At 69.2% G+C, this 56,863-nt stretch carries 55 protein-coding genes (1 of these 55 cut by a window edge); 33 read left to right on the plus strand and 22 right to left on the minus strand.

Annotated features, from left to right (window positions below; genetic code table 11):
* The first annotated feature begins 38 nt into the window (after nt 1-38).
* Together GIY23_RS05125 and GIY23_RS05130 are read left to right on the plus strand one after the other, a co-directional pair.
* Complete coding sequence (locus GIY23_RS05125; RefSeq protein WP_154075600.1) at nt 39-1,538, plus strand: long-chain-fatty-acid--CoA ligase; 1,500 nt, start codon at nt 39-41, stop codon at nt 1,536-1,538.
* 179 nt (nt 1,539-1,717) lie between these two features.
* The gene (locus tag GIY23_RS05130; protein WP_154075601.1) at nt 1,718-2,398 is read left to right on the plus strand and encodes a TetR/AcrR family transcriptional regulator; all 681 of its coding nucleotides are present in this window, start codon (nt 1,718-1,720) and stop codon (nt 2,396-2,398) included.
* A gap of 112 nt (nt 2,399-2,510) precedes the next feature.
* On the opposite strand, the gene GIY23_RS05135 is transcribed toward GIY23_RS05130, so the two are convergent.
* Nucleotides 2,511-3,854, minus strand: a complete 1,344-nt coding sequence (locus GIY23_RS05135) for an MFS transporter (protein ID WP_154075602.1) — start codon at nt 3,852-3,854, stop codon at nt 2,511-2,513.
* A gap of 358 nt (nt 3,855-4,212) precedes the next feature.
* Between GIY23_RS05135 and GIY23_RS05140 the strand changes: the two genes are divergently transcribed.
* On the plus strand, nt 4,213-5,175 hold the full coding sequence (locus tag GIY23_RS05140; protein ID WP_154075603.1) for a phosphotriesterase family protein: 963 nt from the start codon (nt 4,213-4,215) through the stop codon (nt 5,173-5,175).
* A gap of 251 nt (nt 5,176-5,426) precedes the next feature.
* Here GIY23_RS05140 and GIY23_RS05145 read toward each other — a convergent pair whose 3' ends face one another.
* Nucleotides 5,427-6,017: a TetR family transcriptional regulator gene (locus GIY23_RS05145; protein ID WP_154075604.1), complete on the minus strand. Its 591-nt coding sequence runs from the start codon at nt 6,015-6,017 to the stop codon at nt 5,427-5,429.
* Nucleotides 6,018-6,145: 128 nt separating this feature from the next.
* Here GIY23_RS05145 and GIY23_RS05150 point away from each other — a divergent pair, with 128 nt between their 5' ends.
* Nucleotides 6,146-7,075, plus strand: a complete 930-nt coding sequence (locus tag GIY23_RS05150) for an NADP-dependent oxidoreductase (RefSeq protein ID WP_228717558.1) — start codon at nt 6,146-6,148, stop codon at nt 7,073-7,075.
* 61 nt (nt 7,076-7,136) lie between these two features.
* On the opposite strand, the gene GIY23_RS05155 is transcribed toward GIY23_RS05150, so the two are convergent.
* Nucleotides 7,137-8,564 carry an amino acid permease gene (locus GIY23_RS05155; protein WP_154075606.1) on the minus strand — a complete coding sequence of 476 codons (1,428 nt, stop codon included), beginning with the start codon at nt 8,562-8,564 and terminating at the stop codon, nt 7,137-7,139.
* A gap of 137 nt (nt 8,565-8,701) precedes the next feature.
* On the opposite strand from GIY23_RS05155, the gene GIY23_RS05160 reads away from it, so the two are divergent.
* On the plus strand, nt 8,702-9,523 hold the full coding sequence (locus GIY23_RS05160; RefSeq protein WP_154075607.1) for an IclR family transcriptional regulator: 822 nt from the start codon (nt 8,702-8,704) through the stop codon (nt 9,521-9,523).
* Nucleotides 9,524-9,734: 211 nt separating this feature from the next.
* Here GIY23_RS05160 and hutC read toward each other — a convergent pair whose 3' ends face one another.
* Complete coding sequence (gene hutC, locus GIY23_RS05165) at nt 9,735-10,490, minus strand: histidine utilization repressor (RefSeq protein ID WP_228717559.1); 756 nt, start codon at nt 10,488-10,490, stop codon at nt 9,735-9,737.
* Between the two features lie 210 nt (nt 10,491-10,700).
* Between hutC and GIY23_RS05170 the strand changes: the two genes are divergently transcribed.
* The 3 genes from GIY23_RS05170 (at nt 10,701) to GIY23_RS05180 (ending at nt 13,768) form a co-directional block, all read left to right on the plus strand.
* A complete protein-coding gene (locus GIY23_RS05170) occupies nt 10,701-10,856 on the plus strand; it encodes a hypothetical protein (protein ID WP_154075609.1) in 156 nt (51 codons plus the stop codon).
* 85 nt (nt 10,857-10,941) lie between these two features.
* A complete protein-coding gene (locus GIY23_RS05175) occupies nt 10,942-11,757 on the plus strand; it encodes an SAM-dependent methyltransferase (protein WP_154075610.1) in 816 nt (271 codons plus the stop codon).
* Nucleotides 11,758-11,848: 91 nt separating this feature from the next.
* The gene (locus GIY23_RS05180) at nt 11,849-13,768 is read left to right on the plus strand and encodes an acyl-CoA dehydrogenase family protein (protein ID WP_154075611.1); all 1,920 of its coding nucleotides are present in this window, start codon (nt 11,849-11,851) and stop codon (nt 13,766-13,768) included.
* Nucleotides 13,769-13,911: 143 nt separating this feature from the next.
* Here the strand turns inward: GIY23_RS05180 and GIY23_RS22615 are convergent, their stop codons facing one another.
* The 4 genes from GIY23_RS22615 to GIY23_RS05200 form a co-directional block, all read right to left on the minus strand.
* Nucleotides 13,912-14,274: a PAS domain S-box protein gene (locus GIY23_RS22615; protein WP_187352031.1), complete on the minus strand. Its 363-nt coding sequence runs from the start codon at nt 14,272-14,274 to the stop codon at nt 13,912-13,914.
* A complete protein-coding gene (locus GIY23_RS05190) occupies nt 14,271-15,278 on the minus strand; it encodes a methyltransferase (RefSeq protein WP_154075613.1) in 1,008 nt (335 codons plus the stop codon). The genes GIY23_RS22615 and GIY23_RS05190 overlap by 4 nt, the downstream gene beginning before the upstream one ends.
* Nucleotides 15,279-15,373: 95 nt before the next feature.
* On the minus strand, nt 15,374-15,559 hold the full coding sequence (locus tag GIY23_RS05195) for a PspC domain-containing protein (RefSeq protein ID WP_154075614.1): 186 nt from the start codon (nt 15,557-15,559) through the stop codon (nt 15,374-15,376).
* A gap of 101 nt (nt 15,560-15,660) precedes the next feature.
* Nucleotides 15,661-16,530, minus strand: coding sequence for a CHAP domain-containing protein (locus tag GIY23_RS05200; protein WP_222850244.1), 870 nt, complete (start codon nt 16,528-16,530; stop codon nt 15,661-15,663).
* 564 nt (nt 16,531-17,094) lie between these two features.
* On the opposite strand from GIY23_RS05200, the gene GIY23_RS05205 reads away from it, so the two are divergent.
* Nucleotides 17,095-18,507, plus strand: coding sequence for a S28 family serine protease (locus GIY23_RS05205; protein WP_228717560.1), 1,413 nt, complete (start codon nt 17,095-17,097; stop codon nt 18,505-18,507).
* A gap of 250 nt (nt 18,508-18,757) precedes the next feature.
* On the opposite strand, the gene GIY23_RS05210 is transcribed toward GIY23_RS05205, so the two are convergent.
* Entirely contained in the window at nt 18,758-19,873 is a 1,116-nt protein-coding gene (locus tag GIY23_RS05210; protein WP_154075615.1) for an NDMA-dependent alcohol dehydrogenase, read from the minus strand.
* Nucleotides 19,874-20,252: 379 nt separating this feature from the next.
* Between GIY23_RS05210 and GIY23_RS05215 the strand changes: the two genes are divergently transcribed.
* The 6 genes from GIY23_RS05215 to GIY23_RS05240 all read left to right on the plus strand — a co-directional run bounded on the left by GIY23_RS05215 (nt 20,253) and on the right by GIY23_RS05240 (nt 26,739).
* Nucleotides 20,253-20,546: a hypothetical protein gene (locus GIY23_RS05215; protein WP_154075616.1), complete on the plus strand. Its 294-nt coding sequence runs from the start codon at nt 20,253-20,255 to the stop codon at nt 20,544-20,546.
* 30 nt (nt 20,547-20,576) lie between these two features.
* Nucleotides 20,577-21,401, plus strand: a complete 825-nt coding sequence (locus tag GIY23_RS05220; protein ID WP_154075617.1) for a hypothetical protein — start codon at nt 20,577-20,579, stop codon at nt 21,399-21,401.
* Nucleotides 21,402-21,420: 19 nt separating this feature from the next.
* A complete protein-coding gene (locus GIY23_RS05225) occupies nt 21,421-23,340 on the plus strand; it encodes a fumarate reductase/succinate dehydrogenase flavoprotein subunit (RefSeq protein WP_154075618.1) in 1,920 nt (639 codons plus the stop codon).
* Nucleotides 23,341-23,357: 17 nt separating this feature from the next.
* Nucleotides 23,358-24,098 carry a succinate dehydrogenase/fumarate reductase iron-sulfur subunit gene (locus GIY23_RS05230; RefSeq protein ID WP_154075619.1) on the plus strand — a complete coding sequence of 247 codons (741 nt, stop codon included), beginning with the start codon at nt 23,358-23,360 and terminating at the stop codon, nt 24,096-24,098.
* A gap of 397 nt (nt 24,099-24,495) precedes the next feature.
* Nucleotides 24,496-25,665: a S8 family peptidase gene (locus tag GIY23_RS05235; protein WP_222850245.1), complete on the plus strand. Its 1,170-nt coding sequence runs from the start codon at nt 24,496-24,498 to the stop codon at nt 25,663-25,665.
* A gap of 345 nt (nt 25,666-26,010) precedes the next feature.
* A complete protein-coding gene (locus GIY23_RS05240; protein ID WP_228717561.1) occupies nt 26,011-26,739 on the plus strand; it encodes a VanZ family protein in 729 nt (242 codons plus the stop codon).
* Between the two features lie 235 nt (nt 26,740-26,974).
* Here the strand turns inward: GIY23_RS05240 and GIY23_RS05245 are convergent, their stop codons facing one another.
* On the minus strand, nt 26,975-27,862 hold the full coding sequence (locus tag GIY23_RS05245) for an SDR family oxidoreductase (protein WP_154075621.1): 888 nt from the start codon (nt 27,860-27,862) through the stop codon (nt 26,975-26,977).
* A 409-nt stretch (nt 27,863-28,271) separates the two neighbouring features.
* A complete protein-coding gene (locus GIY23_RS05250) occupies nt 28,272-28,934 on the minus strand; it encodes a DUF305 domain-containing protein (protein ID WP_154075622.1) in 663 nt (220 codons plus the stop codon).
* Nucleotides 28,935-29,315: 381 nt separating this feature from the next.
* Here GIY23_RS05250 and ctaD point away from each other — a divergent pair, with 381 nt between their 5' ends.
* From ctaD to GIY23_RS05265, 3 genes are all read left to right on the plus strand, one after another.
* Nucleotides 29,316-31,091: an aa3-type cytochrome oxidase subunit I gene (gene ctaD / locus GIY23_RS05255; protein ID WP_154075623.1), complete on the plus strand. Its 1,776-nt coding sequence runs from the start codon at nt 29,316-29,318 to the stop codon at nt 31,089-31,091.
* A gap of 348 nt (nt 31,092-31,439) precedes the next feature.
* Nucleotides 31,440-32,642, plus strand: a complete 1,203-nt coding sequence (gene serB, locus GIY23_RS05260) for a phosphoserine phosphatase SerB (RefSeq protein WP_228717688.1) — start codon at nt 31,440-31,442, stop codon at nt 32,640-32,642.
* 74 nt (nt 32,643-32,716) lie between these two features.
* Entirely contained in the window at nt 32,717-33,508 is a 792-nt protein-coding gene (locus GIY23_RS05265; protein WP_154075625.1) for a peptidyl-tRNA hydrolase, read from the plus strand.
* Between the two features lie 4 nt (nt 33,509-33,512).
* Here GIY23_RS05265 and GIY23_RS05270 read toward each other — a convergent pair whose 3' ends face one another.
* On the minus strand, nt 33,513-34,547 hold the full coding sequence (locus GIY23_RS05270) for an aldo/keto reductase (protein WP_154075626.1): 1,035 nt from the start codon (nt 34,545-34,547) through the stop codon (nt 33,513-33,515).
* Nucleotides 34,548-34,839: 292 nt separating this feature from the next.
* Here GIY23_RS05270 and GIY23_RS05275 point away from each other — a divergent pair, with 292 nt between their 5' ends.
* Nucleotides 34,840-35,667: an SDR family oxidoreductase gene (locus tag GIY23_RS05275; RefSeq protein WP_187352033.1), complete on the plus strand. Its 828-nt coding sequence runs from the start codon at nt 34,840-34,842 to the stop codon at nt 35,665-35,667.
* A gap of 182 nt (nt 35,668-35,849) precedes the next feature.
* On the opposite strand, the gene GIY23_RS05280 is transcribed toward GIY23_RS05275, so the two are convergent.
* The 8 genes from GIY23_RS05280 to GIY23_RS05315 all read right to left on the minus strand — a co-directional run bounded on the left by GIY23_RS05280 (nt 35,850) and on the right by GIY23_RS05315 (nt 44,732).
* A complete protein-coding gene (locus GIY23_RS05280; protein ID WP_154075628.1) occupies nt 35,850-36,455 on the minus strand; it encodes an energy-coupling factor transporter transmembrane component T family protein in 606 nt (201 codons plus the stop codon).
* Nucleotides 36,452-37,141 carry an energy-coupling factor ABC transporter ATP-binding protein gene (locus GIY23_RS05285; protein ID WP_154075629.1) on the minus strand — a complete coding sequence of 230 codons (690 nt, stop codon included), beginning with the start codon at nt 37,139-37,141 and terminating at the stop codon, nt 36,452-36,454. The genes GIY23_RS05280 and GIY23_RS05285 overlap by 4 nt, the downstream gene beginning before the upstream one ends.
* Nucleotides 37,138-38,262, minus strand: coding sequence for a thiolase family protein (locus GIY23_RS05290; protein ID WP_154075630.1), 1,125 nt, complete (start codon nt 38,260-38,262; stop codon nt 37,138-37,140). Before GIY23_RS05290 ends, GIY23_RS05285 begins: the two co-directional genes overlap by 4 nt.
* The gene (locus tag GIY23_RS05295) at nt 38,259-39,614 is read right to left on the minus strand and encodes a class I adenylate-forming enzyme family protein (protein ID WP_154075631.1); all 1,356 of its coding nucleotides are present in this window, start codon (nt 39,612-39,614) and stop codon (nt 38,259-38,261) included. Before GIY23_RS05295 ends, GIY23_RS05290 begins: the two co-directional genes overlap by 4 nt.
* Before the next feature lie 2 nt (nt 39,615-39,616).
* Nucleotides 39,617-40,201 carry a biotin transporter BioY gene (locus tag GIY23_RS05300; protein ID WP_154075632.1) on the minus strand — a complete coding sequence of 195 codons (585 nt, stop codon included), beginning with the start codon at nt 40,199-40,201 and terminating at the stop codon, nt 39,617-39,619.
* Between the two features lie 244 nt (nt 40,202-40,445).
* Nucleotides 40,446-42,389 (minus strand): ATP-dependent DNA helicase, encoded by a 1,944-nt coding sequence (locus GIY23_RS05305; RefSeq protein ID WP_154078632.1) that lies wholly within the window; start codon nt 42,387-42,389, stop codon nt 40,446-40,448.
* A gap of 415 nt (nt 42,390-42,804) precedes the next feature.
* On the minus strand, nt 42,805-43,392 hold the full coding sequence (locus GIY23_RS05310; RefSeq protein ID WP_154075633.1) for an isochorismatase family protein: 588 nt from the start codon (nt 43,390-43,392) through the stop codon (nt 42,805-42,807).
* 5 nt (nt 43,393-43,397) lie between these two features.
* Entirely contained in the window at nt 43,398-44,732 is a 1,335-nt protein-coding gene (locus GIY23_RS05315; protein ID WP_154075634.1) for a nicotinate phosphoribosyltransferase, read from the minus strand.
* A gap of 89 nt (nt 44,733-44,821) precedes the next feature.
* Here GIY23_RS05315 and clpS point away from each other — a divergent pair, with 89 nt between their 5' ends.
* The 6 genes from clpS (at nt 44,822) to GIY23_RS05345 (ending at nt 48,860) form a co-directional block, all read left to right on the plus strand.
* Nucleotides 44,822-45,109, plus strand: a complete 288-nt coding sequence (gene clpS, locus GIY23_RS05320; RefSeq protein ID WP_154075635.1) for an ATP-dependent Clp protease adapter ClpS — start codon at nt 44,822-44,824, stop codon at nt 45,107-45,109.
* 3 nt (nt 45,110-45,112) lie between these two features.
* On the plus strand, nt 45,113-45,694 hold the full coding sequence (locus GIY23_RS05325) for a DUF2017 domain-containing protein (RefSeq protein ID WP_154075636.1): 582 nt from the start codon (nt 45,113-45,115) through the stop codon (nt 45,692-45,694).
* A 239-nt stretch (nt 45,695-45,933) separates the two neighbouring features.
* A complete protein-coding gene (locus GIY23_RS05330) occupies nt 45,934-46,959 on the plus strand; it encodes a P1 family peptidase (RefSeq protein ID WP_154075637.1) in 1,026 nt (341 codons plus the stop codon).
* 90 nt (nt 46,960-47,049) lie between these two features.
* Nucleotides 47,050-47,505: a Mov34/MPN/PAD-1 family protein gene (locus tag GIY23_RS05335; protein WP_154075638.1), complete on the plus strand. Its 456-nt coding sequence runs from the start codon at nt 47,050-47,052 to the stop codon at nt 47,503-47,505.
* Nucleotides 47,506-47,600: 95 nt separating this feature from the next.
* Nucleotides 47,601-47,879: a MoaD/ThiS family protein gene (locus GIY23_RS05340; RefSeq protein ID WP_154075639.1), complete on the plus strand. Its 279-nt coding sequence runs from the start codon at nt 47,601-47,603 to the stop codon at nt 47,877-47,879.
* A gap of 30 nt (nt 47,880-47,909) precedes the next feature.
* Nucleotides 47,910-48,860 carry a PLP-dependent cysteine synthase family protein gene (locus GIY23_RS05345; protein WP_154075640.1) on the plus strand — a complete coding sequence of 317 codons (951 nt, stop codon included), beginning with the start codon at nt 47,910-47,912 and terminating at the stop codon, nt 48,858-48,860.
* Nucleotides 48,861-48,956: 96 nt separating this feature from the next.
* Here the strand turns inward: GIY23_RS05345 and GIY23_RS05350 are convergent, their stop codons facing one another.
* Nucleotides 48,957-49,859, minus strand: a complete 903-nt coding sequence (locus GIY23_RS05350; protein ID WP_228717562.1) for an SMP-30/gluconolactonase/LRE family protein — start codon at nt 49,857-49,859, stop codon at nt 48,957-48,959.
* 88 nt (nt 49,860-49,947) lie between these two features.
* Between GIY23_RS05350 and GIY23_RS05355 the strand changes: the two genes are divergently transcribed.
* The 7 genes from GIY23_RS05355 to GIY23_RS05385 all read left to right on the plus strand — a co-directional run bounded on the left by GIY23_RS05355 (nt 49,948) and on the right by GIY23_RS05385 (nt 55,527).
* The gene (locus tag GIY23_RS05355) at nt 49,948-50,571 is read left to right on the plus strand and encodes a rhomboid family intramembrane serine protease (RefSeq protein ID WP_154078634.1); all 624 of its coding nucleotides are present in this window, start codon (nt 49,948-49,950) and stop codon (nt 50,569-50,571) included.
* Nucleotides 50,568-51,383: a glutamate racemase gene (gene murI, locus GIY23_RS05360; protein WP_154075641.1), complete on the plus strand. Its 816-nt coding sequence runs from the start codon at nt 50,568-50,570 to the stop codon at nt 51,381-51,383. Before GIY23_RS05355 ends, murI begins: the two co-directional genes overlap by 4 nt.
* A complete protein-coding gene (locus tag GIY23_RS05365; RefSeq protein WP_154075642.1) occupies nt 51,380-52,141 on the plus strand; it encodes an MBL fold metallo-hydrolase in 762 nt (253 codons plus the stop codon). The genes murI and GIY23_RS05365 overlap by 4 nt, the downstream gene beginning before the upstream one ends.
* A 277-nt stretch (nt 52,142-52,418) precedes the next feature.
* Complete coding sequence (locus GIY23_RS05370; protein WP_154078635.1) at nt 52,419-52,841, plus strand: Imm1 family immunity protein; 423 nt, start codon at nt 52,419-52,421, stop codon at nt 52,839-52,841.
* Between the two features lie 208 nt (nt 52,842-53,049).
* A complete protein-coding gene (rph, locus tag GIY23_RS05375) occupies nt 53,050-53,805 on the plus strand; it encodes a ribonuclease PH (RefSeq protein ID WP_154075643.1) in 756 nt (251 codons plus the stop codon).
* Nucleotides 53,802-54,416, plus strand: a complete 615-nt coding sequence (rdgB, locus tag GIY23_RS05380; RefSeq protein WP_154075644.1) for an RdgB/HAM1 family non-canonical purine NTP pyrophosphatase — start codon at nt 53,802-53,804, stop codon at nt 54,414-54,416. Before rph ends, rdgB begins: the two co-directional genes overlap by 4 nt.
* A gap of 340 nt (nt 54,417-54,756) precedes the next feature.
* Nucleotides 54,757-55,527 (plus strand): sulfite exporter TauE/SafE family protein, encoded by a 771-nt coding sequence (locus GIY23_RS05385; RefSeq protein ID WP_154075645.1) that lies wholly within the window; start codon nt 54,757-54,759, stop codon nt 55,525-55,527.
* Nucleotides 55,528-55,778: 251 nt separating this feature from the next.
* Here the strand turns inward: GIY23_RS05385 and bcp are convergent, their stop codons facing one another.
* Entirely contained in the window at nt 55,779-56,252 is a 474-nt protein-coding gene (gene bcp, locus GIY23_RS05390; RefSeq protein WP_154075646.1) for a thioredoxin-dependent thiol peroxidase, read from the minus strand.
* A 140-nt stretch (nt 56,253-56,392) separates the two neighbouring features.
* Here bcp and GIY23_RS05395 point away from each other — a divergent pair, with 140 nt between their 5' ends.
* Nucleotides 56,393-56,863 carry the 5' portion of a pyruvate dehydrogenase gene (locus GIY23_RS05395; RefSeq protein ID WP_154075647.1) on the plus strand. The gene runs 1,260 nt beyond the window's last position, so the window shows 471 of its 1,731 coding nt (coding positions 1-471); it begins with the start codon at nt 56,393-56,395; the stop codon falls past the right edge of the window.

The raw sequence follows: 56,863 nt of genomic DNA on the forward strand, positions 1-56,863 counted from the left end.
CGTGGTTGTGACGCGGAACACGCACGCTGGAGGGAATCATGCCGAACGTAGCCCGACCGCCGTGGGAACACGCGGGCTCGGCCCCGAACGCGGTGGCGCTGCGGGCGGGCGACGAGGTGTGGACCTACGCGCAGCTGCGGGATGCCTCGGCCGCGTTCGGCGGCGAACTCCGAGCACTCGGCGCACGTCCTGGAGACCGAGTTCTGCTGGTGGCTCCCACCGTCGCGGAGTTCGTGGTCGCGTATCTCGCCGGGCAGCTGCTGGGCACGGTGGTCATCACCATGAACACGATGGCGACCGAGCCCGAGATCGACTACGTCGTGGAGGACTCCGGTGCGTCGCTGTTGATCGCCTGGCACGAGGCGAGCCTGGCTGCGTCCCGCGTGGCCGAGGAACGTGACCTGTCGTTTCGGGTGCTGGCACCCGGAGCCGGGGCACGTTCGGGGACGCCCGTGGACGAGCCGGTGGAACGAAACCTCGACGACACGGCGGTTCTGCTCTACACCTCCGGAACCACCGGGCGCCCCAAGGGCGTCGAACTCACCGTGGGCAACCTGCTGGACACCGCGAGGACGTTCGTCGAGCAACTCGACCTGACCTCGCAGGACCGGTTCGGTACGGCGCTGCCGCTGTTCCACGTCTTCGGGCAGGCCGTGTGCCTCAACACGGTTCTGACGACCGGCGCGTCGATGTCACTGCTCTCGCCCTTCGAGCCCGTCGCCATGCTGGAGATGATCCGGCGGGACCGACTGACCACTGTGGCCGGTGTGCCGACCATGTGGAACGCGATGCTGCACGCCTCCGGCGACTTCGGCCCCGCCGACTTCGCCGATCTGCGACTGGCCTCCTCCGGGGGTGCCTCGCTTCCGGGTGAAGTGATCACAGCGTTCTCGGACCGGTTCGGCTGCACGATCCTCGAGGGTTACGGCCTCACCGAGTCCAGCGGTGCCGCGACCTACAACGCGCCGGATCGGCAGCAGCGCATCGGATCGGTCGGGATTCCGCTTCCCGGCACCGACGTGGAGATCCGGAACCTCGACGGTGAGCCGGTGCCTGCCGGCGACGTGGGCGAGGTGTTCCTGCGGGGGCCGAGCGTGATGAAGGGCTACTGGAACCGTCCCGACGCGACGGCGGCCGACCTCGCCGGCGGGTGGTTGCGGACCGGCGACCTCGGCCGTGTCGACGAGGACGGCTACCTCTACATCGTCGACCGTGCGAAGGATCTCATCATTCGCGGCGGCTACAACGTGTACCCGCGCGAGGTGGAGGAAGTGCTCTACGAACACCCGGACATCGTCGAGGTCGCGGTGCTCGGAGTCGCCGACGACGCCTACGGTGAGGAGGTCGCCGCGGTCGTCGCCACCCGCTCCGGCGCGCCGATCGACGAGGACGAACTGCGCACGTGGGCGAAGGAACGGCTGTCCCCCTACAAGGTGCCGCACCGGTTCCGTTTCGTGGACACCTTGCCGAAGGGACCGAGCGGGAAGATCCTCAAGCGTGCCATCGACCGGGACGCACTCGAGAACCCCGCGAGCTGAGCCCGCGGTACGGCCTCGGACGGGTTGAGCGCTGCGGTCCGGCACACTGCGCCGAAGTGTCCCCGCCGCCTCCGCACACCGGCCGCGAGGTGAGGTTGCGCCACGGAACTACCCAGGCGAACTCGCCCGTCGCGCTGGCTGGGTTGTGGGAACATCGTCCGCGGTGGACAGGAGGCCCCATGACGAACGGTTCCCGAGGTCGTCGGCGGCGCGGCGACGAGATTCCGGCTCTGGTCGAGAGTTCGTCGCTGCGCGAGCAACCCAGTACCGCGCGCGGCGCACGCACCCGCGCCGCGCTCGTCGCTGCCGCGCGGGTCGTCTTCGAACGAGACGGGTACTTCGGCTCGCGGCTGACCGACATCAGCGCCGAGGCGAACTGCTCCACCGGCAGCTTCTACACGTACTTCACCAGCAAGGACGAGATCCTGCTCGCGGTGATCGAGGACGCGCAGCACGACATGCTGCACCCCGGGACGCCACACCTCGCCCCGGAGGACAGCTCGCCCGCCGCGGTCATCGAAGCCAGCAATCGTGCCTACTTCGAGGCGTACCGGCGGCACGCGAAGCTGATGCTGATCCTCGACCAGCTCGCCGCGAGCAACGCCGAGTTCCGGGAGCTGCGGCGCAGGCGCGGCAAGGCGTTCGCCGACCGCAACGCCCGCGCGATCAAGGACCTGCAGGACAAAGGGCTCGCCGACACCGACGTCGACGCGGGGATGGCCGCGCGCGCACTGTCCGGAATGGTCAGTCGGATGGCGTTCTACTCCTTCGCGATGGAGGAGAACTATCCGCTCGGTACGCTCGTCGAGACCACCACGAAGCTGTGGCTCAACGCCTTGAACATGACCGACGACCGGTAGCCGCTCGCCGGTCCTGTCCGCCTCAGTGTGGTACTCAAGAGGACCCCAACGCGGCGAGGCGCGAACTGGGGCGGCGGTACCGGGCCACCGCTCCAAGTTCCACAGCGCCTTCTCACGTCGTGGCCGGGGACGGTGTCGCGGTGGTCCCGGCTCGCTGGTGGGTCTCGGGAGAAAGCAGCACGCAGGTCAGCGAGATCAACGCCACCAACGCCATGTACCCGGAGACGGCGAGGGTCGTTCCGGTCGCCGCGAGTAACGCCGTCATCAGGAACGGCGTACCACCGCTGATCACGATGGCAGGCAGCTGGTAAGCGATGGAGGCCGCCGAGTACCGCACGTTCGGCTGGAACAGTTCCGCGAGGTAGGCCGCGTACGGACCGTAGACGAGGGACGACGCGACACCGCCGATCGCCACCGCGACGAACACCCAGAACAACGACTCGGTGTTGATGAGCCAGAAGTACGGGAACGCCCACAGTGCCATCGCCGCCGCGCCCACGATCATCAACGGTTTGCGTCCGATCCTGTCCGATGCCGACCCGGCCCAGTAGATGGCCGCCACGCCGAAGGCCGACGCCGCCAACGAGGCGATGAGCAGCGAATCCCGCGACATGCCCAGTTCGCGCGTGCCGTAGTCGAGCACCCCGGCGACGCCGATGTAGAACACCGCGTTGCTGGAGCCGAGAATGCCGGCACCGAGCAGGATCCGGCGCCAGTGCGTCGTGATCGCCTCCCGGATCGGCGCCCGCACGACCTTCGCGCGTGACGAGTCGGCGGCCTGCTTGAGCTGCTGGTACTCCGGGCTGTCCTCCACTCGCGTCTGGATGAACAGCACGATCGGCAGCAACAACGCGCTGGCGAGGAACGGAATGCGCCAGCCCCACGCGACGAAGGCCTCGCTGGGCACCGTCAGTCCGACCACCAGGAAGGCGACGGTACCGAGGATGAGTCCGAAGGGGACGCCCATCTGGCCGAACGTTCCCGCTTGTCCGCGCCTGCCGGGCATCGCGCTCTCGGTGAGCAGCAGAATCACGCCACCCCATTGGCCGCCGACCGCGATTCCTTGCAGGAACCTCAGTGTCACCAACAGGATCGGCGCGGCGACGCCGATCTGCGCGGCGGTGGGTAGCAGCCCGATCCCGACGGTCGAGCCTCCGACGAGGATCAGGCACGTGACCAGAGCCGGTTTCCTCCCGATCCGGTCGCCGATGTGCCCGAAGACGAGCCCGCCGAGTGGCCTGGCCACGAACCCCGCCCAGAACGTGCTGAACGACAACAGCGTCGCGGTCAGCGGGGACGCGTCGGGGAAGAAGATCGTGCCGAAGACCAGCGCCGCGGCGGTCCCGTAGATGAAGAAGTCGTACCACTCGATCGAGGCGCCGACGAGACCGGCGGCCATGAGCTTGCGCAGGTGCTTCTTGCGTTCCGGCGACGGAGCGGTGTTCGCGGACGTCATGGGCCACTCCATGCGTGAGTGTCGGGCGGGAACGGCGGACGGCGTGGTGTTGCCGCGGTGGATCGGTCTGCGGTCGCCTCGTGGGTGCCGCAACGGCGGAATCCGGGGAGCGTCAGGTGCCCGAACAGCCGTCCGCGCACGTGCTCGTCGGACCGTGCGGCCGTCGGACTCGGGCGGCTGGGTCGTTCGTCGCGGTGTCGGGCCGGGGTGGCGGTCACGCCCGGCGGGAGTGATCGGGACCACAATCTAAACCAAAGTCGAATCCGGATTCAAGAGTTGTGGCCATTGACTGCGGGGGTCGCCGTCAGCAGACTCGGCGGATCCGAGCTTGGGTGCACGTGGGGAAACGGGTGTCGCGATGACGGCGGTACACACGGTGAACGGTCCGGTGAGCAGTGCCGAGCTGGGCCGGGTCCTGGTCCACGAGCACGTGTTCGTGTTGGGCGAGGAGTACCGGCAGAACTACACCGACTGGGACGAGGACGCGCGGGTCGAGGACGCGGTCCGGCGGCTCACCGAACTCAAGGAGCTCGGCATCGACACGATCCTCGACCCGACGGTGCTCGGGCTCGGACGGTACCTGCCGCGCATCCAGAAGATCGCCGCGCGGACGCCGCTCAACATCGTTCCCGCGACCGGCATCTACACCTACAACGACGTGCCGTTCCAGTTCCACCACCACGGTCCCGGCCTGCTGTTCGACAAGCCCGAGCCGATGGTGGACCTGTTCGTGCGGGATCTGACCGAAGGAATCGCCGACACCGGTGTGCGGGCGGCCTTCCTGAAGTGCGCCATCGAGGACCCGGGTCTCACGCCGGGTGTCGAGCGCGTGATGCGCGCGGTCGGGCGGGCGTCCGTGCTGACCGGTGCCCCGATCACGGTGCACACCAACGCGCACACCCACTCGGGGCTGGTGGCCCAACGGGTGCTGGCCGAGGAAGGCGTGGACCTGTCCCGTGTGGTCATCGGGCATTCCGGTGACTCGACGGACCTGGACTACCTCACGAAGCTCGCCGAAGCGGGTTCGCTGCTCGGGATGGACCGGTTCGGGCTCGACGTGCTGCTGCCGTTCGACGACCGGATCGACACGATCGTGGAACTGGTGCGTCGGGGATTCGCCGAGAACGTCACCGTCGCCCACGACGCGGCCTGCTTCATCGACTGGTTCGACGAGGCCGAGAAGGAAGCGGCGGCGCCGAAGTGGAACTACCGCCACATCAGCGAGGACGTGCTGCCCGCGCTGCTCGAACGAGGTCTCACCGACGACGACCTCGACACCATCCTGGTGCACAACCCCCGCCGCTACTTCGAACGCGAGTAGGACTTCTTGGAGGCTGCGCGGATTGCTCTGCGTTGGTGGTGGGGTGGCGGAACCTCTCCCGCCCTCCTCGCTGCGGGATCGGTTTCTTGAGTAGCGGCCTACGCGGCGAAATCGCTGTCCTGGCGAGGAGGGCGCTGAGAACCCGCGGGTGGTCGGGCTGGGTACGTGGTGACTGCCAGCGGTTCCCCAGCCTGAGACGACCCGCCGGTCAGTTGCCACGGAAGTACCGACGCACGCGCTCGAGATCGGGGTCAGCGGGCGCCGACGAGACGGGTCGCCAGGTCCGCGTAGTGCTCGCCGATCTCGTCCGGCGTCCACTCTCCCTCCTCGCGGTACCAGCGTGCGATGTCGATGCCCAGCGAGAGCAGTGCCACCGCGGTCATCCGTGGATTCGTGACCGTGAACTGTCCACTCGCGACTCCGGTGTCGACGAGGTGGCGCAGTTCGTCGCTGATGGTCCGGCGGAGGAGGCGGATCTCTTCGGCGTGCTCGGGGCCCAGCGCGGACAACTCGTCATTGATGATCCTGGCCTGGGTGTTCCCGCGAGCGTGGTGCACGGCGAATGCCCGCACGACCGCGCGCAGCCGCTCAACCGGATCCGACGCGCCGGCGATGGCGTCCCGCACGACCGCGAGCGTCTGCTCGTGGCCCGCTCGCGAGATGAGGTGAAGCAGCTCTTCCTTGGATTTGTGGTGCACGTAGAGGGCCGCCGGAGACATCCCGGCAGCGGCGGCGATGTCGCGGGTGGTCGTGCCGTGGAACCCCTTCTCGGCGAACGCGGCGATCGCGGCTTCGAACAAGCGGGCTCTGGTGGCCTCGGCGCGTGGGGTGGTCGCGGACATCGGCCCCATCTTCGCAGAGCACGCCCCGCAGGCGGCACCGACGGACCGGGGCGGATGGTGGTCGGAGGGCGTCCGGCGGAATAGTCGGCGGTGCCGGACCGGTTGGTGCCGATATGAAGGCGATTGGTGTGACGGAGTTCGGCGGCCCCGAGGTACTGCACGCGGTGGAGTTGCCGCAGCCTCGCCCGGGAAGCGGACAGGTGCGGGTGCGGGTGCACGCCGCGACGGTGAACCCGACCGACACGGTCCTGCGCAGCGGCGCACGCGCGGAGGCGATGCGCGACGACCCGAAACCGTACGTCCCGGGCATGGACGTCGCCGGGGTCCTGGACGAGGTCGGTCCCGACACCGAGACCGATCTGGCCGTCGGCGAGCACGTGATGGGCATCGTGGTACCGCGGGGAAACCACGGCGGGTACGCGGAACAGGTCGTGCTGCCCGCCGAATCGGTGGTCCGGGCGCCCGCCGGGGCCTCCGACGTCGAGGCGGCCACGCTGCCGATGAACGGGCTGACGGCCCAGATGACGCTGGACCTGCTGGCATTGGTGCCGGGGCAGACGCTCGCGGTCACCGGCGCTGCGGGCAGCTACGGCGGGTACGTCGTGCAACTGGCCAAACATCGTGGCCTGCGGGTGGTCGCGGACGCCTCGGCCGCCGATCGCGCGCAGGTCGAGAGCCTCGGTGCCGACATCGTCGTCGACCGTGGCGAGGACGTCGCCGACCGGGTCCGTGAGGCGGTGCCCGACGGGGTCGACGGCCTCGCCGACGGTGCGGTTCTGGACGACAAGGTGATCGACGCAGTGCGGGACGGAGGTGGCATCGCCACCGTGCGGTTTTTCGCCGGGCAACCCGAGCGCGGAGTCACCTACCACCGAGTCATGGTCCCGCAGTACGCGACCGAACACGGCAAACTCGACCAGCTCCGGGTGCTCGCCGAGCAGGGCGTGCTCACACTCCGGGTCGCGGACACGTTCCCGGCCGAGCAGGCCGCGCAGGCGCACCAACGGCTCGAGGCCGGTGGCACCCGCGGACGCCTGGTGCTCACGTTCGCCGAGTGAACCGGTGACGCACTCTGATGATCCCGGTGGTACGGGGCCGCATCGCCTACCACCGCGAGCCTCACTCCGAGTGCACCTCCGCCGCATCGACGCGTGAGTCTTTTTGGTGGCTATAGGCACTAAAAGGGCTCACGCGGGTTCTCTGCCGCGCGACGAAAACCACCGACAGCAGCCCGAGCCAGACGACTCCGACGTAGAGCGCGACCCGAGTCTCGGCCGAGAACGCGAGCACGACGAAGACGAACAGCATGAACACGATCGTCACGACCTGGGCATACGGCCACAACGGCACCGGGAACCGCAGCGCGGCGGCCTGCTCGGCGTTCATCGACCGCCGCGCGCGGTACTGGGAGAGCACGATCATCAGCCACACCCACACCGTGGCGAACGTCGCGATGGAAGCGACGACCGCGAAGACGTTTTCCGGCATCACGTAGTTGAGTACGACCCCGATCAGCAGCGCGCCGGTCATGACGATCACCGTCATCCATGGCACGCCGTTGCGCGAGACCGCGGTCATGATCGCCGGGGCCTGACCGCGCTGCGCCATGCCGAACAGCATCCGTCCGGCTCCGAAGATGTCGCTGTTGATCGCCGAGAGCGCCGCGGTGATCACCACGACGTTGAGGACGGTGGCCGCCGAGGTCAGACCGACGCTGTCGAAGATCTGCACGAACGGACTACCGGACGAGTCGATCGAATCCCACGGGGTGATGGCCATGATGACCGCCAGAGTCAGCACGTAAAACAGCAGTACCCGCACCGGCACCGTGTTGACCGCACGCGGGATGGTCTTGTGCGGTTCTTCGGCCTCTCCTGCTGTGACGCCGATGATCTCGGTGCCGCCGAAGGCGAACACGACCACGGCGAACGAGAGCACGAATCCCTCGACCCCCATTGGGAAGAACCCGCCGTGCGACCACAGGTTGCTCACCCCGGTGGCGTCCGGGTTCCCGGAGAAGCCGAAGACGAGGATCGCGATGCCGCCGAGGATCATCGCGACGATGGCCGTGACCTTGGCGAGGGTGAACCAGAACTCCAGCTCGCCGAACACCTTGACGCTGAGCAGGTTGGCAGCGCCGATGACGAACAACGTGGCGAGCACCCAGATCCATCTCGGCACGTCGGGGAACCAGAATCCCATGTAGACGCCGAGCGCCGTGACGTCGGCGATGCAGACGATGACCATCTCGAACGCGTAGGTCCATCCGGTGACGAACCCGGCGAGGCGCCCGAGATGTCTGCTCGCGTACTCCCCGAACGAGCCGGGCACCGGGTTGTCGACGGCCATCTCGCCGAGCGAGCGCAGGACGAGGAACACCGCGGCCCCGGCGATCAGGTACGCGAGCAGTACCGAGGGCCCGGCCTGGTCGATGGCTTCGGACGATCCGTAGAACAGCCCGGTTCCGATGGCCGAGCCGAGTGCGATGAAGCGGATGTGCCGCGTGGTGAGACCTCGACTCAGTCCCGCCGTGTCTTCGTTCACCATGTCCTCCCTGCGGGAACCACGCCGTTCCTCCTCGGTGCCGGGGATGTTCGCGGCTGCGCACTCGGAACGTGTTGCGGGCCACAGCCACGGACGCCCAGAATGTATAGTGCTGTATATACATTTCGTCAAGGGGTGACATGCGAGCTACAGGAAAGGAATCGAGTACGTCGCCGGCTGTGGGGCACGCCCTGGACATCCTCGTCCGGCTCGCCCAACGGCCCGGCCCCGTGCGAGCCTCGGCGCTCATGCGCGACCTCGGGCTGCCGCGCTCGTCCGCCTACCACATTCTGTCGGTACTGGAAGATCGCGGATTCGTCGTGTACCTGCCGCAGGAGAAGGCCTATGGGCTCGGCGCGTTCTCGTTCGAGATCGGCTCCGCGTACCTGCGCCATGAATCACTGGAACGGCTGGCCCGGCCGATCCTGCGACGACTCGCCGCCCGGCTCGGCCAGACCGTCCAACTCGGCATCCTGCACGGGGCGGAGACCGTCTACCTGCTCAAACAACCTCCCGATGCGGAGCCGACGGCCGATGTAGCGCTGATCACGGATGTCGGAGTCCGGCTGCCGTCGCATCTGACCGCCAACGGGCGCGCGATTCTCGCGGACACGCCCGGAGCACAGTTGCGAGCGTTGTTCGCCGGTCCCGCCGACTTCGTCACCCGCACCGGGAGCTGCCCCCGCTGTCTGGCGGACCTGCGCCGGATACTCGAACGGGACCGCGCTCGCGGGTGGTCCGAAGAGGTCGAACTCGTCGCAGACGGTCTCCGATCGGTCGGGACGGCCGCCCACGACCACGCCGGGCGGCCCGTCGCCGCGGTGAGCACGACCTGGTGCCGCCACCATCACGATCGGGATCCGGCCGAGGTCGGCGACGTCCTGCGTCGCGGCGCCGCGAGGTTGACGCGAAGCCTGTCCGGCTGTCCACCGGCCGTGGACAACTCCGACGAGCGGGCCTGAAGAGCGCATTCTGGAACTGGGGTGTGTGGTCCGGTGCCTTCGCGTCTCGCGCCGTTGGGGTCCTCTCGAGTACCACGCGTACGCGGCGAGCACCCCTGCCTTGCGAGGCACGAACTCCGTCACTTGCGACCGTGCCCTACGGGCACACAAGCCGGTTCCCACATGCCTCGGAACGCCGGAACCGGTTAAGGGTCTACATCGGACAGTCGGATCAGGTCGTGTCGAAGATGCCTTCGAGCCGGTAACGGGACCCTGGGTGCAGCAATCGGGCGGCGCTCACGAGCTGACCTTCCGACCAGGTGCGCCGGTGAATCACCAAGCACGGTTCGGACTCGTCGATGCCCAGCAGGGCACAGTCCTCCCGGGTGCCGAGCACGGCTTCCACGACGTGCTCCCCCTTGCCCAGCGGGGCGATACGGGAGAGGTAGTGGTTCGGTGTCTGCGTCGTGAAGTCCTGCTCCAGGTAGTCGGGCGCGAGTTCCGGGTGCACGTGGCGGTCCTCGAGCTGGATCGCGACCTCGTCCTCGAAATGCACGAGCACCGAGTGCAGCACCGGCTGTCCCTCGGGGATTCCGAACAGACGGTGCGCACGCAGGTCGGCGGGCTCGCTGCGGACGGAGATCACGTCGGTGCGGTGCCGGTGTCCGCGACGGTGCACCTCGTCGGCGATGCTGCGCACGTCGTAGAGGGCCGAACTGCTCTTGCGCTCGGCGACGAACGTGCCCACCCCGGCCAGTCGCACGAGGAGCCCGTCGGTGCTCAGCTCGCGCAGGGCCCGGTTGATCGTCATGCGGGACAGGCCGAGCGAGTGCACCAGCTGGCTCTCCGACGGCAGGAGCTCACCCTCGGACCAGCGCCCGGTGCCGATCTGCTCGGTGATCACGTCCTTGAGGCGGCGGTAGGCAGGCGCCGACTCACGGCGACTCGCGCCGAACAGCGCGGCGACGTCCGTGGCGTCGATCGTCACGCTGATCACCACCCGTTCCGTCGATCACGTGTACGTGGACGACCAGCGTATCGGCGAAACGGACACCGCAGGGCACGGGCAGCGGGGAGCCCGGCGCTAGCGTTGTCTCGGATTCGAGAAACTCACTGGTCAGCGTTGGTTCCTCCGTGCGATTCGCGTGCCATGGAGGGCGTCGACGCCCGCCATGGACATCGTGAACGGAGAACCGCCATGACCGCTGGACATCGCGAATCGCGTTCCTCGCACGGCGACCACGCGAGCCGCACCACGAGCCCACGAGGCGACGAGCGAGTACACGACGACCGCACAGCCTTCGACCACATGCTCGAAGAGGAGCGCGGAACGGTCCATCGGGGAATCGACTGAGTTCGTCACGAGAAGCCGAGCCGGCCACCCGATGGCCGAACGTCGATCCTGGCCGGACCGCTTGACGGTGCGAGAGACTGGAGGCATGGATTCGGACCAGTGGCCCGGCGATCCTTCCGGGATCGACCTCGGCAAGCCGAACTCGGCGCGGATGTACGACTACTATCTGGGCGGCTCCGCGAACTTCGCGATCGACCGTGAAGCCGCCGAGGCCGGATTGGCGGCGATGCCGCACGCCCGCGACTACGCGCGCGCCAACCGGGCGTTTCTCGGCCGAGCTGTCGCGCATCTGGCGCGCTGCGGGATCGACCAGTTCCTCGACCTGGGCTCGGGCGTGCCGACGGTCGGCAACGTCCACGAGATCGCGCAGTCGATCGAGCCCTCGGCGCGAGTCGCCTACGTCGACCACGAGGCCGTGGCGGTGGCGCACGCTCGTCGGCTGCTGGACTCGACGACCGGTGTGACGGTGACCAACGCCGATATCCGCGTGCCGTCGGAGGTGCTCGCGGCGCCCGGGGTGGCGGAGCTGATCGATTTCACCCGCCCGGTCGCGGTGCTCGCCGTCGCGATCATTCCGTTCGTCCCGGACCAGCGCGAGGCGAACGAGGTCTTGGACGAGTACCGGCAAGCCACGACGACGGGCAGCGCGCTGGTCCTGTCGCACATCTCGGCGCTGTCCGCGACGCCGCAGCAGGTCGCGGACGCAGAGGAGGTCATGGCGTCGACGCCGACCCCGGCGCGGTGGCGCACTCGCGAGGAGGTCGAGGACTTGGTGCGCGTCGACGAGTTGATCGAGCCGGGTCTCGTGCCCGTGCCGTTGTGGCGGCCGGACCGGCCGGTCTCTGCGGACACCGCCGAGAGCAGCAACGCTCTCGGCGCGGTGGGGTGGCTACGGCGCTGACCGCTCGGCGCGGCCGTTCGACTTTCGCGTGTTACCCGCCGGTAGTACCGTGGTGTGTCGTGGATCACTCCGAATCGCGAGGGGGTCAACGATGACCACGGTCGATCGTCCGGACACCGGTGGGCACGTCGATGCCGACCAGGCAAGGCAGGTGGCCGAAGAAGCTCGGGAATCCCGTTGGGACCGGCCGAGTTTCGGCAAGGAACTGTTCCTCGGCAGACTCCGCCTCGACCTGATCGACCCGCTGCCCGACAGCGATCCGGACGCCTCGGCGGAGGGTGAGGCGTTCCTGCGGCGACTGCGCGCGTTCTGCGAGGCCAACGTCGACGGCCCCAGCATCGAGCGGGACGCGTGGGTGCCGGACGAGGTCATCAACGGTCTCAAGGAACTCGGCGCCTTCGGGATCAAGATCCCGCGCGCCTACGGCGGGCTCGGTCTTCCCGTCGTCTACTACCACCGCGCGTTGATGCTCGTCGGCACCGCCAGCCCCGCGATCGGCGCGCTGCTCTCGGCGCACCAGTCGATCGGGGTGCCGCAGCCGGTGAAGATGTTCGGCACACAGGAACAGAAGGACGAGTTCCTTCCCCGCTGCGTCCGCGAGATCACGGCGTTCCTGCTCACCGAACCCGACGTCGGCAGCGACCCGGCGCGACTCGCCGCGACCGCCGAACCCGCCGCCGACGGCGAGAGCTACACCCTCAACGGCGTGAAGCTGTGGACGACGAACGGCGTGCTCGCCGACCTGCTCGTGGTGATGGCGCGAGTGCCGAAGGCCGAAGGGCGCCGCGGCGGCGTCAGTGCCTTCGTCGTCGAAGCGAACTCCGACGGCATCACGGTCGAGAACCGCAACGAGTTCCTCGGCCTGCGAGGCATCGAGAACGGCGTGACCCGCCTGCACGACGTGGTGGTGCCCGCGCGCAACCGGATCGGCCGGGAGGGCGACGGCCTCAAGATCGCGCTGACCACGCTGAACACCGGTCGGCTCTCGCTTCCCGCGCTGTGCGCCGGATCGTCGAAATGGTCCGTGCGGATCGGGCGCGAGTGGTCGGCCGAGCGCGTGCAGTGGGGCAAGCCGGTGGGTGAGCACGAGGCCATCGCAGGAACGCTGTCGTACATGACCGCGACGGCGTTCGCGCTGGAGGCGATCCTCGAGGTCTCCGGGCGGCTCGCGGACGCGGACCGGCACGACATCCGGATCGAAGCGGCGCTCGCGAAGCTCTACAGTTCGGAACACGCGTGGCAAATCGCCGACGATCTCGTGCAGGTGCGGGGCGGGCGCGGCTACGAGACGGCGGATTCGCTGGCAGCACGCGGTGAGCGTGGGGTTCCCGCCGAGCAGATGCTGCGCGATCTGCGGATCAACCGGATCTTCGAGGGCTCCAGCGAGATCATGCGCCTGCTCATCGCACGGGAAGCGGTGGACGCGCATCTCTCGGTCGCGGGCGACCTCGTGGATCCTCAGGCCGACATGCGGGCCAAGGCCGACGCTGCTCGCGGTGCGGCCGGGTTCTACGCGAAGTGGCTGCCGAGTCTCCTCGTCGGCAAGGGCCACCTGCGCAGCAGTTTCGGCGATTACGGCCCACTCGCCGAGCACTTGCGGTTCGTGGAACGGGCGAGCCGCCGCCTCGCGCGTCAGACGTTCTACGGAATGTCGCGCTGGCAGGCGAAACTGGAGCACCGGCAGCTGTTCCTCGGCAGGATCGTCGACATCGGGGCCGAACTGTTCGCCATGAGCGCCAGCTGCGTGTACGCGCGTTCGGCCGGTCAGGACCGGTCCGCGCTCGAGCTCGCCGACGTCTTCTGCAGACAGGCCCGGCGCCGCGTCGAGGCGTTGTTCGATGCACTGTGGAGCAATACCGACGCCGACGACCGCCGGGTGGCCAAGCGACTCCTCGACGGTCGGTACACCTGGCTCGAGGAGGGAGTCACCGACGTCTCGCTGGAGGGGCCCTGGATCGCCGAGGCGCAGCCGGGTCCGACTCGACGCGAGAACCACCGCCGATCCGTATAAGGCAGCGTGAGTCTTTTTGGTGGCTATGACCACCAAAAAGACTCACGCCTCTGTAGAGGTGAACGGCACCTTCGCCCCAGGAGACGAGGCGAAAGTGCCGTTCGCCTCGTGCGGAGTGGCGGCGCGGCGGCTCGCCATGAGGCTCACCTGAACGGGTGGACGCCGGTGGTTGTTGCGTCCGGGGTGCAGATGGCCATGGCGCCGAGCGCGACGCCGACGCCGTCGCAGACGACGAGCAGCCGTCCCGCGACCTCACGGATCTCCCCATCCGCGCACAACACCGGCAAGTTCGCCGCGAGATCCTTGACCTGCGGTTCCCGCATGGCGCGCCGGAACCCTGCCCAGTGCGCCTGCCGCAGGTGTGCCGGGACCACGAGATCGAGACTCCGCCGACCCGCGTCGCGCGCCGGGTGTCCGAACAGGGTTTCGGCGACGGGGTTCCAGCACGTGATCACGCCTGCGGTGTCCGCGACGATCACGGACCGGCCGTCGACGGTCGTGGTCACCACTTCTCCGGAACGCAGTCCAGGACGAGCTGATCCACGGGGGTCGTATGCACGCCCGCGACGCGCAGACCCGCGCGCCGGGCCAGTTCCGTGTACTCGTCGACGGTGCGTTCGCGGCCACCCAGCAACACGAGCATGCGCAGGTTCATCTCGGTGAACGAACCGGCCTCGGGAGTGTGGGACTCGATCACGATCACCCGGCCGGTGCTCCCCGCGGCCTCGGCGCAGCGGCGCAGAATCTCCACGGCCTCCGCGTCCGGCCAGTCGTGCACGATGCTGCTCAGCACGTAGTGATCGCCGCGCGCGGGCAGCGGGTCGAAGAAGGTCTGCCCGTCGAACGTGCACCGCTCGTCCACGCCTCGTTCGGCGAGATACTTCCGTCCGCGCTCCACCGTTTCCGGTAGATCCACGAGGCTCGCTCGTACGTCCGGGTTCTCTTCCAGTACTGACGCCAGCAACGCACCCGTCCCGCCGCCCACGTCGACCACGTGCGCCGTCGACGGCCAGGCGTAGCCGCGCGCCGCGTCCAGGACGAACTCCCGACCGGAGGCCATCGTCTCGTCGAACGCGGCGCCGACGGAGGCGTGATCGGCGAGGTACTCCCAGAAGGGTTGACCGAACACCCGTTGCCAGCTCGGTTCGCCAGTCCGGACGGTGTGCAGCAGTTCGGTGAAGGCGAGGTCCATCCGGCCGCCGAAACCTTCCAGGTCCAGCCACAGTCGCATGCCCGTGGGCGAGTCGCTGCGCAGCTGCTCGGCGGTCGCATTCAGCGCGAACACGCCCGGCGTGGACTCGACGAACACACCCTGGCCTGCGAGGTGCGACAGCACCCGCGCGAGCGCGTCGGAGTCCGTACCGGAGCGTTCGGCCAAGGCCGCCGCGTCGAGCGGTCCGTCCGCGAGCAGGTCCGCGACGTTCGTCGTCGCCGCGACACGCAACGCCATCGGGGTCACGAGATCCATCAGCGGCCACAGGCTCTGCACCGCGTCGTCGTGCTCGGACATTCCGCCTCCGGTCAGCGCCGCCGGGGCGTGAGCCTTTTTGGTTGCTCTAGCCACCAAAAAGGCTCACGCTCCCCGCACACCCCGCCGTCTGGTCGTCAGGGTGTCTTGGGGATGAGGATCCACAGGGCGATGTAGATCAGAATCTGCGGGCCGGGCAGAACGCAGGAGATCACGAACGCGAGGCGCACCAGCCCGGTGCTCCAGCCGAACCGCCGCGCGATGCCGGAACACACGCCGGCGATCATCTTGCTGTCCTGGGGGCGCATGAGTTGAGCTGCCATGCCATCAGTGTGCCTGCCCCGGCGACGGAGAGCACACGAAAGCGGGTGGACCCCGAAGGATCCACCCGCTTGCGTCTCCGCTCGTCATCCGCGGTGCGTCATCACCAGGGGCTGACGCCGCCGTAGAAGGTCTCCGAGCTCAACTCGTGCGTCTTGCGCTCGACACTGTCGGTGTTGTCACCGGTGTTGCCCTCGATCGTCGTCACCTGGTTACCGTCGACCTTTTCGACGATGCCGATGTGCTTACTCGTGGACGGGCTGCTCGGGCCGGTACCGAAGAGCAGGACGTCGCCCGGCTTGGCCTGGTCGAGGTTCTCCGCGTCGTAGGCGGTGCCCTTCTCCTGGCCCGTCTCGTAGACGTTGCCGGTGAAGGCGTACTGCTCGGGGTCGACGTCGACGCCGGCGTCCTGCCACATGTTCATGGCGAACAGGGCGCACCAGGAGACGCACTGACCGGAGTACTTCTGGCAGTTGTCGCCACCGGTCTCGGTGGTACCGATCTCCGGCTGCGCGGCCGAGATGATCCGGTCCGGCAGAGACGGCGCCGGGGCGGGCGCCTGGCGGGGCTTGTTCTGACCGTTGCCCTTGGCCTGGCCCTTCTTGGCGCCGGCGTTGTCCTTCGCAGCCTGCGGCTTCTGCTGCGGACCGTTCTGGCTGTCCTTGATCTGCTGCACGATCTGGGCGGCAGGGCCGGACAGGACCGGTCCGTCGGGGTGCGAGACCGGGGCGGCAGCGGCGCTGCCGAAACTCATCAGGGTCATCGCGGAGGCCGCGCCGAGCGTGATGAGCGTCTTGCGGACGCGACGCGCCGCGGTGGGACGGGGGGACTGGTTCTCGTCGGCGTTCGATTTGCCAGTGATGTAGTGCACTTCGGGGAATCTCTTCTTCTTCGGGGGAAGGGGTCGTTCCCCGGCTTCGGGGGTGCCGGGCGGAACGACGTCGACATTGCCGGTCCTGAGCCCGGGTGACACCGGTGAATGTACGTATACGGGTACCTGGACGCCGATTCTCGCCGTGGCTTGTCGCACCATTTTGTCGGTCCGATACCAGCTGTACTCGATGTGTAGTCGCCGCTATTCGTCGATCATGTCCTCGTCTGTCACCCACTGTGTCGATGTCACTTCGGGTAGTGTCTGACGTGGGGTTTCGATGCGGCGGATGCGGTGTGCGCGTGGTCAGGAGGTGACTACTCCGAGCATCCACGTGGAACTCCCCGATCGCTCCCGCTGAGCCGGAATCGGCGCGGAGTTGCCGAAGGGTCGCGTTTCTCGTGATCCGCCCGGACGTTTCGGGTCGACTATTTCGCCGATCGTCCGAAATTCGTGGAGTGACAGGGTGAATGCGAACGGTAATGGTCTCGTACGCACCGCCTCGCCGGGGATCCGGATCGCACCGCCTCGACGGCACCTCGGGTGGGAAACGAACGGGAACGGATCTCGGCTGCGTATCGACTCCTCGCTGGACGGCCACCGGAGACGTCCGGGCCGCTAGGTTCCCCCTGTCGAGCTGCTCCGGACGGGAAGGCGGGAACGACTGTGAAAAGGCTGATCGCGGCCACGGCCGCGTGCGTGACGATGCTGGGTCTCGCGGCAGCGCCGGTGAGCGCGGCACCCGGACAAGACGACGTGATGCCCGGACGAGACGGGGTCGTCGACCGACTGGAATCGATACCGGGCCTGACGGTCGTCGGGGAACGCCCCACCGAGCAGGGCTACCGCTTCTTCGACCTCACGTTCACCCAACCGGCCGATCACCACGATCCGGACGGCCCCACCTTCGAGCAGCGGCTCACGCTCCTGCACAAGGACTTCGCGCGACCGAACGTGATGTACACCAGCGGCTACTACGTTCCACCTGTGCCGCACCGCGCCGAGCCGACCCAGCTCGTCGACGGCAACCAGCTCAACATGGAGTACCGGTTCTTCGAACCGTCGCGGCCCGAACCGGCCGACTGGACCACGCTCGACATCTGGCAGGCGGCCACCGACCAGCACCGCGTGGTGGAGGCGTTCCGGCAGGTCTACGGCGAGGAGTGGATCACCACCGGCGGTAGCAAGGGCGGCATGACTGCCACGTACCACCGCCGCTTCTACCCCCAGGACGTCGACGGCACCGTGGCCTACGTCGCCCCCAACGACGTGGACAACGAGGAGGACAGCCGCTACGACGAGTTCTTCGCCACCGTCGGCACCCCGGAATGCCGGGACGCGCTGGCGGCGGTGCAGCGGGAGGTGCTCGTACGCCGCGACGAGATGCTGGCGCGCTACCGCGACTACGCCGAGCGCAACGGTCTGACCTTCGAGCGGCTGCCCGGCGGCATCGACCAGGCGTTGGAGGGAACCGTCCTCGACACCGTGTACGCGTTCTGGCAATACCAGCTCGAGTCGGACTGCGCCACGGTGCCGCCCGCCGACGCCTCGACGCAGCAGCTCTGGGACTTCGTCGGCAACGCCGTGGGCTGGGATTCCTTCGCCGACGCCGGGCTCGACCACTACGTGCCCTACTACTTCCAGGCCGCCACCGAGCTCGGCTGGCCGGACGTCTCGCACGAGCACCTCGACGACCTGTTGCGCCACGACCACGACGGCGGTCCCGCGCAATACCTGCCGGACGGGCTCCCGGTGGAGTTCGACCGCAAGGCGATGGCCGACATCGACCGGTGGGTGCGCACGCGGGGTACGGAGTTGCTCTACGTCAACGGGGGGAACGACCCGTGGGCGGCCGAGCCGTTCCGCGTCTCGCCCGCACCGCCGAAGGACTCGGCGGTGTTCACCGTGCCGGGCGGCAATCACGGTTCCGACATCGCGCAGCTGCCGCAGGCCGAACGCGACCAGGCGACCGCGATGCTGCTGAAGTGGGCGGACGTGTCGGACGACCCTGCGGTCCTGGACGGCCCACAGCACATCCCGGCGCTCGACGACTACGAGATGCCTCGGCGCCCTCTCTGACCTGCTGAGAAACCGACAATCGAACGCGAACGCGAAGGACGGCACCCCGTCCGGCTCGTGGCCCTCACTCGAGGTGACACGGGCGGACAGGGTGCCGTCCGGCGTTCGCTCGCCTCGTTGGGCCTCACCGTGCCCGTGCTGAGCACGCGAGACCATGCCCTGACGGGCATCAGAACAAGACCACAGCCGGGCGGTCAGTGGCGACCGCCGGGCTCGCAACCCACGCCGTGAGGTTCGTTCGCCGTGTCGCTCACGCGCTCTCGTGCACGATGACCCCGCGGATGTTCTTGCCGTCGCGCAGATCCTGATAGCCCTGGTTGACCTCGTCGAGCGTGTAGCGCTTGGTGATCAGTTCGTCGAGTTTGAGCTGGCCGGCGTCGTAGAGCCGCAGCATCTTGACGATGTCGTACTGCGGGTTGGACGAGCCGAACATGGTGCCCTTGATCGTCTTCTCGTACAGTGACATCTCGGTGCCGGAGACCTGCACGGTGATCTTGTCCGGTCGGGCCAGCCCGGTGAGAACGACGGTGCCGCCCTTACCGACCGCGTTGAACCCTGCGGTGACCACCTCGTCGTCGACGACACCGACGGTGATCAGTGCCTGATCCGCCATGTCGCCCCAGGTCAGTTCCCGTATTTTCTCCTCGGCCTCCGCTGCGGTGGCGAACGCGTGGGTGGCCCCGAACTTCATGGCCGTGTCCCGCTTGAACTGCACCGGGTCCACCACGATCACGTGCTTGGCGCCTGCGTGCGCGGCACCCTGCACGGCGTTGATGCCGATCCCGCCGATGCCGTAGACGACGGTGGTGTCGCCCGCGTGCACGCCCGCGGCGTAGTTGGCGGTTCCCCACCCGGTGGGGACGCCGCAGCCGACGAGCACCGCGGTTTCCAGCGGCAGCCAGTCGTCGACCTTGACCACCGAGTGCTGGGAAACCGTGGAGCGCTCGGCGAACGTGCCGAGCATGCAGATGCCGCCGTAGTCCGTGCCGTTCGCGTGGAACCGGTAGGTCCCGTCGGCGAGCTGCCCGTCCAGAATGTTCGCGCCCATGTAGCACATGTACTGGCGGCCGGTGGAGCAGTACCGGCACGTCCCGCAGTTGGGGATGAAGCTGCACACCACATGGTCACCGGGCCGCACTTTGGTCACGCCCGGCCCGACGTCCTCGATGACGCCTGCGCCCTCGTGGCCACCGACCATGGGGAACCGGGGCGGCAGGTCACCGTCGGTGAGGTGCAGGTCGGAGTGACACAGGCCTGCGGCGGTGTATTTGATCAGCACCTCGCCGTCCTTGGGGCCGTCGAGGTCCAGTTCCATGATCTCGAACGGCTTGCCTTCACCGTGTAGTACCGCTGCCTTCGTCTTCATCGGTGCCTCCTTGATCACACAAGGTCAGACTTCGTAATCACAGGGTGGCCGGAGGTGAGTCCGAACTCAACATCGCACCTCGACGCGACGAGTCGCCCGCGCCGAGCGAGGCGACACCGGTCGCAGGGGCTCGATCCGCAGGTGTACGCGGCGAGGACCCCTGCCTCGCGAGGCGCGAACTCCAACGCCGGGGCGTCTCGCACCAGAGCCAGTTCTCACAGGGTTCTCCTGTCGCCGCGGCGCCGAAGGGCTCCGGTCCCGCGCGCCACCTTCAGGAACCAGTCGGGCGAATCCTGCGCCACTCCTCGTGTGTCCCTTGTCACAAGGCGGTGGTTTCGGCAGAGTCGTGCCCACCACACGCACCGTGAGAGGTGAAGCGATGACCTCGACGACCTCCGAACTCGCCGACCTCCAGCGCGCGCTCGGCCAGCTCCGCTCCAGCGTGGGCGCTCTGCACGCCCGCTACGGGGACCTGGCAGTCGTGCGCCGCATCCACAACGACGTGGACCGGCTCGACATCGACGTGGCGGACCTCGCCACCGCAGCGCCGGCACCCGAGCCGCGGCACGCCAAGGACGACACGGTGGTCGTACCGGATACGCCGTACGACCCCGACCTGTGGCGCGACGTCGACGACGAGGGAGTCGGTGGGCACCACCCGCACAACCACTGACACCTGACGGACAACACCAGAAGGGCAGCCATGTCCGCTCCCCCCGACGCGACCGGCCGGGCACGGCCAGAGACCGCGGGTCGTGCCCGGATCGACCGGCGCACCCTGCGCGGCGACCGTTGGTGGCTGCCACCGCTGCTGACGTTCCTGGGGCTGTCCGCATTCGTCGTGTACGGCGTGGTGCGGGTGTTCCTGAACCAGTGGTACTGGGTGCCGGAGTACAACTACCTCGCGCCATTCTTCTCGCCGTGCCTGTCGGAGGCGTGCGTGCCGGGTGCGAGTCACTTCGGCCGGCCGGTCCCCGATCTCGGCCCGTTCCTGCCGCCGCCGGTAGCCGTGCTGCCGTTCGTGCTCGGGTTCCGCCTGACCTGCTACTACTACCGCAAGGCGTACTACCGGTCGTTCTGGTTGTCGCCGCCTGCGTGCGCGGTGCGCGAGCCGCACAAGTCCTACACCGGCGAGCGGCGGCTCCCGCTGATCCTGCAGAACTCGCACCGGTACTTCTTCTACGCGGCCCTGCTGGTGGCCTGCGTGCTCACCTACGACACGGTGATCGCCTTCAAGGGCGCCGACGGCGGGGTCGGCATGGGTCTGGGCACCGTGTTGATGCTGATCAACGTGGTGTTGCTGTGGGCGTACACGCTCTCGTGCCACTCGTGCCGGCACCTCGTCGGCGGCCGTATCAACCACTTCTCCAAGCATCCGGTCCGGTACTGGATGTGGAACCAGGTCACGAAGATGAACGGCAAGCACATGCAGCTGGCGTGGGCGTCGCTGTTCTCCGTGGCACTGGTCGACCTGTACGTGACGCTCATCGCGGCCGGTGTGATCTCCGACCTGCGACTGTTCAACTGACGAGGGAGCAACACCGCACATGGTGGAGATCGAACGGCACGACTACGACGTTCTCGTGATCGGTGCCGGGGGAGCGGGTCTGCGCGCGGCGATCGAGGCACGACAGCGCGGGCTGCGCACCGCGGTGATCTGCAAGTCCCTGTTCGGCAAGGCCCACACGGTGATGGCCGAGGGCGGGATCGCGGCCTCGATGGGCAACGTCAACTCCCGTGACGAGTGGCGTGTCCATTTCCGGGACACCATGCGGGGCGGCAAGTTCCTGAACAACTGGCGAATGGCCGAACTGCACGCCACCGAGGCGCCGGACCGTGTGTGGGAGCTGGAGACCTACGGCGCGCTGTTCGACCGCACCGCGGACGGGCGGATCAGCCAGCGCAACTTCGGCGGGCACGAGTATCCGCGGCTGGCCCACGTCGGCGACCGCACCGGGCTCGAACTCATCCGCACGCTGCAGCAGAAGATCGTCTCGTTGCAGCAGGACGACCACGCCGAGACCGGGGAGTACGAGTCGCGGCTGCGGGTGTTCCAGGAGTGCACGGTCACCGAGCTACTCAAGGACGGCGACCGGATGGCGGGCGCGTTCGCCTACTGGCGGGAGAACGGACGGTTCGTCGAGTTCCGGGCGCCGGCGGTGATCCTCGCGACCGGCGGCATCGGCAAGTCGTTCAAGGTCACGTCGAACTCGTGGGAGTACACAGGGGACGGTCACGCGCTCGCGCTCAAGGCGGGCGCGGCGCTGATCAACATGGAGTTCGTGCAGTTCCACCCGACCGGGATGGTGTGGCCGCCCAGCGTGAAGGGCATCCTCGTCACCGAGTCGGTACGCGGGGACGGGGGGGTGCTGCGCAACTCCGAGGACCGGCGGTTCATGTTCGACTACATCCCCGAGGTGTTCAAGGACAACTACGCCGACTCGGAGGACGAAGGCGACCGCTGGTACGACGACCCGGACACCAACCGCCGACCCCCCGAGCTGCTGCCGCGGGACGAGGTCGCCCGCGCGATCAACAGCGAGGTCAAGGAGGGGCGCGGCAGCGAGCACGGCGGGGTGTTCCTCGACGTGTCGAGCCGGATGCCCGCCGAGGAGATCACCCGGCGGCTGCCGTCGATGCACCACCAGTTCAAGGAGCTCGCGGACGTCGACATCACCGCGGGGCCGATGGAGGTGGGGCCGACCTGCCACTACGTGATGGGTGGTGTGGAGGTCGAGCCCGACACCGCGGCGTCGCGGGTGCCGGGCCTGTTCGCCGCCGGTGAGGTCGCAGGGGGGATGCACGGCTCGAACCGGCTCGGCGGCAACTCGTTGTCGGACCTGCTGGTGTTCGGGCGGCGCGCGGGTGCTGGTGCGTCGGAGTACGTCCAGGGAATCGGAGCACGACCCGCGCCGGCCGAGTCCGATGTGGACGCGGCGGCTCGGCGCGCGGAGGATCCGTTCGACCCGGGGGATTCGGCGACGTCGGCGGAGAACCCGTACACCCTGCATCACGAGTTGCAGCAGTCGATGAACGACCTCGTCGGCATCATCAGGCGCGGAGAGGAGATGCGCCAGGCGCTCGACGCGCTGACCGGCCTGCGGGAGCGTGCGCGGCACCTGGCGGTGGAGGGCAACCGGCAGTTCAACCCCGGATGGCATCTCGCGCTGGACCTGCGGAACATGCTGCTGGTCAGCGAATGCGTGGCGCGGGCGGCGGTGCTGCGGACCGAGAGCCGGGGTGGGCACACTCGGGACGACCACCCTGGGATGGATCCGAATTGGCGCAAGACCCTGCTGGTGTGCACGCTCGACGGCCCGCCGCACGGTGTCGAGAGTCCGGTCGAGGTCGTCGAGCAACCGCAGACGCCGATGCGCGAGGACCTGCTCGCGCTGTTCCAGCTCGACGAGCTCCGCAAGTATTTCACCGAGGACGAGCTGGCGGCGGTGCCGTCCGCGGAGTCCTGAGAGGAGAGACGAGGACGATGGCACAGCAGGCACATCTGCGGGTGTGGCACGGCGATTCCGAGGGTGGAGAGCTGCGCGACCACCACGTCGACTCCTATGAGGGCGAGGTCGTGCTCGACCTGGTGCATCGGCTGCAGGCGACCGAGTGCCCGGACCTGGCCGTGCGGTGGAATTGCAAGGCGGGCAAGTGCGGGTCGTGTTCGGCGGAGGTCAACGGTCGCCCGAAGTTGATGTGCATGACCCGCATGTCGACCTTCGCCGAGGGCGAGACGATCACGATCACGCCGATGCGAACCTTCCCGGTGATCAAGGACCTGGTGTGCGACGTGTCCTACAACTACGTCAAGGCGCGCGAGGTCCCCGCGTTCCGGCCGCCGGAGGGCCTCGAGCCCGGCGAGTACCGGATGCAGCAGGTCGACGTGCAACGCTCGCAGGAGTTCCGCAAGTGCATCGAATGCTTCTTGTGTCAGGACACCTGCCACGTCATCCGGGACCACGAGGAAAACAAGGAAGCGTTCTCCGGACCACGGCTACTGATGCGCGAGGCCGAGCTGGAGATGCATCCGCTCGACGAGTACCCGGAACGCCGGGAAGACGCCAAGCAGGAGCACGGGTTGGGCTTCTGCAACATCACGCGTTGCTGCACGGACGTGTGCCCGGAACACATCCAGATCACCGACAACGCGCTGATCCCCTTGAAGGAGCGGGTCGCCGACCGCAGCTACGATCCGCTACGGTGGCTGTTCCGCAAGAAGTGAGCCGTTCGGACGAACACACTCCGGCGAACGGGTCTGCCGCAGCGTGATCGCCGGTGCGCGCGGACATGATTTCCCGTGTTTCGGCGGAGTCCGTCGTTTGTCGTTTTTCCCGGCTGCGACCGTGATTGTTCCGCGGCTGGGAATTGTGGCAATTCTCCTTTTCTGGTGGAGCAAGAGACGGTTGTGTGTCCGGCGAGATGCCGCGCACGCAGCGCAAATGCGGTGGCCGCGATCTGTTCGAATCGCGACCGGTAGCTGTTGAAGCGCCCGTCGAGGTGGCGGGTTTCAGCCAACACGATTCTTCGTCGGACATCACGCCGTTAAGTTCCCTCCTATCCGAAGTCAATTCATACGTCGCCCGATTTCCCGGGCGGTGAAAGACGGAGGGACGAACTTCGTGAAGAAAACTCTGATGGGCGCCGGTGCCGGTGTGTCCGCTGCGGCCTTGCTGCTGGCGGTCGCCCCCGCGCACGCGGCCCCGAACCAGGACCTCGCTCCGCTGACGATGCACCAGCAAGCCGCTTCCGGTGCCGGTGACGTGTTCGTGGTGAACCTCAAGGACGGTGCCAACGTCTTCGGTGCCGCTCAGGAGATGGACGTGCAGACCCGGCAGGTCTACACGAACACGCTGAACGGCTTCTCGGCGCAGCTGAGCCCGGAGCAGTTGCACCAGGTGCGGTCGAACCCGAACGTCGAGGGTGTCTCGCAGAGCTACGACATTCAGGTCGAAGCACCGACTCAGGACGCACAGGCGACGTGGGGTCTGGACCGCATCGATCAGCCCCAGCTGCCGCTGGACGGGGCCTACACGCCGGCGGGCAACGGTGAGGGCGTGACCGCCTACATCCTCGACACGGGGATCGACGCCGAGCACGCGGACTTCGAGGGTCGTGCCTCGGTCGGTTTCGACACGACTGGTGGTGACGGCGGCGACCGGCAGGGCCACGGCACGCACGTCGCCGGCACGATCGGCTCGGCGGGTTACGGCGTCGCGAAGGCGTCGAACCTGGTCGGGGTGAAGGTTCTCGGCGACGACGGCTCCGGTTCGACCGAGGGCATCATCAAGGGTCTGGACTGGGTCGCCCAGGACGCCGCCGGCAAGCCTGCGGTGGCGAACATGTCGCTGGGTGGCGGCAAGGACCCGGCGCTGGACGAGGCCGCGACCGGCCTGGTCGATCAGGGTGTGTTCCTCGCGGTGGCCGCGGGCAACGAGAGCCAGGACGCCTCGAACGTCTCGCCCGCGTCGGCCGAGGGTGTGTTCACCACGTCGGCGTCGGACGAGACCGACACCCACGCGGAGTTCTCGAACTACGGTGAGACCGTGGAGGGCTACGCCCCGGGTGTGGACATCGAGTCGACCGTTCCGGGTGGGAGCACCGACACGCTCAGCGGCACGTCGATGGCCAGCCCGCACGTGGCCGGTGTCGCCGCGGTGCACCTGGGTCTCAACGAGGGCTCGGCTCCTGCCGACATCGTGACCGCGCTGCAGGACACTGCCTCGGCCGGGGTCATCCAGGGCGCCCCGCAGGGCACCATCCCGGACCTGCTCCAGGTCGCACAGGGCTGACGCCCATCCGGGAGTGCACCGGCTGAACAGCACCACCTGATGGCCGGGTGTCGCCCTCCTCCCGGGGCGGCGCCCGGCCATTCGTGCGGACCGCGGGTGTCACCGGGAGAACGCGACGAACAGTTCGGACAGAAACCCACGACGGTGCGAGAACCGTGTTCACTCGCCGGGTGAACCTCGTTCGTCAACAAATTCTTTCGCAGCGGCCGATCACAGCCGCTTTTCGTCTCTCATCTTGTCGCTCGCGACATCCCCTGCGGAACCGGGTGTCCGCTCGTGCCGGTGACCGGTGCGGGCGAACGTATGAGCGCGGACGGCGCTCGCGACAGGAGGAAGTGCTCAAGCGTGCATCAACTTCTCGTGTCCTTCAACGGTCTCGTCCCGATCGCTCTCGTCCTCTTTCCGGTCGCCATCCTCGTGGCGGTCGTGTCGGTCGCGCTGCGAAGCCGGCTGCGCGATGTCCCCTTCATCGTGCGCGATCCGCTGATCGACGCCCTGCTGGTGTACTCGTCGTTGGTGACGGCGTATCTCGTGCTCTCGCCGCAGGCGGCCGTCGTCGAGCCGCTGGCCCTCAACCCCGGCAACGACATCGCGATCGCACTCGCCGCCCATCCCGGTGACGCCCGCCCGTGGATCCAACTGCTCGGCAACATGCTGCTGCTGGTCCCACTCGGCGCGCTCGCCCCGTTCCGGCTCACCTGGCTGGACAAGCCGCTCAAGATCGCGCTGGCGGGGTTGGTCGTCTCGTGCGTCGTCGAGAGCGTCCAGTTCCTCACCGTCACCGGTCGTGTCGCGTCCACCGACGACATCGCGCTCAACACCCTGGGCGCGCTCGCGGGCGGACTGCTCACGCGTGGCCCGTGGTGGCAGCGCGATCCCGGAGTGCCGGGACGTTCCGCGCACAGCGGCGCGGGCGAGGGCCGGTACCCGGTGTGGTGGCTGATTGCCGAGGTCGAGGAAGAGCGCCGCAGACAACAGCACCGCGTGCCGACAGGCCGACACGGTGCCCCCACCCGCTCCGGGTCCGCCGCTGTGCGCGGACGCGGTCTCACGGGTGCCGCGCGCTATCCCTGAGAGTCCATTGTGGAACTCGGGTGGATGGTCCGGTGCCGCCGCCCCACGGCTCGCTGCGTTGGGATCCTCGTGAGTACCGCGCGTATGCGGCGAGAACCCCTGCCGTGCGAGGCACGAACTCCGAACGCCGGAGCCCCCTCGCCCTGCCGGGCTGGTCACGTATGAGCGCGTGCCCTACGGGCACACATGCTCGTTCCCAGATGCCTCTGACGGCCGTCCCCTTTCGACGGAACCGTCAGCCGCGTGACTTTTCGTGCAGGTCCTGGTTGCGTCGGCTGAAGGACCGGCCCAGTGCGCGCACCTCGGCCTCCATCTGCGGAACGAGCCTGCGCTGAACGGTCCGCATGAGTCTTGCGACCGGGCGGGACGCAGGCAGGTTGCGCATCCAGTGCATGAGCATGACCGAGCGCGGGACGTAGATCCTGCGTGCGCGGCGTTCCACGCCCGCGGCGAAGGCCTCCGCGCATTTGTCCACAGTGGTCAGCGAATGCATCGGCCACGGCAGTGCCGCGCGCATCTCGCGGAAGCTCGGCAGGTCCGCCGAAACCTCCCGGACGAGGTCCGTGTCGATCCACGACGGGTGCGCGCTGCCCACGTCGACGCCGAGATGGGCGAGTTCCCCCTGCAACGCGCTGGCGAACGCCTCGCAGCCCGACTTGCTCGCCGTGTACGCGCTCATGCCCGCCGTGGGGGCGAATGCCGACAGCGAGGAGACCACCAGCACGTAGCCGCGGCGGTCGACGACGTGGGGAAGCGCGGCGCGGACCGTGCGGAAGACTCCGTTGAGGTTGACGTCGATGGTGTGCAGGAACGAGTCCGGGTCGGTTCCCAGCACGGTGCCGAACGGAGCGACGCCGGCGTTGGCGATCACGACGTCGATGCCACCGAAGTGTTCGACGGTGCCCGCGACGGCCTTCTCCAGCGATTCGCTGTCGGTGACGTCGGCGGTGAACCAGGCGTGCCGGTCGCCGAGTTCGGCGGCGACGGACGCCAGCTCGGCGGGTTCGAGTCCGATCAGCGAGACGCGGGCACCACGGCGAGCCAGCGAGCGGGCGGTCTCGGCACCGATGCCGCGTGCGGCGCCGGTGATGAGCACGGTCTTGCCAGAAAGTGACTGCGGCATCTGATCTCCTGCGCTCCGTTCCTACCGACAAGTAGGTTACTCATAGTAGGTCGCGGTCGCCGCGAACAACAGACCCGAGCGCACCCCGACGTGAGGCGAACGTGCCGTTCGCTCCGTCTGGTGAAGCGAAGGTGCCGTTCGCTCCGTCTGGTGGGGCGAAGGTGCCGTTCGCTCCGTCTGGTGGGGCGAAGGTGCCGTTCGCCTCGTCTGGTGGGGCGAAGGTGCCGTTCGCTCCGTCTGGTGGGGCGAGGGTGCCGTTCGCTCCGGAGGAGCGGTGAGGCGAAGGTGCCGTTCGCTCCGGAGGAGCGGTGGGGCGAAGGTGCCGTTCGCTCCGTCTGGTGGGGCGAGGGTGCCGTTCGCTCCGGAGGAGCGGTGAGGCGAAGGTGCCGTTCGCCTCGAGTGCGGGGGGTCAGCCCTGTAGCGAGCGGAGTTCCTGGAGCTCGGCCTCCTGAGCGCCGACGATCTGCTCGGCGAGGCCGCGCATCCGCGGGTCCGAACCCTCCTCGAGCTGGGTCTGGGCCATCTCCACGGCACCTTCGTGGTGCTGGATCATCGCCTCGATCCACAGTCGATCGAACTCCTCGCCGGAAGCCTGGCGCAGCGCGTCCATCGCCTCCGGGCTCACCATCCCGGACATGCCGCCCTGCTGCGGGGTCTCACCGCCCTGGCCCTGCTGCTCGCCGAGCCATGCCCGCATCTGCCCGATCTCCGGGCCCTGTGCCTGCGCGATCCGGCTCGCGAGGTCGCGCACCTGAGGGTTCTGCGACGTGCTCGTGGCCAGTTCGGAGAGCTCCAGTGCCTGCTCGTGGTGCGGCACCATCATCTGCGCGAACTGCTGGTCGGTGCTGCTCGGGCCTTCGCCTGCGCCCTCGCCTTGGCCGGGGCCCTGCCCCTGGCCCTGCTCGTCGCCGCTGCCCTGGCTGTTCTCCGGCCCGGCCGGCGCGATCTCCGACGGGGGCGGGGGCGTGCCCGGGGCGGGCGGATTCGAGCTGGGCGCCTCCGTCGACGGAGCGCAGCCCGCGAGCGCGAGACCTCCGGCCAGCAGGGCGCCGATGATCATGGTCCTACGCACGTGTTCCCCTCCAGGGTGAGTCGTTCGTCCCCGGCCGGGCCGGGGACTGCGCCGCAGCGGGCGTCGAGGGCGGTCATGCCTTCTCCCGTAGGTTAACCGGCGTCCCGGCGCGTTTCGCGAGCACTCCGCTCCCGCGATCGCGCGATCGCCGGTCCGAGTCGTCCGGAGGTGTCCGGGTGTCGGGTCGATCTCATCGCTACTGACTCCGACACCTGCCATGAATAGGGTGGCTACGGGCCGCCCGTACTCGCCCGAGTCGGTCGGACTACCATCATCAGCCGGCAGCGTGCGACGGCACCGTCTCCGCCTGCCGATCACCACGGCCCGCCGGGTCGGAGGGCTCTCCGGAGCCTGCAAGCTTTCGTCAGTGCAGGAGGCACCGTGACGGCCGTCGCGCCAGAGCCGATCGCCACGCGCCCCGACCCGGCGCGCAAGTCGGTCAAGGGGTCGTTCTTCACGCAGATGCTGCGGACGACCGATCACAAGCAGATCGGCATCCTGTATCTCGTCACCTCGATGGCCTTCTTCCTGATCGGTGGCCTCATGGCCATGCTGATCCGGGGTGAGCTCGCGGTGCCGGGCATGCAGTTCCTGTCGCAGGAGCAGTACAACCAGCTGTTCACCATGCACGGCACGATCATGCTGCTGCTGTACGCGACGCCGATCCTGTTCGGGTTCGCCAACTACATCCTGCCGCTGCAGATCGGGTCCCCGGACGTGGCGTTCCCGCGCCTGAACGCCTTCAGCTTCTGGCTGTTCTCCCTCGGCGGGACGATCGTCATCAGCGGTTTCCTCGTGCCGGGCGGTGCCGCCGACTTCGGGTGGTTCGCCTACACCCCGCTGTCGGACGCGCTGCACTCACCTGGGCTCGGAGCCGATCTGTGGATCTCGGGCCTGCTGGTCTCAGGCCTGGGCACGATCCTCGGTGCGGTGAACATGATCACGACGGTCGTCTGCCTCCGCGCGCCCGGCATGACCATGTTCCGGATGCCGATCTTCACCTGGAACATCCTGGTCACCAGCGTGCTGGTGTTGATGGCCTTCCCGATCCTGACCGCCGCACTGGCGGGCCTGCTGGCCGACCGGCAGCTCGGCGCGAACGTGTTCGACCCGGCCAACGGCGGCGTCATCCTCTGGCAGCACCTGTTCTGGTTCTTCGGCCACCCCGAGGTCTACATCGTCGCGCTGCCGTTCTTCGGCATCGTCTCCGAGATCTTCCCGGTCTTCAGCCGCAAGCCGCTGTTCGGCTACTCCGGGCTGGTGTACGCGACGCTGGGCATCGCGGCGCTGTCGGTGGTGGTGTGGGCGCACCACATGTACGCCACCGGCGCCGTGCTCTTGCCGTTCTTCGCCTTCACCACGTTCCTCATCGCGATCCCGACCGGCATGAAGTTCTTCAACTGGATCGGCACCATGTGGCGCGGCCAGTTGACGTTCGAGACACCGATGATCTTCTCGGTCGGCTTCCTCGTGACGTTCTTGTTCGGTGGTCTGACGGGTGTGCTGCTCGCCGCGCCGCCGATCGACTTCCACGTCTCGGACACGTACTTCGTGGTGGCGCACTTCCACTACGTCCTCTACGGCACGATCGTGTTCGCCACCTTCGCCGGGATCTACTTCTGGTTCCCGAAGATGACCGGCCGGATGATGGACGAGCGTCTCGGCAAGCTGCACTTCTGGCTGACGTTCATCGGCTTCCACGCCACGTTCCTGGTGCAGCACTGGCTCGGTAACGAGGGCATGCCGCGCCGCTACGCCGACTACCTGGAAAGCGACGGGTTCACATTCCTGAACACGTTCTCCACGGCGGGCGCGTTCCTGCTGGGCGCGTCGATGCTGCCGTTCCTGTGGAACGTGTTCAAGAGCTACCGTTACGGCGAGATCGTCGACGTCGACGACCCGTGGGGCTACGGCAACTCGCTGGAGTGGGCCACCTCGTGCCCGCCGCCGCGGCACAACTTCACCGAGCTGCCCCGGATCCGCTCCGAGCGGCCTGCCTTCGAGCTGCACTACCCGCACGTCGCCGAGCGGATGCGCCTGGAGGGCCACGTCGGGTTCACCGGCAAGCCGCTGGCGCACGCCGCGGTCTCGGAAGAGGCCGCACAGGCGATCGTGCCGCCCGAGCAGGGCGGCGATCGCGACCCGAAGGAGAAGTGAGGGGCCGCACGGATTGAATCCGCACGATCCCGAAGGAACAGCATGCGCAGGAACCCCGGTGCCCGGTTCGTCCGGCCCGGGGTTCTTCGCGTGGGGCGCGGCCGGGCGGAGTGGATCCGAATCGTTCCGGTGTGGCTCCGGTCATACTGAAAGCAGGAGACGGGCCACAGAAGCTGGTCCCGGGGATCGGCGGTGTGCCAGGCTGGGTCCGCTCGACGAGGAGCCCCGACGGTCGGTGCCGACCGCGGGGCTCCTCGTCTTTTTCCGGGGCTCGCCCCCGGGGAGCGGACGTTGTCGTCGATGCCGAAGGAGCCAGACGTGACCACCTCGCAGCACACGAGCGTGCTGATGACCGTGACCGGCGAGGACAAGCCCGGCGTGACGTCGGTGCTGTTCGCCGCGTTGACCGCGCACGGCGTGGACATCCTCGACGTGGAGCAGGTGGTCATCCGGGGACGGCTGGTGCTGGGTGTCCTGGTGGCCACCGAAGGCGACCCGGAGCATCTGCAGGAGTCGGTCGAGCAGGCGATGGCGACCGTGGGCATGACGGTGGACGTCGAGATCGACGCCGAGGACGGGGACGCCGCCAGGCTCGCGTCGACGCACGTGCTGGTCGTGCTCGGCAGGCCGGTGACGGCCAGGAGCTTCACCGAGGTCGCGCGCAGGCTCGCGGCGATCAACGTGAACATCGACTCCATCCGCCGCGTCGCCGACTACCCGGTCACAGGCCTGGAGCTGCACGTCAGCGCGCCCGAGGGGGAAGAGGCGGACGCCGCGCTCACCAGCGAGACGACCGAACTCTCCGCGCGGATCGGGGTGGACGTGGCCGTGGAGCGCACCGGCCTGAGCCGCCGCGCGAAGCGGCTCGTGGTCTTCGACGTGGACTCGACGCTGGTGCAGGGCGAGGTCATCGAGATGCTCGCGGCGAAGGCCGGTCGTGAGGACGAGGTCCGCAGGGTCACCGAGGAGGCGATGCGCGGCGAGCTGGATTTCGAGGAGTCGCTGCGTCGCCGTGTGCAGGCGCTCGCGGGTCTGCCGGAGTCCGTCCTCGGCGAGGTCGCCGCGGAGCTGGAACTCACGCCCGGTGCGCGCACGACGGTGCGCACGTTGCGCAGGCTCGGATTCCACACCGGCGTCGTCTCCGGAGGCTTCACGCAGATCATCGACGCGCTGGTGGACGACTTGGGGCTGGACTTCGCCGCGGCCAACGAACTCGAGGTCGTCGACGGCAAGCTGACCGGGCAGGTGATCGGCGAGGTCGTGGACCGTCCCGGCAAGGCGAAGGCGTTGCGCCGGTTCGCGCAGGAGTTCGACGTGCCGCACGGTCAGTGCGTGGCCGTCGGCGACGGCGCCAACGACATCGACATGCTCTCGGCGGCCGGGCTGGGCGTCGCGTTCAACGCGAAACCGGCGTTGCGTGAGGTCGCGGACACGGCGCTGTCGGTGCCGTTCCTCGACGCGGTGTTGTTCATGCTCGGCGTGACCAGGGCCGAGGTGGAGTCCGCCGACGCCGAGGACGGCGTGGTGCGCCGGGTGCCGCTCGAGGACTGAGGCGCAGCGGGCGTGAGCCTTTTTGGTGGCTATGACCACTAAAAAGGCTCACGCCATGGTGAGACAATGGCCGGGTGCTGAGTGCTGCCCCCGTGTTGAATCCGCTGCTCGCGCGCTATGCGACGTGGTTGTCGTTGTCCGGCGAGTCCACCCGGGACACCTCCGACGAGGAGCCCGACGAGGTCGTCCTGATGCCGCTGGTGCTGCGGATCGAACGCACCGAGCCGCCCCGGCGCACCGACCTGCTGGAAGCCGCTGCCGCCGCGTCGCTCGCGGTGTGTCTGGACGAGCGTTGCGCCGTCGGTGGCGAGTGGCACGAGGCGATGCACCGGTGGATCTCCGGGCGGATCCGGAAGGTCGCGCGCCGGGCGCGGGGTGCGCACTGGCGCGCGGTGCAGGACCTTCCCGGTCACACGTTCTCCGTGCACGGTGCACAGGTGCGGGCGTTGCTCCCAGCCCGGGTGGCCGACATGCCGAAGGAACTCACCCGGCTGCAGATCTCCGGCAGTGAACTCGACACCGACGACCCGGGGCAGGCCCCCGCGGGGCTGCCCGTGTTGTGGCTGAACCCCGACGTGGGAATGAGCGCCGGGAAGACGGCAGCTCAGGTCGGGCACGCCACGATGATCCTCGCCGCGCAGCTGCACGGTGACGGCGACGACGAGGGGCTCGAGCGGTGGTCGGCCGCCGACTACCGCTGCGCGGTGCGCACGCCGGAACCGGCCGTCTGGAACGCGCTGCACACCGGCGACTCGGCGAGCGCGTGGCGCGAGCACCGGGTGGCGGCGGTGCGGGACGCCGGGTTCACCGAGATCGACCCCGGCACGATCACGGTGCTCGCGCAGTGGCAGGAGCCGGTGAGCTGACGGATCATACCTCGCCGCGCAGGTGCCGGTCGCGCTGGTCCAGCCCGAGCGGGCCGTACGGGTAGTCCGGCGCGCCGGGGTCGCTCGCGGCGTCGAGGCGGCCGGTCTCCTCGGCGGTGAGCCGCACGTCGACGGCGGCGAGGTTGGCGTCGAGCTGTTCCAGGGTGCGAGCCCCGAGGATCACCGAGGTCACCGCGGGGCGGTCGGACAGCCACGCCAGCGCCACCTGTGCCATGGACACTCCGCGCTCGTCGGCCACGGCGCGGACCGCGTCGACGACGTCCCACGTGCGCTGCTCGGTGTTGCGACGGTCGTAGCCCTCCATTCCGCGAGCCGGGTTCTCGCCGAGGCGGGTGGCGCCATCGGGGGCACTGTCCCGGGTGTACTTGCCGGTGAGCCAGCCGCCGCCCAGCGGTGACCACGGCAGCAGCCCGAGCCCGTTGGCCTGCACGGCGGGCACGATCTCGAACTCGGTCTCGCGGGCGAGCAGGTTGTACTGCGGTTGCAGCGTCAGCGGCGCGGTGAGCCCGCGGAACTCGGCGACGTCCACGGCGCGCTGCAGTTGCCAGCCGGTGAAGTTCGACAGTCCGAGGTAATGCACCTTGCCCGCGCTGACCGCGTCGTCCACGAAGGACAGCGTTTCCTCCAGCGGTGTGTACGGGTCGAACGCGTGCAGCTGATAGAGGTCGACCGTCTCGACACCGAGCCTGCGCAGCGAGGCGTCCAGTGCGGACGCGAGGTGTTTGCGGGAGAGTCCCCGGTCGTTGGGCCCACGGCCGGTCGGGAAGCGGCCCTTCGTGGCCAGCACGATCTGTTCGCGGGCAGCAGGGCCGCGCTTGTCCAGCCATGAGCCGATGATCTGCTCGGCGGCTCCGGCGGTGTAGACGTCGGCGGTGTCGACGAGGGTGCCGCCCACCTCGACGAAGCGGTCGAGTTGCGCGTGGGAGCCCGACTCGTCGGTTTCGTTGCCGAAGGTCATGGTGCCGAGCGCGTACGTCGACACGGCACAGCCACTGCCGCCCAAGGTCCGGTAGTGCACGACACCCTCCCGAGATCGATTCAGTCCCTACTGAGCCCCGTCGCGGGACTCCGCTGATCAGCGTCGGTCCAGGGTACGTGTCGCAGTCTCTCGAGGACGGAGGCCGCACACAGCTCACCAGGGCCGCAAGTCGACTCGGAGACTGTGTCCCGCCGGAGAGGGGCGTGAGTCTTTTTGGTTGCTATAACCACCAAAAAGACTCACGTGTCGGTACGGGCCCGGGTCATCGCAACCGCCCGCATTCGTGTGAGTGGTGGTCATGGGGCCGGTGGCTCCGTATAGCGTGGAGTCCATGTTCTTGGTCACAGGGGCTTCGGGCCGCGTCGGGCGGCACATGCTCGACGGCTTCCGCGAAGCCGGTCTTGCCGTTCGCGCCGTGTCGCGAGATCCGGACGGCGCCTCGCTGCCGGAGGACACCGAGCCGTACCGAGCCGACCTGACCCGTCCGGATTCGCTCGCGGCCGCCCTGCGCGGTGTCGAGGTCCTGCACCTGATCGTCTCCGGGGCCGAAGTGCCGATCCTGGAGCTCGCCCGACGGGCCGGGGTGCGGCACGTGGTGCTGCTGTCCTCGCGGCTGGTCGACACCCAGCCCGCCAACGTCCTCGCGTTGCGGCACCTCCGTGCGGAAGAGGCCGTGCGCGCGAGTGGTTTGTCGTGGACGTTCGTTCGCCCCGTCCAGTACAACTCGAACGCGCTGCGCTATGCGCAGGACCTGCGCGAGGGGAGTGTCGTGCGCGCGCCGTTCCCGAAGACCGCGCTGCCGCTGATCGACCCCGCCGATGTCGCCGCCGTCGCCGTCACGGCCATGACCGGCGAGAACCACGGCGGGCAAATCTACTCGCTGACCGGTCCCGAAGCGCTGACCCCGCCTCAGCAGGTCGCGACCCTCGCCGCGGTGTTGGGGCGTGAGCTGACGTTCGAGGAGATCGGCCCGCAGCAGGCACGTGAACGAATGGAGCCGGACGTGTCGTGGGTCCTCGCGGACGCCGTCCTCGACGCGGTCGGCGGCTCCTCCGACGTCGACGCCGAGATCCTGCCGGGTGTCGAGAACGTGACCGGAAAGCCGCCCCGCACCTTCGGGCAATGGGCCTGGGACCACCGAGCCCACTTCAGCGGCTGACGTGCTGGTTCTGGTTGAGGTCACGCGGGATATGGGTTGTGACCAGGCACACCTCGCCGACGTTGTTCCCTGCCTACGCAGGCCGGCCACCGGCGGGTTCTCACCTCGTGGCCGGCGTGGACAGCGTCGACGTAGTGTAGGGCGCTACTCGATGTCGACGAGCCCGCAGCCAGTGCGAATACTCAGTCGTCGCCGATGCCTCGGGCTGCTAGTGCTTCACCGAGCTCGTCGGAGTGGCGGACGGTCCGGACCATCAAGGGGATCGCGAAGGCCGAAACCGAGCCTTGGATGCCGCGTGCTCGCTGCGCCTCCCGCGTTTCCCGCGCGATGCTGGACACGGCCGCGACGGCCTGGAGCGTGAGTCCGACGAGCAGGCCGAGCCGCTCGGGCTGCACCCCGAACCGGTCGAGTGGGCGCAGGCCGCGCTCGACGGCCGTGATCAGGTCGTCGATCCGGGTGGTCAGGGTGAACAGGTTCGCCGCGCCGATCGCGGCGAGGATCCGCAGGCTCACGACCTCCGCGCGTTCCAGGTCCAGTAGCCACCACTGGATCAAGAACACGAACGCCACGAGCGGCAGCGCGACCTTGGCGACGTGCAGGCATCGTGCGGGCGGGATCTGCGCGAACCCGTAGGCGACGCAGACCCCGACCACGAGCCCGAGTTGGTGCACCGGCTCCGGCAGCAGCACCACGAGCAGCGCGAACCCGAGCAGCATGAGGAACTTGCCGCCTGCCGGGATGCGATGCAGCAGGCTCGTGCCCGGATGGTGCAGTCCGACGAGCGTCACGCGACCACCTCCCGGTAGTGGCGCAGCGCCGGTTCGGGCTTGTCGTCGGCGACGACCCGGCCGTGCTCGAACACGATCACCCGGTCGAAGTTCTCCAGCAGGTCCAGATCGTGCGTGACGAGCAGGACCTGCTGGCGCAGCGTGTGCAGCACGTCGACGAAGTGGCGCTTGTTGCGCAGGTCCAGCAGTGTCGTCGGCTCGTCGCAGACCAGCACGTCCGGCTCCAGCACGAGCATCGAGCACAGCGCGAGCAGCTGCTTCTGGCCGCCGGAGAGCTGGTGCGCCGGGTGCTCGTCGTAGCCGCCGAGGCCGTGTTCGGCCAGCACCTCGCTCGCTCGCCTGCGCCGCTGCTCCTTGGACAGGCCCTGTCTGCGCAGCGAGAACGCCACGTCTTCGGCTGCCGTGGGCATCACGATCTGGCTGTCCGGGTTGGTGAACAGGAAACCGACGCGCTTGCGGACCTCGCGACCGGACTTCACCGGGTCGCGGCCGCCGACCCGCACCGCTCCGCGGGCCGGGTGGACGAGGCCGTTGACGGTGCGAGCCAGCGTCGACTTGCCGGAACCGTTCGCGCCGACGAACGCGACGCGCGGCTCGGTCAGCCGCAACGACACGCCCGTCAGGACGGTGCGGTCGTCGTAGTCGTGCCCGACCGCGTCGAATTCGATCGTGTGTTCCACAGTCATTCCACTCGCTCCCACGTCGCCGCGACCCCGAGCCCACCACCGGACGACAGCGCGGTGAGGGCGGTGCGGGGGCCGTCGGCCCGCACGGTCCGGGTGAAGGTTCGCACAGCCAGTACTGCGCCGGACGCCCCCCATGGGTGTCCGAGCGCGATCGCGCCTCCATCACCGCTGACCGTGTGCTCGTCGATCCCGACCGCGTCCAGGCAGGCCAAGGTCTGCCCGGCGAAAGCCTCGTTGAACTCCACCACCCCGGGGACAGCGTCCCGCATCACCGCGCGCATCGCAGGCACGGCCCCGAGGCCCAGACGGTTAGGGTCGACGCCGCTGGTCCGAGCGTCGATGAGGCGCAGGCCGGGCAGGCCCCACTCGCGCCGTTTGCGCTCCGTAGTCATCAGCACGACGGCAGCACCGTCGTTGACGCCGCACGAGTTCGCCGCGGTTGCGGTGCCGTTCGCTCCGAACGCCGGGCGGAACCGGGCGAGCCGCCGCTCGCTGAATCCTTCTCGCGGCCGTTGGTCGGTGTCGACCCCGCCGACCGGAACGAGCTCCGCCTCGAAGCGCCCGTCGCGCCGCGCGGCCACGGCACGCGCGTGGCTGCGCACGGCGAAGGCGTCCTGCCGCTGGCGGGAGATCCCCGCCTCGGCGGCGATCAGGTCCGCGGCCGGGCCCATGTCGGGGTCACCGATCTCGGCGGGTGCGAACGGGGCGCGCGAGTAGAACACCGGCGGGTCCGAGGCCGATCTCGGGCGCCACGCCCGCCACGGCGCCGTCGACACGCTCTCGACGCCGCCCGCCAGGTACACCTCGCCCATGCCCGCGCGGATCATCGCAGCGGCGGTGACGATCGCGGACAGCCCGCTCGCGCATTGGCGATCCACAGTGGATCCTGGCGTGTCGTGGCCGAGGCCCGCACTCAGCGCTGTGACCCGAGCCGGATTGCCACCCGGGCCGAGTACGTTGCCGAGGATCACCTCGTCCACCGTCGCCGCCTCGACCCCGGTGTCGCCGAGCACCGCCCGCACCACCGGAGCGGCGAGCCGTTCGACCGGGAGGTGCCGCAGCGAACCGCCGGTCTCTCCGATCGGCGTCCGCCGCGCGGCCACGATCACCGGCGTCGTCACGGCCACTCCTGCACGGTCAACGTCCCGTCGAGCACGGACCGGGACACGTCCGCTCGTGCGGGTTTGCCGGAGGCCGTGCGGGGGATCGACGGAGTGGCCAGCCAGCGACGGGGTCGTTTGCCGGGAGCCAGAGCCTCCCGAGCGTGTCCCCGGAGGTCCCGCAACCGGGGTGGTGACTCGGGATCCGGCTCCACCACGGCCGTGACCGTCGACTCGAGCCGTCCGTGCGGGGAACCGACGACGATCACCTCGCGCACCCCGGTCACCGTCCGCAGGACAGCCTCGACTTCCTCGGCCGGGACGAGCGTGCCACCGGACGACACGACGGCTCCCGCACGGCCGTGCACGGTCAGGCTGCCGTCTTCGTGCAGCGTCGCGAGGTCGCCGGTGCTCGACCAGCCGGGCTCGACCGGGCGCAGCTTCGCGGCCTCCACCGAGCCGCCGTGGACCAGCCCGCTACGCACCTGCAGGACGCCGTCGACCACCCGCACGTCGACTCCGCTCACCGGTCGCAACGGACCGTCGTCGTGGCGGATCGCGACCACCGAGTGCTCGGCGGAGCCGTAGTACTCGACGGCCTCGCAGTCGGGCAGCGTGTCGGCGAGCCTGCGTCGCAGCGCGTCTTCCATGCGCGCACCACCGCACACGACCTTGCGGAGCCGGCATCGTGCCCGCATCGGCTCGTTTCGTTCCAGGACCGACAGCATCGAGTCGAGCATCGCGGGAACGAGGTGTACGACCGTCGCCTCGCGGCCCGCTTCGGCCGCGGCGACCGGCGACCAGCGCTCCAGGAGCCGCACCGCCAGGCCGCGATGCAGCGCGTGTGCCGTGCCGAACAGGAACAACGACGAACTCAGCGGCCCCGGCACCAGCACCACGTCGTCCGGCGTCGTCCCGATCTCGAACGCCTCGAAGCTGCGCTGCCACGACGCACGGGTGCGGACCAGCACCTTCGGGCGTCCACTGCTACCGGAGGTCGTGGGGAGGTAGAACAACGTCTCGTCGTCACCCACCGGTTCCGTACGGGCCTCCGGCGGGCCCGGCGGCACCGTCACGTGTGCGGCGGCCTCGACGTCGGCGAGGACCGCCTTCCGCTCCCGCCCGGACCAGGACGGATCCACCACGAGCGACGCCGCCGCGAGCAGGTCCGCACCCAGCAGCCACGACAGGCGAGGCAGCGCTCCGTCCACGTCGATCGCGACGCGGTCGCCCGCGTGCACCCCGGCGCGACGTAAGTCTTCTGCCGCACCGTGCGCCGAGGAGACGAGCGCCTCCCACGAGTGCGTGCCGTCGTCGGTGGTGACCGACGGCGCGCCGGCGTGCTCTCGAAGTAGCGGGGGAACGGCGGGCATCGTCACTCGCTGGTGGCCGCCGCTCGGCGCGAGCCGGTGAGCGTGCTCGGCACCGCACGGTGCACAGCCGCCGCGATCAGCGACACCAGCACCAGCTTCACCGCGTCACCGGGTACGAAAGCCAACGACTGCACCGCAGCGGACCAGAGGTCGCCGGTGAACGCGGCCCAGTAGGGGATGCCCACGAGATAGTCCACGGCGATGCCTGCCGCGTTGGCCATGAGCATCACGGCGACGCCGGGCTTGCGGGCCCGCTGCACGATGAACCCGACCAGGAACGCCGCAACGGCCCAGCCGAGGATGAACCCGCCGCCAGGACCCACGAACGGGGCCAGCCCGCCCCGGGCTCCCGAGAGCAACGGCAACCCGAGCGCGACGAGTCCCAAGAACAGCAGCGTCGCAGCGCCACCGCGCCGTGCGCCGAGGATGCTGCCCGCCAGCAACGGCCCCGCGTTCTGCAGCACGATCGGAACCGCGGCGCCTGCGACGTACAGCCCGGGGAACAAGCCGAGGACCGCGATGAACGCGGCGAAGACGACAGTCCGCGCGAGAGTGGCGGCAGGCACGGACGGGCCGGAAGCGGGCACGAGAACTCCTCGATCGACACGGGGTCACCGCTGGTGACCACGTTCGTGGCCAGCGGCGCCGACAACCTACAGGCACTCGATGTCGAAACAGAAAGCCGCGCCGTGATTTGTAGCTTCCCCACAACTGTCGGTGCCGTACGACATGATCGCGGGTATCGCATGCCGGACAGTGCGCTGGTTGATCTGCCCTGTTCCTCGCGCTGGAACTGCCGGAACCCAGGCACTCCCCACGGGAATCGCGGCGTCAGGCCGAACGGGCCGCGCCGTCGAGACGGCGGAGTGCGCCGCGGACGACGTCGGGATCGTAGGTCTGCCAGAACGGCGGCAGTGAGGCGCGCAGGAACCCGCCGTAGCGGGCCGTGGCGAGCCGGGAATCGAGCACCGCGATCACACCCCGGTCGTGCATGGATCGCAACAGCCGCCCGGCTCCCTGAGCCAGCAACAGCGCCGCATGCGTGCCCGAGACGGTGATGAAGCCGTTGCCACCACGCTCCTGTACCGCCTTCGCCCGCGCCGACATCAGCGGATCGTCGGGGCGGGGGAACGGGATGCGGTCCATCACCACGAGCTGTAGCGAATTGCCCGGCACGTCCACGCCCTGCCACAGGGACAGCGTCCCGAACAGCGACGTCTCCGGATCCTCGGCGAACTGCGAGACCAACAGCGAGGTGCTGTCCTCGCCCTGGCACAGCACCGGGGTGTCCAGTCGCTCGCGCAGCTGTTCGGAGGCCTCCCGCGCCGCCCGCATCGACGAGAACAGGCCGAGCGTGCGACCACCGGCGGCCTCGACGAGACCGGCGAGTTCCTCGACATAGCTGTCCTGCAAACCCGACGTGCCCGGCGGCGGCAGGTGGCGGGCGATGTAGAGGATGCCGCTGCTGCCGTGCTGGAACGGCGACCCGACGTCGAGACCCGACCAGGCAGGGTCGCCGTCGTCGGAGGGCGGCTCCTTCGCGGTCGCCACGCCCTCGGCGGCCTCGGCGCTGCGTTCCGGCGGCAGCCCCCACTGACGCGCGAGCGCGTCGAACGAGCCCCCGAGCGCCAGCGTCGCCGAGGTGAGCACCGAAGTCCGCTGCCCGAACAGTCTTTCCCGCAGCAGCCCGCCGACACCCAACGGCGCGACGCGGACGGCGGGCGGCCGATTCGGCTCGCTCGCGATCCAGACGACGTCGCGGCGCTGGCCCTTCGGGTCGTCGAAGGCGTCGAGCAGCCGGATCGCCGTGTCGTGCACCTCCTCGGTGAGTGCCAGGGCGAGCTTGCGGGCGGTACCGCCCTCGACGTCCTCCTTGCGTTCCGGTCCGAGCGCGGTGACGCACGCCGAGGCGGCGTCGCGGATCACCCGCAGCGTCGTTTGCAACGCCTCGGGCATCGCGTCGAGCCGTCCGGCGGGGGCGTCGGCGAGGACCAGCTCCAGGCCCTCGCTCGCCTCGTCCAGCCGGTCGGCGGTTTCCTGGTCGACGGCCCGCCCGCAGCGCCGTGCTGCGAGACGCACCCCGCTCGCGGTCAGCTCACCGGTGGCTGCCGAGGTCACGCGGTCGACGAGGTCGTGCGCTTCGTCGACCACGACGACGTCGTGTTCCGGCAGCACCGGGCGGTCGTCGAGCGCGTCGATGGCGAGCAGTGCGTGGTTGGTGACGACGACGTCCGCGCGCCCCGCGTCGGCGCGCGCGTGCTCGGCGAAGCAGTCCGCCCCGACCGGGCAGCGGTGCGCGCCGAGGCATTCCTTCGCCGTCACCGACACCTGCCGCCACGCCTGATCGGTCACGCCGGGAACGAGCTCGTCGCGGTCTCCGGTCTCGGTCTCCTGCGCCCACTCGCGCAGCCGCGTCACCTGACGCTCCAGGGCGGAGGCCGCGAACGGGTCGAACAGGGTGCCGTCCTCGGGTTCTTCGGGCGCGTTGCCGTGAATGCGATTGAGGCACACGTAGTTCCGGCGTCCTTTGAGGATCGCGAACGTGGGGCGGCGGCCGAGTTCCCCGGCGAGCGCGGTGGCCAGCAGAGGCAGGTCACGATCGACGAGCTGGCGCTGCAACGCGATCGTCGCGGTCGAGATCACGACGGTGGTGTTGTCCGCGACCGCGTGCCGGATCGCCGGAACGAGGTAGGCGAGCGACTTCCCGGTCCCGGTACCCGCCTGGACCGCGAGGTGCTCGCCGGAGCGGATCGAGTTCTGCACGGCCTCGGCCATCCGGCTCTGTCCGGAGCGTTCCGTGCCACCGACGGCGTTGACGGCGACTCCGAGCAGCGTCGGCAGAGCCGGAATGTCGGCGGGCTGCTTCGCCGTGCGCGAGGCGGTGTCGCGCAGGTCGGCTGCGATCTCCGGCGGGAGTTGTTCGTCGGCGTCCTGTGCGAACACGGTCGGGTCGGACCATTGCGGGACGGAAGGCACGCGTCGACGTTACCGCCCGCACCCGACGCGACCGCCGAGACTTCCCGCCGCCGACGACACCCACTCCCGACGACCGACGAGGCGAACGGCACTCTCGCCCCGTCACGTGAGGCGAAAGTGCCGTTCGCCTCAGCTTCCCGCACGAGGCGAAAGTGCCGTTCGCCTCGTCTGGTGGGGCGAGAGTGCCGTTCGCACCGTTGGGCTTCGCGGTTGCTCAGCTGTTCGCCACGAGCGGTTCGCCGCGCGTGGCGACACCGGCGGCGTCGAAGTCGGCGAGCGCCTTGTCCACCGTCGCCCGCGACACCCCGGCGGTGAGGTCGAGCCGCACGGTCGTGGCGAATCCCTCGCGCGCCGCATCCAGGGCGGTGGCACGCACGCAGTGATCGGTCGCGATGCCGACGATCTCCACGTGTCGCACGTCGCGCTCGCGCAGCCACTCCGCCAGCGGGCGCTCCGAGCGATTCGCGCCCTCGAACCCGGAGTAGCCGTCGTCGTACGCGCCCTTGGAGAAGACCTCGTGCACCCCGGCGACGTCGAGGTCCGGATGGAACGCGGCGCCCGGGGTTCCCACGACGCAGTGCACCGGCCACGACGTCACGAAATCGGGATCGTCGCTGAAATGCGCGCCCGGGTCGACGTGGTAGTCGCGGGTGGCGACCACCGCGTCGTAGCCGCCGTGGCCGATGTGCCGCGAGATCGCCGACGCCACCCCGGCGCCGCCGCCGACCGCGAGCGAGCCGCCCTCACAGAAGTCGTTCTGCACGTCGACCACGATCAACGCCGTGCCGGCCCGTTCGTCCATCGTCCTCACCCGTGTCCGTAGCTGTCCGGGAACACCGTCGGGATCGCAGGCTCCCCGTGCGAGAGCTTCAACCCCTCCCACGGCACGCTGACCAGCGCGTGCCGCAGGCGCTGTCGATTGTCCTCCAACGACGGCCGATCCGGGACGACTTCACCGTCGCGGACCAACGGGATCCGCAACGGCCGGTCGTCCTCGCCCTGCTTCGGAGGTGGACCGTCGACCGGGTACACGACCTCCTCGATGGCGGTGCCGGTCGGCTTGTGCCGCCGGAACGCCTCCTTGTGGCCGCCGCGGGATTCCTTGTGCGAGCTGCGTTTGGCAACCGGGCGCCCGTCGACCTCCACGAGCTTGTAGACCATGCTCGCCGTGGGAGCACCGGAGCCCGTCACCAGCGAGGTGCCGACGCCGTAGCCGTCGACCGGCTCCGCGCGCAGCGCCGCGATCGCGTGTTCGTCCAGGTCTCCCGAGACGACGATCCGGGTCCCGGTGGCGCCGAGAGCGTCGAGCTGCTCGCGTGCCTGCCGTGCGAGCACGCCGACGTCCCCGGAGTCGATGCGGATCGCGCCCAGCCCGGTTCCCGCGACCTCGATCGCCGTGTCGATGCCCCGGCTGATGTCGTAGGTGTCGACGAGCAGCGTCGTGCCGGTGCCGAGTGCCGCGACCTGCGCGGCGAACGCCTCGTGCTCCGAATCGTGCACGAGCGTGAAGGAGTGCGCGGAGGTTCCGGTCGTGGGAATTCCGTAGCGACGCCCGGCTTCCAGGTTCGATGTGCCTGCGAATCCGGCGAGGTGGGCCGCGCGAGCCGCCGCGACGGCGGACTCTTCGTGGGTGCGCCGCGAGCCCATCTCGATGATCCGCCGACCGTTGGCGGCCGAGACCATGCGGGCGGCGGCGGAGGCGATCGCACTGTCGTGGTTGAGGATCGACAGCACCAGCGTCTCCAGCAGCACCGCCTCGGCGAAGGTGCCGCGCACCGTGAGCACCGGCGAGCCGGGAAAGTACAGCTCACCCTCGGGATAGCCGTCCACGTCCCCGCTGAACCGGTAGCGGCGCAACCATTCCAGGGTCTCACCGTCGACGACCTCGTCGCGCGCGAGCATCTCCAGCTCGGCGTCGTCGAACCGGAAGTTCGCCAGTGCGTCCAGCACGCGGTCCACGCCGGCGACGACCCCGTAGCGGCGTCCGTCGGGCAGGCGGCGCGCGAAGACCTCGAACACGCACGGACGGTCGGCGGTCCCGTCCCGCAGCGCCGCAGACAGCATGGTCAGCTCGTAGTGGTCGGTGAACAGTGCGCTGCTCCCGGCGGACCGTCGCGCCGGGGCGTGCCCAGAAGACGTCATAGAGCACAAGATTACGTCGCCGCCACTGCGACGCGGAGTGGTGCGGTGTGCCCCGCGGTGGCCTTCGGCGGGCGTGCGACCATGGACACATGACTTCGCCCGCTGAAGTGGAGCGCGCGCAGCCGAACGAGGCCGCGGCCGGGGACACGCCCTGGGTGACGCTGGTCTGGAACGACCCCGTCAACCTCATGTCGTATGTGACCTACGTCCTGCAGCAGATCTTCGGCTACAGCCGTGACCACGCGACGAAGCTGATGCTCGACGTCCACCACAAGGGTCGTGCGGTGGTCTCCTCGGGTGCGAAGGAAAAAGTCGAGAACGACGTCGCGAAACTCCACGCCGCCGGCTTGTGGGCGACCATGCAGAAGGATTCCTGACTCGTGGACGGTTGGACCCGTACCGACGGTCACGTCGTGACCGACCTCGCCCAGCCCGAAGCGGCACTGCTGCGGGGACTGGTCGGCCAGATCAAGGACATGCTCACCGAGCGGGCTTCGGAAGCGCCGGAGGACGAGCTCGCTGCGCTGACAGGCATCCGGACCGGTCCCTCGACGCCGCCGGAGCATCAGGCACTGGCTCGGCTGCTGCCCGACTTCTACCGCACGGACCCGGAAACCGGGGAGTCCGACGAGGACGAGCAGAACGCGGCCGGGGCCATGCGATCCCTGCACGAGCCGGAGCTGATCGACCTCAAGACCGGGGTGGCCGAGACGGTGCTGTCCACCTGCCCGGCGGGCGGCGGCCGGGTCGAACTCAGCGACGAGCAGGCGCAGAGCTGGCTGGCCGCGCTCAACGACGTGCGGCTCGCACTCGGCTCGGTGCTCGACATCGACGACGACACCGCCGACGAACCGAACATCGACGACCCGTCCCTCGACGAACTCAAACGGGAGCACTACGGCGCGTACCAGTGGCTGACCTGGGTGCAGGACAGTCTGGTGCAAGCAGTCATGGCTGACTGACTGGTGACGTGACTGAGAACTCCTTTCAGAAGGTTTGCTGGGTGGGTCGGGTAGCGGAACCTCAGCGCCCTCCTCGCTGCGGGATCGGTTTCTTGAGTAGCGGCCTACGCGGCGAAACCGCTGTCCTCGCGAGGAGGGCGCTGAGAACCCGCCGGTGGTCGGGCTGCGTACGGGGTGGGAAAAATGTCGAGCACTATCACAGCTCTCGATCGCTTAGCTGCAGAGTGAAGGAGGCGCTCGTGCCGGTTCCACGTTCGGAGTCGGGGATCGTCGACGTGCCGGGAGTTGCCGTCGGTCACCACCAGCGGATCGACGCGCACTGGGCGACCGGGACCAGCGTCGTGCTCGTTCCGGACGGGGCGATGGCCGCGGTCGACGTGCGTGGCGGCGGCCCGGGAACACGGGAGACCGACGCCCTCGACCCCACCCACCTCGTGCAGCGCGCACACGCCGTCGTGCTCACCGGAGGTAGCGCCTACGGTCTCGCCGCCGCGGACGGGGTGATGGGGTGGTTGGGCGACCGCGGACACGGACTACCCGTCGGTGCCGATGCGGCGCACGTCGTGCCGATCGTGCCCGCGGCCGTGCTGTTCGACGTGCCGATGAACGACTGGGGGAACCGTCCGGACGCCGAGTTCGGGCGACTGGCCTGCGAGGCTGCAGGCGACGACCGAAGGCAGGGCAACGTCGGTGCCGGAGCCGGTGCGGTGTCAGGTCACGTCAAGGGTGGCATCGGTACCGCGAGCGTCACCCTGCCGGACGGTGCGACGGTCGGTGTCCTCGTCGCGGTCAACTCCTCCGGCTCGCCGGTCGACCCGGACAGCGGAACGCCGTGGGGCGCCACGGTCGAGGTGCTCCGGCGGCCCCCGAAGGACGAGGTCGAGGCGGGTCGGCCGGACGGGACTCGTCCTGGCAGGCACGGCCCGGTGGGGCGCCCGCTCAACACCACCATCGGCGTCGTCGCCTCGGACCGGCCGCTGTCGAAAGCCGAGTGCCACCGCGTGGCGGTTGCCGCGCACGACGGTCTCGCGCGGGCGGTGCGGCCCGCGCACGGGATGACCGACGGCGACACGTTCTTCGCCCTGTCCACGGCTGCCGACGACGCGGGCAGCGCCGCGGAGGCGGGGCGGGTTACCGCGCTGGACGAGGTCTGCGCGACCGCGGCCACGCTCGTCGAGCGCGCGATCGTGCGCGCCGTGTTCGCCGCGGAGCCGATCGGCGATGTGAGTTCCTACTCAACGCGCTACCCGTCGGCCCGGGAATGACGAGATCCTTCCCGGCGTTGGAGACAACAGTGCCCGACCAGCGGTTCCACTTCGTGAGACCGCTTCCCCGAGCCCAGTAGGATGGTGACCGTGCTGGTGATCCGACGCGACCTCGTGGACGCGATGGTCGCCCATGCGCGCCGGGACCACCCGGACGAGGCGTGTGGCGTCATCGCGGGCCCCGACGGCTCTGACCGCCCCGAGCGGTTCGTCGAGATGGTCAACGCGGAGCGGTCACCCACGTTCTACCGGTTCGACTCCACCGAGCAGCTCCGCGTGTGGCGTGCGATGGACGCCGCCGACGAGGAGCCGGTGGTCATCTACCACTCGCACACCGCGACCGAGGCGTACCCGTCCCGCACCGACATCTCCTACGCCTCGGAGCCGAACGCGCACTACGTGCTGGTCTCCACGCGCGACCCCGAGGAGTACGAGCTGCGGTCGTACCGCATCGTCGACGGTGAGGTCACCGAGGAGCCGGTCGAGGTCGTCGAGTCGTACATGTTCGCGCACACCGGCCACGACGAGGTGCCCGACCGCGGCTGAACGCACGCCGCGCCGTCGCATCACCGGCCCGTTCCGGGCCGTTCGCCGTCCTTTCGACGCATCCCGATCGCTGCACCGCACAGGAGGTTCCCGCAATGGCAGTCAACGTCTCGATCCCGACGATCCTGCGTACCCACACCGGCGGCCAGAAGGCCGTCGAGGCCAGCGGCGGCACCGTCGCTGAGGTCATCAACGACCTCGACAGCCGCCACGGCGGCATCAAGGACCGTCTGGTCAAGGAAGGTTCGCTGCACCGATTCGTCAACGTCTACATCAACGACGAGGACGTGCGGTTCGTCGGTGGTCTCGACGCCTCGGTCACCGACGGTGACAGCGTGACGATCCTGCCTGCGGTCGCGGGCGGGATGCGCTGAGGCGAGCAGCAGTTCAGGAGGAGGTCCCTCATGGCGCGCTACGACTCGTTGCTCGACGCGCTCGGCGACACACCGATGGTGGGGTTGCCGAGCCTGTCGCCGTCGCCGGACGTCCGGCTGTGGGCGAAGCTGGAAGACCGTAACCCGACGGGTTCGGTCAAGGACCGGCCCGCGCTGGCGATGATCGAGGCCGCCGAGAAGGAGGGCCGCCTCACCCACGGCTGCACGATCCTGGAACCCACCTCGGGCAACACGGGGATCTCGCTGGCCATGGCCGCCAAGCTCAAGGGCTACGGCCTGGTGTGCGTGATGCCGGAGAACACCTCCGAGGAGCGCAGGCAGATCCTGCAGGCCTACGGGGCGCGGATCGTCTCCTCGCCCGCGGCAGGGGGCTCGAACCAGGCGGTGGCCGTCGCCAAGGAGCTCGCCGAGCAGAACCCGGACTGGGTGATGCTCTACCAGTACGGCAACTCCGCGAACGCGGACGCGCACCGCCGCGGCACCGGCCCGGAGATCCTGCGGGACCTGCCCAGCGTCACGCACTTCGTCGCCGGGCTCGGCACCACCGGCACGCTCGTGGGCGTCGGGCGGTATCTGCGCGAGCAGAAGAGCGACGTGCAGGTCATCGCCGCCGAACCCCGGTACGGCGAGCTTGTCTACGGGCTGCGCAACCTCGACGAAGGGTTCGTCCCCGAGCTCTACGACGCCGAGGTGCTCAGCAGGCGGTTCTCCGTCGGCTCGTACGACGCCCTGCGTCGCACCCGACAGCTGCTGGAATCCGAAGGCGTGTTCGCGGGAGTGTCCACCGGCGGCGTGCTGCACGCGGCGCTGACTGTCGGCGAGAAGGCGGCAGCAGCGGGGGACGCGGCCGACATCGTCTTCATCGTGGCCGACGCCGGGTGGAAGTACCTCTCCACCGGCGCGTACACGGGCACGCTGGACGAGGCCGCCAGCCGCCTCGACGGCCAACTCTGGGCTTGAGCCTGCGCGCGAGCAAGCGTGCGCGTGCCCCTGAGCAGCCCCTCCCGAAGCGTGAGCCTTTTTAGTGGCTATGACCACCACAAAGGCTCACGCCGCTCAGCCTGCGAAAGCGTAGGGGCGGACGCCTGGTCCCACCCCGCGCAGGACCAGCACGGCGCCGTCGTCCTCGCCGGGCTCGGCGAGCCCCTCCGGTGCCGAGGTCACGTACAGGTCGGCGAGTTCCGGCCCGCCGAAGCAGCACCCCAGCGGTCGTCGCAGAGGCAGGTCGACGGTCGTGTCCAGTTCGCCCTCGGGCGTGTACCGCCGCACCTGGCCTGCGTCGCGCAGCGCCAACCACACCGCGCCGCTCCCGTCCACGCACAGCCCGGCAGGCTCACCGTCCTCGACCTGGACAAACGTGTGGCGCGGCCCCACCGCGCCGCTCTCGTGCTCGACGTCGAGGATCTCGACCAGCCCGGTGGCGCTGTCGGCCAGGTACAGCCGGTTCGCCTCCGCGTCGAAGGCGAGTCCGTTCGCCGCGGGGAGGTCGGTGAGCACGGCCGAGGCACTGCCGTCGGGGAGCACCCGGGCGAGCCAGCCACCGCCGCTCTCGTCCTCGCGGACCGTGGTCGCCCACAGCCGCCCTGCCCGGTCGACGGCGGTGGCGCCGCTGCGGACCCCGTCCCGCGCCCAGTACGTCAACCACGTGCGGCGCTGGCCGTCGGCCTCGAAGACGGCGACGCCCTCGTCCAGGTGCAGCACGAGACCGCCCCGGCCCCGTGGTTTGGCCGCGCCCACCCGCTGAGCTAGCTCCATCGAATGGTTCGCGCCGCCGGGTACGTGCCGGTGGACGGTGCCCGCCGCGCTCTCGTCCGCCGCGCGGTCGACCCACAGGAGGGTGTCCCAGCCGACGTCCCAGGTCGGAGCGCCTCCCTCGCGGGCACCGGCGGCCACCGCCACCTCGACCCGTCCGGACATCGTCTCCGACACCGCCTTCCCGCTCAGCCCGTTGTGCGACACGTTCCGCACGGTACTCGGTGATCTTGGAGTCTCCGGGTCATCCCCGATTCCGTTCGCGTCCGATCCAGGTAACCTCGGAGAGGTGAGCATGTCGCCTTCGTCCGAAAACCGCTCCCGGGTGATCCCGGCGAAGCCGGTGCGTTCCGCGCTGCTCGTGGTGCTGTTCGTCGTCGGCCTCTATGTGATCGAGTTCTACGACGCCTTCTTCCTCGGACAGGCGTTGAACCGCGAGGGGATCTTTCCGCGCCAGGTCGACGGGCTCGACGGCATCCTCTGGGCACCGTTGCTGCACGGTGACTTCGCCCACCTCGGCGCGAACACGGTGCCGCTGCTGGTGCTCGGCTGGCTCGTCATGGCCGGAGGTCTCGGACAGTTCGTCGGGGTCACGGCGACGATCTGGCTGCTCGGCGGACTGGGAACGTGGCTGATCGGCTTCCCCGCGCCGCACATCGGGGCGTCCGGGCTGGTGTTCGGCTGGATGGTGTTCCTGCTGATGCGCGGGTTCTTCGCCCGCAGCGTCGGCCAGATCGTGGTGGCGATCGTGCTGTTCCTGTACTGGGGCGGGATCCTCTGGGGCGTGCTACCGGGGCAGCCGGGAGTCTCCTGGGAGGGCCATCTCTTCGGTGCGCTCGCGGGCGCGCTCGCCGCGTACATGATCGGACGGCAGGTCCGTGACGCCGACCCGTGGCGACCGGGCAGACTGTCCGGGTGAGCAAGGCACCCATCGGAGTCCTCGACTCGGGCGTGGGCGGGCTGACGGTCGCGCGCGCTCTGGTCGACCAGTTGCCTGCGGAGCGGTTGCGCTACGTCGGCGACACCGCGCACTCGCCGTACGGTCCGAAGCCGATCGCCGAAGTCCGCTCCCGGACGCTCACGCTGCTCGACGAACTCGTCGACAGCGGCGTGAAGATGCTGGTGATCGCCTGCAACACGGCCTCGGCGGCCTGCCTGCGCGATGCTCGCGAGCGTTACGACGTGCCGGTCGTGGAGGTCGTCCTACCCGCCGTCCGGCGCGCCATGGCGGTCACCCGCAACGACCGGGTCGGAGTGATCGGCACCACCGGGACGATCCGCTCCCGCGCGTACGAGGACGCGTTCACCGCCGCCCCGCAGGTGCGGCTCACCACCGCCGCGTGTCCCCGGTTCGCCGACTTCGTGGAACGCGGCATCACCTCCGGACGGCAGGTGCTGGGGCTCGCCCAGTCCTATCTCGACCCGCTGCAGCAGGCCGACGTGGACACGATGGTGCTCGGCTGCACCCATTATCCGATGCTGACCGGTGTGCTCCAGTTGGCGATGGGCGAGCAGGTCACGTTGGTCTCGAGCGCGGAGGAGACCGCGAAGGACGTCGTGCGCGTCCTGACCGAACACGACCTGCTCGCGCCACCGGGAGTTCCGGCGACCCACGAGTTCCGGTGCACCGGTGAGCCGGACCGGTTCGCGAAGTTGGCCGCCCGTTTCCTCGGGCCCACGCCGGTCGGTGGTGCCGTCGAACAGTGGTCCATGTCAGGCTCACGCGCATGAGACTGACGGTCCTCGGTTGTTCGGGTGGCGTCCCGGGCCCGGAGTCACCGGCGTCCGGGTACCTGCTGGAACACGACGGCACGCGACTGATGCTCGACATGGGCAACGGCACCCTGGGGCGGTTGCAGCGTGTCGCCAGTCCGTTCGACCTCGATGCGGTGGTGCTCTCGCACCTGCATCCCGATCATTGCGCGGACTTCGCCGCGCTGACGGTGCTGCGGCGTTTTCACCCGCGCCTGCCCGACCTCGGGCGATTGCCGTTGTTCGGCCCACCGGAAGCCTCCGAGCGGTTGGCGGCGCTGTACGCGGCGAACCCGGCCGAACTCGCCGAAACCGACCTGTCGGGTTTCTACGACTTCCGCCCGCCCCCGGAGGAACCGGTGCGGATCGGACCGTTCGAGATCACCGCGATCCCGGTGAACCACGTCGTGCCGACCTGGGGATACCGCGTCGAGGCCGGTGGCAGGGTGCTCGCCTACACCGGTGACACCGGGCCGTGCGCATCGTTGACGGACCTCGCCAGGGACGTCGACGTGCTGCTGTGCGAGGCGTCGTGGGCCGACGCGCCGGACCAACCGTCGAACCTGCACCTGTCCGGACGCCAGGCCGGTGAGCTCGCCACTCGCGCGGGCGTGCGCAGGCTGCTGTTGACGCACCTGCTCGCCTGGTCGGACCGTGCTCCGGTCGACGCCGAGGCCAGGGCCGCCTTCACCGGCGACGCGGAGTGGGTCGTGCCGGACGCTCAGTACACGGTCTGAGGGCGCATTTGGGAACTTGGGTGGGTGGTCCGGTACCGCCGCCCAGTTCGCGTCGCGTTGGGTCCTCTTGAGTACCACACGTACGCGGCGAGAACCCCTGCCTTGCGAGGCACGAACTGGAACGACGGAGCTCCTCACCCTGTCGAGGCCGAGCACGTATGACCGTGCCCTACGGGCACACAAGCCAGTTCCCAAATGCTCTCTGACGACACCCGCGCGTCCGCACTCCGTGAGCGCGTACAGTCGTCGCCCACCGAGGAGCGGCAGAAGGGTGACGATGACGATCACAGCGGTGTGGGCGATCAGCTCGCCGGCGAACACCCACGCCGGTGACGGCCTCACGGTGACCGAACCGTCGGGAGTGGACGAGCTGGTCGACCGGCTCGCGGAACCGAACACCGGGCTCGCCGCGCTCTGGCACGAGCAGCGCGAAGCCGCCGACCCGGACACCGGCATGCTCGATCACGACGTGGTCACGGCGGTCGCCGCCGGGTTCGGGTATCTCGCCTACATCGACACCGATCACGACTACGCGGTGCTCGACGGCGACCCGGACTCGCCGCCGCTGCACGTCGACGACGTGCACTTTCCAGCGGGCAGTGGCGTCGTGGTCGACGTACTCGCCGAGGCGCTGCGCGAATTCCTCAGCACCGCGCGCCGTCCGGTCGCCGTCGAGTGGCGCGAGGTCGACCCGGGCTGAGCGCCTGTCTCTGGTCTTGTCCTGATGCCGCGTGGTCTCGCGTGCTCGGCCGAGCGACAGCTTCTGAGGTGCTCGCCGCGTACGGCTTGGTATTCAAGAGGAAGGCGCGAATTGGGGCGGCGGTACCGGCCCAACCACCCACCCAAGCGCTCTAAGCGACACCGGACGGGTTCACCGAGAGTGTGCTCGTGACGGCTAGGGTGGGCCCGTGGCACGTACAGATGGCCGGGGCGACGATGCGCTCCGAGAGATTCGACTGACCCGCGGATACCAGGACTGGCCTGCAGGCTCGGTGCTCGTGGAGTTCGGGCGCACCCGGGTGTTGTGCGCCGCGAGCGTGCAGCAGAGCGTCCCGCGCTGGCGCGCGGGCTCCGGCCTCGGCTGGGTGACCGCCGAGTACGCGATGCTGCCGTCGGCGACGAACACGCGCGGCAGCCGTGAGTCCGTGAAGGGCCGGATCGGTGGCCGCACCCACGAGATCAGCCGGTTGATCGGCCGCTCGCTACGCGCCTGCATCGACCTCGCGGCGCTGGGGGAGAACACGATCACGCTGGACTGCGACGTGATCCAGGCCGACGGAGGCACCCGGACCGCGGCGATCACCGGTGCGTACGTGGCGCTGGCGGACGCGATCACCTATCTCGGTGCCGCCAAGCGCCTGTCCGATCCGAAGCCGCTGTCGTGCTCCATCGCGGCGGTGAGCGTCGGTGTGGTCGACGGCCGGGTCCGGCTCGACCTGCCGTACGAGGAGGACTCGCGCGCCGAGGTCGACATGAACGTGGTCGCCACCGATCACGGCACGCTCGTGGAGGTGCAGGGCACTGGTGAGGGGGCGACGTTCCCTCGCTCCACGATGGACACGATGCTCGACTTCGCCCAGGAGGGGTGCGCCCAGCTCACCCGCATGCAGGCGGACGCGCTGGCCGAGCCCTATCCCGGTGAGTTGCCGGGGAGCAAGTCGTGACCCGGCTGCTGCTGGCGAGCCGCAACGCGAAGAAGCTCGACGAGCTGCGACGGATTCTCGCGGCCGAGGGCGTCACGGGCGTCGAGGTCGTCGGGCTCGACGCGGTGCCGGACTACCCGGAAGCGCCGGAAACTGGTGCCACGTTCGAGGAAAACGCCATGGCGAAGGCCGTCGACGCGGTCCGGGCGACCGGGCTGCCCGCCGTCGCCGACGACTCCGGCCTGTCCGTGGACGCGCTGAACGGGATGCCGGGTGTGCTCTCGGCACGGTGGTCCGGCGGGCACGGCGACGACCGCGCGAACCTGGACCTTCTGCTCGGTCAGCTCGCCGACGTGCCGGACGAGCGGCGTGGCGCGGCGTTCGTCTCGGCGGCGGCACTGGCCACTCCGGACGGTCAGCAGGTCGTCGTGCGTGGTGAGTGGCGCGGCGTCCTCGTTCGGGAACGGCGTGGGGAGAACGGCTTCGGCTACGACCCGGTCTTCGTCCCGGAGGGCGAGACGCGGACGTCCGCGGAGCTCACGCCCGCGGAGAAGGACGCCGACTCCCACCGAGGCCGCGCACTCCGGCTGCTGCTCCCGCACCTGCGCACCTTGCCCGCCCCCACCGCCTGACCGAGGCGAACGGCACTTTCGCCCCATGAGACGGGGTGAAGGTGCCGTTCGCTCCATGTGGGGTGAGCGTTGCCTTGCCGCGCGGACGTGGTGCGACGTGGTGCGAACGGCACTTTCGCCTCGTCTCGCGGGGTGAGCGGCACGTTCGCCTCACTTGGGGTGAGCCGTCGTCGTGCGTGTGGGACGGGGTGAGCGGCACGTTCGCCTCACGAGACGGGGTGAAAGTGCCGTTCGCCTCAGGGCGTCGCACCGGCGCGTGTGTCGTGGGCGGAAGATCGGTCGTGTGACGCGGGTCCCTGTGGGGTGCTCGGGACGCGAGTGAAGGACTACCGTCCTGGCGATGTTCACCGGTCCCCTCGAGCTGGGCCTGCTCGTCCTCGCGGGCTTCGTCTCCGGCGTCTTCAACGCGGTCGCCGGGGGCGGGTCGCTGCTGCTGTTCCCGGCTCTGCTGGCGACCGGGATGCCCCCGTTGATCGCGAACGTCACGAACTCCGTCGCCCAGGGACCCGGCTTTATCGGAGCCGCCGTCGGACAACGGCGTGATCTGCTCGGCCAGCGGCGACGGGTGCTGCTGACCTCCTCGGCCGCGGTCGTGGGCTCGGTGATCGGCTGCGTGCTGCTGCTGGCACTGCCGGGGTCGGTCTTCGACGTGGTCGTGCCCGTCCTCGTCGGCTTGTCGGCGATCCTCATGGCCCTGCAGAACCAGATTCGCCGCTGGCTCGGCAACAGTGAGGTGGACGCTCCGGACCGGACGGTGCTGCTGACCGTCGGCATCTTCCTCGCCGCCGTCTACGGCGGCTATTTCGCCGGGGCGCGCAGCGTCATCTTCATCGCGATCCTGATGCTCGCGGCGACCGATCCGATGCGCCGGTTGAACGCGCTGAAGAACTGGCTGGGTCTGATCGGCAGTGCCGCGACGCTGGTGGTGCTCGCGTTGCTCGCGCCGGTCGACTGGTGGGCGGCGCTGACGTTGGTGCCGTCCACGCTGATCGGCGGGTACATCGGGGGCAAGGTCGCGCAACGCCTGCCTGCCACGGCGCTGCGCTACACCATCGTCGTCATCGCCGCCGGGGTCGCCGTCTACCTCGCCTGGGACGCGTTCGTGAACTGAGCGCGGGCTCCCGCTCCACGGCGGAGCGGGAGCCCGGGACCTTAGAGGCATTTGGGGACTGGGATAGGTGCTCCAGTAACCGCCGCCCGGTTCGCGCCCCGGCATTGGGTGCTCTTGAGCGCCACGCGTACACCGTGACAACCCCTGCCTTGCGAGCGACAACCTGCAACGCCGGAGCTTCTCACCGTGCTCAGGCTGAGCACGCAAGACCATGCCCTGACGGGCATCAGAACAAGAGCACAGACAGGCTCTCAGACGCCCAGTTCCTTGCGGAGCCGCTCGACGTGCCCGGTCGCCTTGACGTTGTAGAGCGCTTGGGCGATCTTGCCCTCGGGGTCGACGACGAACGTCGAGCGGATCACTCCCTGGACGACCTTGCCGTAGTTCTTCTTCTCCCCGAACGCGCCCCAGGCGCTCATCACCGACTTGTCGGCGTCGCTGAGTAGCGGGAACGTGAGCCCTTCCGCTTCGCGGAACTTCGCGATCTTGGCCGGGGTGTCCGGCGAGACACCGACGACGTCGAAGCCGGCGTCGTCCAGGACGCCGAGGCTGTCGCGGAAATCGCAGGCTTCCTTGGTGCAGCCGGGGGTGCTCGCGGCGGGGTAGAAGTACACCACGACGGACCTGCCCCGATAGTCCGACAGCGAGACGGTCGAGCCGTCGGCGGCGGGCAGCGAGAACTCGGGAGCGGTGTCGCCGACGGCGAGGCGGTTCTGTTCGGTCATGCGGTCGAGGTTAGAGCCTCCGCTGACGCGGCGGGCGTCCCCCGGCGCTCGTCCCGCCGTGCGGAGCGTTCGCAGTTGCAGGAACCTCGGAGCGCGGAGACGACAAGAAGCCGCATCCCGACGCTGACGGAGGCCACGCCGTGCCGACAATCGCCGATCAGTTCATCGAAGTGCTCGCGCAGGCGGGCGTCAAACGCATCTACGGGATCGTCGGGGACAGCCTCAACCCGATCGTCGACGCGGTCCGCCGCACCGACGGCATCGAGTGGGTCTCGGTGCGCCACGAGGAGTCGGCGGCGTTCGCGGCGAGCAGCGAGGCTCAGGTGACGGGGAGCCTCGCGGTCTGCGCGGGCAGCTGCGGCCCCGGCAACCTGCATCTGATCAACGGACTCTTCGACGCTCACCGCAGCGGCGCTCCGGTGCTGGCGCTGGCCTCGCACATCCCGTCGGAGCAGATCGGTACCGACTTCTTCCAGGAAACCCACCCGCAGGAGCTGTTCCAGGAGTGCAGTGGTTTCTGCGAGCTGCTGTCCCAGCCGGAGCAGATGCCGCGGCTCCTGCGCAGCGCGATCCAGTCGGCCGCCGGGCGCCGCGGCGTGTCGGTGCTGGTG

Source organism: Allosaccharopolyspora coralli, assembly GCF_009664835.1.
GTDB classification, from domain to species: domain Bacteria; phylum Actinomycetota; class Actinomycetes; order Mycobacteriales; family Pseudonocardiaceae; genus Allosaccharopolyspora; species Allosaccharopolyspora coralli.

What these genes read in the sequence shown, in the direction of transcription:
- GIY23_RS05125 (WP_154075600.1), top strand. Translation starts at nt 39, where the DNA reads ATGCCGAACGTAGCCCGACCGCCGTGGGAACACGCGGGCTCGGCCCCG.
- GIY23_RS05130 (WP_154075601.1), top strand. Translation starts at nt 1,718, where the DNA reads ATGACGAACGGTTCCCGAGGTCGTCGGCGGCGCGGCGACGAGATTCCG.
- GIY23_RS05135 (WP_154075602.1), bottom strand. Translation starts at nt 3,854, where the DNA reads ATGACGTCCGCGAACACCGCTCCGTCGCCGGAACGCAAGAAGCACCTG.
- GIY23_RS05140 (WP_154075603.1), top strand. Translation starts at nt 4,213, where the DNA reads ATGACGGCGGTACACACGGTGAACGGTCCGGTGAGCAGTGCCGAGCTG.
- GIY23_RS05145 (WP_154075604.1), bottom strand. Translation starts at nt 6,017, where the DNA reads ATGTCCGCGACCACCCCACGCGCCGAGGCCACCAGAGCCCGCTTGTTC.
- GIY23_RS05155 (WP_154075606.1), bottom strand. Translation starts at nt 8,564, where the DNA reads ATGGTGAACGAAGACACGGCGGGACTGAGTCGAGGTCTCACCACGCGG.
- GIY23_RS05160 (WP_154075607.1), top strand. Translation starts at nt 8,702, where the DNA reads ATGCGAGCTACAGGAAAGGAATCGAGTACGTCGCCGGCTGTGGGGCAC.
- GIY23_RS05170 (WP_154075609.1), top strand. Translation starts at nt 10,701, where the DNA reads ATGACCGCTGGACATCGCGAATCGCGTTCCTCGCACGGCGACCACGCG.
- GIY23_RS05175 (WP_154075610.1), top strand. Translation starts at nt 10,942, where the DNA reads ATGGATTCGGACCAGTGGCCCGGCGATCCTTCCGGGATCGACCTCGGC.
- GIY23_RS05180 (WP_154075611.1), top strand. Translation starts at nt 11,849, where the DNA reads ATGACCACGGTCGATCGTCCGGACACCGGTGGGCACGTCGATGCCGAC.
- GIY23_RS05190 (WP_154075613.1), bottom strand. Translation starts at nt 15,278, where the DNA reads ATGTCCGAGCACGACGACGCGGTGCAGAGCCTGTGGCCGCTGATGGAT.
- GIY23_RS05195 (WP_154075614.1), bottom strand. Translation starts at nt 15,559, where the DNA reads ATGGCAGCTCAACTCATGCGCCCCCAGGACAGCAAGATGATCGCCGGC.
- GIY23_RS05210 (WP_154075615.1), bottom strand. Translation starts at nt 19,873, where the DNA reads ATGAAGACGAAGGCAGCGGTACTACACGGTGAAGGCAAGCCGTTCGAG.
- GIY23_RS05215 (WP_154075616.1), top strand. Translation starts at nt 20,253, where the DNA reads ATGACCTCGACGACCTCCGAACTCGCCGACCTCCAGCGCGCGCTCGGC.
- GIY23_RS05220 (WP_154075617.1), top strand. Translation starts at nt 20,577, where the DNA reads ATGTCCGCTCCCCCCGACGCGACCGGCCGGGCACGGCCAGAGACCGCG.
- GIY23_RS05225 (WP_154075618.1), top strand. Translation starts at nt 21,421, where the DNA reads ATGGTGGAGATCGAACGGCACGACTACGACGTTCTCGTGATCGGTGCC.
- GIY23_RS05230 (WP_154075619.1), top strand. Translation starts at nt 23,358, where the DNA reads ATGGCACAGCAGGCACATCTGCGGGTGTGGCACGGCGATTCCGAGGGT.
- GIY23_RS05245 (WP_154075621.1), bottom strand. Translation starts at nt 27,862, where the DNA reads ATGCCGCAGTCACTTTCTGGCAAGACCGTGCTCATCACCGGCGCCGCA.
- serB (WP_228717688.1), top strand. Translation starts at nt 31,440, where the DNA reads ATGACCGTGACCGGCGAGGACAAGCCCGGCGTGACGTCGGTGCTGTTC.
- GIY23_RS05275 (WP_187352033.1), top strand. Translation starts at nt 34,840, where the DNA reads ATGTTCTTGGTCACAGGGGCTTCGGGCCGCGTCGGGCGGCACATGCTC.
- GIY23_RS05285 (WP_154075629.1), bottom strand. Translation starts at nt 37,141, where the DNA reads ATGACTGTGGAACACACGATCGAATTCGACGCGGTCGGGCACGACTAC.
- GIY23_RS05295 (WP_154075631.1), bottom strand. Translation starts at nt 39,614, where the DNA reads ATGCCCGCCGTTCCCCCGCTACTTCGAGAGCACGCCGGCGCGCCGTCG.
- GIY23_RS05305 (WP_154078632.1), bottom strand. Translation starts at nt 42,389, where the DNA reads ATGGCCGAGGCCGTGCAGAACTCGATCCGCTCCGGCGAGCACCTCGCG.
- GIY23_RS05310 (WP_154075633.1), bottom strand. Translation starts at nt 43,392, where the DNA reads ATGGACGAACGGGCCGGCACGGCGTTGATCGTGGTCGACGTGCAGAAC.
- GIY23_RS05315 (WP_154075634.1), bottom strand. Translation starts at nt 44,732, where the DNA reads ATGACGTCTTCTGGGCACGCCCCGGCGCGACGGTCCGCCGGGAGCAGC.
- clpS (WP_154075635.1), top strand. Translation starts at nt 44,822, where the DNA reads ATGACTTCGCCCGCTGAAGTGGAGCGCGCGCAGCCGAACGAGGCCGCG.
- GIY23_RS05340 (WP_154075639.1), top strand. Translation starts at nt 47,601, where the DNA reads ATGGCAGTCAACGTCTCGATCCCGACGATCCTGCGTACCCACACCGGC.
- GIY23_RS05345 (WP_154075640.1), top strand. Translation starts at nt 47,910, where the DNA reads ATGGCGCGCTACGACTCGTTGCTCGACGCGCTCGGCGACACACCGATG.
- GIY23_RS05355 (WP_154078634.1), top strand. Translation starts at nt 49,948, where the DNA reads ATGTCGCCTTCGTCCGAAAACCGCTCCCGGGTGATCCCGGCGAAGCCG.
- GIY23_RS05365 (WP_154075642.1), top strand. Translation starts at nt 51,380, where the DNA reads ATGAGACTGACGGTCCTCGGTTGTTCGGGTGGCGTCCCGGGCCCGGAG.
- GIY23_RS05370 (WP_154078635.1), top strand. Translation starts at nt 52,419, where the DNA reads ATGACGATCACAGCGGTGTGGGCGATCAGCTCGCCGGCGAACACCCAC.
- GIY23_RS05385 (WP_154075645.1), top strand. Translation starts at nt 54,757, where the DNA reads ATGTTCACCGGTCCCCTCGAGCTGGGCCTGCTCGTCCTCGCGGGCTTC.
- bcp (WP_154075646.1), bottom strand. Translation starts at nt 56,252, where the DNA reads ATGACCGAACAGAACCGCCTCGCCGTCGGCGACACCGCTCCCGAGTTC.